We start from the raw sequence: 57,671 nt of genomic DNA, 5'->3' as shown, positions 1-57,671 counted from the left end.
GCGTTTTTCCGCGAGCTGTGCGCGGGCATCGCGGCCCTGCAAGGCGAGTCCGGCCTGTGGCGGCAGGTGCTGACCGATCCGGATGCCTACGAGGAGGCTTCCTGCACGGCAATGTTCGCCTACGCCTTCGCGCGGGGCGTCCGCTTCGGGTGGCTGGAGGACGCCGCCCGGTATACCGACGCGGCGCTGCGCGCCTGGCGGGGTCTCGCCGCGAAGGCGATCGACCGCAACGGCAACGTGCACGGCGTATGCAGCGGCTCGCGATATTCCTTTACCGAGCACTACTATAAATACGATCTGCTCACCGTCGTAAACGACAACCACGGGACCGGCATCATGATGCTGGCGGGCGTGGAGATCTGCCGTTTGGCAGCCTTCCTGCGCGAACGGGATACGGCGGACTGACGCGCATGCCGATCCGGCGGACGTAAGAATGAGCCGCGCCAACCGGCGCGGTTTTTCGCGCTGCTCCGCGACCGTCCCGCTGTGGTCGTTCCGCTGTCATTAGTGTTAACATGCATCTATTTTCGAGCCGACTCCTCCAACACGGGCGATAGCTGCTCAAGTGCAGTTATTTCCGTTGCTACGACAGCATTTCGGCGTTATGGAGAGAAAGCAACGTACGGATGAAGGCCCTCCGTCACTTCGAGGTTCAATACATCGCGCCGGTTTTTCAGCGTGTTTTTTAAACGTAATTAGCAGACCTCGGTTCGCCGCGCTAGCGGCTTGGACCGGGGTCTTTTACTAACTTTCGCTTGGAAGTAAGTTGGGCGGGAGCTGAAACTTGTCTATGATTTTACATTTATTTTAATTTCGACATCCTGCTGACATCTTGATCCGTTAATATAGTAGTTAAGAACCAAATTTTGTCGGAGCGTGTCAACTTCGAGAGGGGCAACTATGTGTACCATTACTTCATGCACCAAAGAAACCGTATTCTGATCAGCTGCCTGCTGGTGCTGGCGATGCTGGCGAATCTCGTTCCGGCGAGCCGCGCCTCGGCCGAGAGCGGACAAGCGGCGATCCAGGATTTTCTAAGTACTTTGACGCCATTCAAGGATACGAAGGGTCACTGGGCGGAACGGGAGATTACGGACCTCTCGAATCAGGGAATCGTAAGCGGATTCCAGGACGGCACGTTCCGGCCGAACGGCCTCGTCACGAGAGCCGAGTTCGTGACGCTGGTGAACAAGCTGTTTCGTTTCGGCGTTCCGGGAGACAGCCGTTTTTCGGACGTTCAGCCGAAGGACTGGTTCGCCGCGCAAGTCAGCATCGCATCGGAAGCAGGCTACGTTCAAGGGGACGCGCTGGGAGCGTTTCGGCCGAACCGGCCGTTGAACCGTGCCGAGGCGGCCGTGATTCTGTCTCGTCTCGTCCCTTTGTTGACGAAAACCGGCACGGACGCGTTAAGCGCATTCGGCGATCGGACGAAGGTTCCCGCTTATAGCGCGGAAGCCTTCAGAGGCGCGATCGATGCCGGGTATATGAGGGGCTTCGAGGACGCGACGATTCGTCCGGGACAGGCTTTGACGCGGGCGGAAGCCGCAGCGCTGCTGGATCGGATTCTTAAGCAAGCGGACTCGTCCGATACGGGCACGGCGTCGGCGTTCATGGCAGCTCCGAAGGCGTTGTCGGAAGCGGGAACCTACGGCCCGGCGACTGGCGGGACAACCGTCGCGGGAGACGTGTCGATTCAAGCGCCCGGCATCACGCTGCAAAACCTGACGATCCGCGGCAATCTCGTAATCGCCGAATCCGTGGGCGAGGGCGACGTCTATTTGCAAAACGTAAAGGTCGCCGGCCATACGATCGTCAAAGGCGGCGGGCCCAACAGCATACACATCGATAATTCGAACTTGACGTCTATCATGATCGAAAAGGTAGGCGGACGTGTGCGGGTCGTCGTCGGCGGCACGACGGTGGTCGAGCAGATGGATATCCGATCGGACGCGACCGTCGAGTCTAGCGGGAGCGCCGGCATTGAAGGGATTACGATCTCCCAGGCGGGAGAAGTGACATTGTCCGGCGATTACAAAAATATCGAGGTCAAGGCGAACGTAAAATTGTCGGTCGTATCGGGCACGATCGGGCAGCTCACCGTCGACGCCTCGGTCGCCGATTCGACGGTAACCCTGGAGGGCAACGTTCGTGTGACGGAGATGAATCTGCAGGGAGGCGCAGCGGTTAAGGGCGAGGGCGCGATTGAGAAGGCCGTCGTGGCTTCCGCGAACGTAACGTTCGAGAAGCAGCCTGCCAACGTCGTGAAGCCGGGGGATGCGGCGGGTCCTTCGGCTCCGGGCCAAGGGACAAGCCCTACTGCGACGCCAACGGCTGCGCCGTCTACGTCGCCGACCGCAGCACCCACGCCGACGCCAACGGCGACTCCAACCACGGCGCCTACAACGGCACCGACCACGGCGCCAACAACGTCACCGACCACGTCACCGACCACGGCGCCAACAACGTCACCGACCACGGCGCCAACAACGTCACCGACCACGGCACCAACAACGTCGCCGACAACGGTACCAACCAGGGCGCCGATCACCGTGCCAGACGCGCCGATCATCGTGGGGGCCGTAGGCGGCGACCGCCAGGCGATCGTCCACCTCACGCCGCCGGCGAATGACGGCGGCAGCGCGATCACGGGCTACACGGTCACATCGACCGACGGCCAGTACACGGCGACGGGCGCCAGCAGCCCGATCGCGGTGACCGGCCTAACCAACGGCGCGGAGTACGCGTTCGTCGTCCAGGCGACGAACGCAGCGGGCACCTCCGCGGCCTCGCAGGCCTCGAACGTCGTCGTTCCGCGCGTGCCCGACGTCCTGGTCGCGCCGACGATCGGGGCCGTCGCCCCGTCCGGATTTACCGTCACCCTGGATCAGGCAATCGACGGCCTGGATTCGCTCAGCTTCATTCTGAAGGATCGGCGATCGGAAAACGTCCCCGTCGATATGGTCACGGCGGATGACGACGGGACGTACCGGGTGTGGACGCAGCTTACCGAAGGCCAGACCTACAAGCTGGCTTTGGCAGTAGAAGGATACGCATTTGCCGAGGATGCGGTCGTCGCCGTCCCCGTGACGGATAAGTCAGATATACCGGTTAGCGTAGATTGGGCCGCCCACTACGGGTTCCTCCTGACCTTCGGCAGCCCGGTGGATCACCTGTTCGCCAGAGAGATCGTGCTCAAGGACGGCCAGGGCAACCGGGTCGTCATCCCCTCCGTCACTGAGAGCGTCGCGGGCAGCAGCTACCTCGTCAACGTGCCGATGAGCGGGCAGCAGCATTATACGTTCGAGATCGCCTGGCCGGACAACAAGGTCGCCGCCGGCGGCTTCGACATGGCGGATACGATCGCCGTCGCTGCGGCGGTCAAGTCGGTCGAGAGCGCCGGATTCACGGTGAAGCTGAGCGTCGCGCTGCCTGGTCTGACCGCGGGCGACTTCGCGCTGACGGACGATCTGGGTGAGGCGATCCCCATCGCGTCGGCGACGACCGCCGATCAGGGAGCGAGCTATCTCATCGCGGCGCCCCTGAGCAATCAGCGTGTCTATAGGCTCGGCTTGACGAGCGCCGGCTACGACTTCGGCACGATCCCGGCCTTCAGAATCGCCAATGTCACCGTTTCGCCCTGGGGGCAGAACGAAGCATTTGCGGGCTTCAACCCGAGCGTCGGAACCGACCTGACCGCCGATAACTTCGTCGTGACGGACGCCTCGGGCCGGCCAGTCCCGTTCACGGTCAGCTGGTACGCGCCTCAGCTGTTTTATCTGCTGCAATTCGAGCGGGAAGCCGCGCAGAGCTATTCGATTCGCGTCATCCTGCCGGGCTACGACTTCGGCGATCCGAAGATCATCGGGCCAACCGAGTTCAATGCTATCGATAACGCCTCTCCGTCAGGCTTCAGGCTGACACTGAGACCCGCGATGAATTATGCGGCATCGGATTTTGTGCTGAAAAACGGCGCCGGCCAGCCGGTAGCGATCACATCCGTGACGAAGAACGGGAACGGCGCTTCGTATGATATCGCGGCGAGCCTGAATCCCGGGCTGTACACGCTGTCTCTGATATCGAATCCGGATGCGGAGATCCCGCTCGTCTGGATACCGATTTTGACGCGCTTGACGGCGACAGCCCAGTCCAACGCTGCATATACAGTACAGCTCAGCACCGCCGTCGACGGCATTTCGACATATGCTTGGCTGCTGAAGGATTTGAACAATCAGTATTTCTATCCCGAATCGATCTCTACGAGCGATCAGGGCCGGTCCTACCGGGTCGCGCTGGGCGGCGGAGGCCTGACTGCAGGCGCATACACGCTCACGCTGAACGGCACGCTGCCATCAGGCATGCCCTACCGCTCCGAATCCGAAGCGACGCTCGTCGTACCGGAGACGGTTGACGTAAGGGACGCTTCCGTTACTGATATCTCTACGGGCGGCTTCACCGTCGTCTTCAAGCATCCGGTGCCGGGCTTGCTGCCGTCCGACCTCAGCCTCGCCGACTCGGCGGGAGCTGCGGTCCCGAACGTCAAGCTCGCGACGGAGGACGGAGGCTTGACCTATCGCGCGACGGCCGCGCTGACCCGCGATGAGACGTACAAGGCTGTTTTCGCCAAAGCCTTCTTCACGTTCGATGCGTCCAGGTCGTTCTATGTGAACAAGGACGCGTCCACTCGCGTCGGCGATGTCACGCCGAACGGCTTCACGCTGTATATGACGCCGGCGCTGCCGGGTCTGAATGCCGCCCAGGTCGTCATTACCGACGCGCAGCATCAGGAATTGTACGAAGCGCTCACGACGTCCGACGGCGGCGCGAGCTACCAGGTCGACTTAGGCAACCTGAACATGCTGGGCTGGGGCAAGACGTATACCATCGCGGTGAACCAGCCGGGTTATACGACCGCATCGATCCAGGTTACGACGCCGGTCATCGTATCCGTGACGGGCAAGTCGGCCTCGCAGCTTACGCTGAATTTCAACGAGCCGGTGTCTGGCCTGACCAAAGCCAACTTCAAGCTCGTAGACGATGCGGGTGCGGTCGTGCCGATCGGCAGCGCAGAGACCATCGACGACGGCCTAAACTATGTCTTGAAGGCATCGATGCCGGAAGGCAAGGCGTACTGGGTCACCTATCTGCCGAACGAGAGCTATCAGCTCTACGATCCGCTGCGCGTCGCGGTCGTGAAGAACGTAGGGGCTACGGCTTCAAGCCTTTCCCTTAACGGCTTCACGTTGACGTTCAGCGAGCCGGTGCCGGGACTTCGGGCGAAGGACCTTACTTTGACGGACAGCCGCGGCGTCAGACTGCCGACCGGTCAATACACGATTTCGACGGCCGATCAGGGCGCCACTTATCGGGTCTCTTATAATCTGGCCTTTCCGGATACGTACACGGTGACGCTGTCCAGCGACGCTTACGGCACTTATCAGGATAAGTTCGCGCTCGCCGAACCTCTCAGCTTTGTCATTCCGACGCCTGGCGTCATCAAGCTTATTACGAAGAACAATACGTCCATGCTGCTCGGCATCGACCGGGAGCTGGATCTGACCGAAGAGAACTTCGTCGTGAAAAACAGCGACGGCGAGATGGTTCCGTTCACGGTCGAGCAACTGCCGTCTTATGTATTCAAGCTGTTGGCGGACTTGTCGTCGCCGACGGCGTACACGCTGGAGATCGTATATCCGGGCTACGACTTCGGACCCGCGATCACGATCTCGGATGCCATCCGCGTCGACACCTTGTTGATCAACCAATCGCAGAAGGGCTTCAGCCTGCGCTTCTCACCGGCCATCCCGGGCCTCACGGCGGCGGATATCGTCATTGAAGACGCGGACGGCCATATCATCGGCGCGACGGCTGCTTCCACGACGGACTTCGGCAAGAGCTACCGGATCGCTGCTCCGCTGACCGGCGGGACGACCTACACGGTGACCGTGGTCAAGACGAACTACAATCCGGACAAGGTCAGCTTCAGCCTCATTGCCAACGGCGCCTCGATCGACAATCTGAGTACGCAGGGGTTCAGGCTGAACCTGCTCAAGAAGCATACTTTCGGTCGTGTCGAGGTTCGGATATGGGACGCTTCGGGCAAGCAGCAGACCATCCAAAGCTTGACTTCGCCTGACCAGGGCTTGAGCTACGACGTGGGCATCGCGCTCGCGCCGGACGAGACCTATACGGTTCAGGTGGAAAATGTGGATATCAATAACGCTACCCCGGGCAACGATTATGGCGCCGATCTCGCGATCAAGGTCGTGCACGTCGATGCGAGCTACGGCGGCGTAGTGTCCGGCAGCAACGGGAACAAGGTGAAGGTCGCGTTCAGTCCGGCCATGCCGGGACTGGACGAGCGCAGCTTCCATCTCATCGCCGGCCCCAATGAGCTCCCGATTCTGGATGCGGTGACCGAGGACGGCGGCCTGACCTACGAGCTGACGGCGTTGTTCGCGCAGGGCAACGTATACAGCCTGTCGATCGTAAAGGACGGCTACGATTTCGGAGCAAAGCTGGAGGCGGACGTGCCGGTCGGCGTCATCCAGAGCGTCTCGAATGTGGGGGCGAAGGAGATCAGGATCGCGTTCGGCCCTGCGGTCCCGGATCTGACGGCGGACAGCTTCGCCATCAAGGACGACCTGGGCAACGTTTGGACGACCGACTCCGCAGTTACTTCGGATGGGGGCGCCACGTATGCCGTATCGGCGGACTTCGCCGGCGGACGTACGTATACGTTGACGGCTGGCAAGCCCGGATATGATTTCGGGACGCCGGCCACGGCCTTCATTCCGAGCCGGATCGTCACGTCAATTGTGGACGCGAGCCCGGCCGGCGTGACTGTATCCTTCAGCCCGGCCGTATCGGGACTGACCGCACAAGACTTCAGCCTCGTCGCGGGCGACGTCCCTGCGACTGTGGACGCCGCGACGACGACGAACGGCGGAGCGAGCTATACGCTGTCGGCGGCGCTGACGGGCGGCCAGTCGTATGCGCTGACCGTGCGGTTGTCCGGATATGTGTTCGCGCCTGCCGATTTCCATGTGGATATTCCGGCTCTGGCGTCCGTATCCGGCATGACGAGATCAGGCTTTACGCTGAAGCTCGATGCAGCCGTCGCCGGCTTGACCGCGTCGGAACTTCAGCTTCGCGATCATCTGTACCGGCCGGTTGCAGTGAGTGCCGTGACGACGGCGGACCAGGGTCTGACTTATGTCGTCCGCGCCGATCTGACGGAGAGCGAGACCTACAGCCTGGTCTTGTCGAGAGACGGATACCGGTTCGGCGCGGGATTGTCGTTCCTGGTACCGATTCCCGTAACCAAGCAAGTAGATTTCGTATCGGAGCAAGGCTTCACGATCCATCTCGGATCGCCGGTAGCGGGCCTCGACACCGGCAGCTTCAGCGTGACGGACGGTGCCGGCGCCGCGATCGCGATCGTCTCCGCGAAGACCGCGGACGACGGCGCTGCCTACCGCGTGACTGCGGCCCTCAAGCCGGGATCGGACTATAAGGTCGAGCTGCTGAAAACGGGCTACGACTTCGGCGCCGCGCTGACGGCAAGCGTACAGGAGACGATCGCGCCGCGCATCGGCGACATCGGAGACACGTTCTTCCGGCTCGAGCTCAGCCGTCCCGTGCCGCACCTGAACGGCGCCTACGTCAAGCTGCGCGACGCCGAAGGACACGCGTACTCGTTCGGCAGCGGCAACGATCTGTACGACGTCAGCGGGGCGGTCTTCCACGGGTCGAGCTTCGATCTGAAGTTCCGCCTCGAGACCGGCGCCAGCTACACGCTGGAGATCACGGATCCGGACCACCCGTTCGGCGCGCCGATTGAAGTGATTAAGCCTTATAGAATCACGGCTGCAGTCAGTCAGCCGGCGAAAGGCAGCTTCAACTTGTCGCTTGGTTCGACGAGTCAAGTTGAGCTGACCGCTGCGGATCTCGGCTTGTACACGTCGGGAGGAGACCCGTTGACGGGCATCACGCTGACCGCGGGAGACGAACCCGGTACCTACGAGGTCATCGGGGATATTGCCGGGGGCATGACTTACACCTTAAAGCTGCGCAAGAAGTTCTACGACTTCGGCGCGGATATCGACTTCCGGGTGCCAATTAAGGTCACTGCATCTGTATTGGATCCCGATACTAATGGATTTAAGGTCAAGCTGGAGCCTGGCGTCCAGGACGTGAGGTTCTCGCTGAAGCGCGGCGGGCAGACCATCGCGGTACAGTCCGCCACGACGACGGACGGCGGATACACCTATCAGATCAAGGGGGATCTTGGCGTCAATACGGACAACTTGCTCGTGATAAGCAAGGATGGATACGACTTTGGCGCGCAGCTTATCGTAAACAACAAGGCTGTCGAGCCTGCGCTGCTAAGCGCCGTGACCAACGAATCGGGCAGCCAGATTATTCTGAAATTCGACAAGGCGCTCTCTGCCGTACCGACGACGGCGCAGTTCTCGGTCAAGTACAACGGCAGCTGGCTTAGCATGATCGGCAAGAGCCTGGGCGCGGACCCGAGTCAGATCATCCTCAGCCTGGATCCTTATACGCTGATCAATCCTTCGGACAAGGTGTACGTTACCTTCGCGGGCAAGAACACGGTCAAGGCGGTTAACGGAACCTACCTGGCCGCGTTCAGCGACGCGGCGGTGCTCGTCAGCGGGACGGCGCTGGGCTTTGCGATGCAGGCCAGAAACAGTTCCAGCAGCGTCTCGACCGTGCAGAGGCTGAGGGACGGCTTCAAGCTGAGCGCGCTTGAGGCGGCAGACATCATGCGGGTCGCCGGATTCCGGACGGGCGACTATGCGCTCGCCATCGCCGCCGAATACAACGTGAAGGGAGCAGCCCAGATCGCACAGCTCTTCAAGAGCATCAATGTGGACGGGCTGACCGCGCTGGATGGGCTGCGCACGATCTATGGCTCCAGTGATATGGAGACCCTTGTCAAGGCGTTTGCCGCGGCTGGATATGAAGTGTCGATCTCCATCCCGTCGCTGAGGTCCATGGGATACCAGAGCGATCGAATCGCCACGATCTTGAAGGCGTCCGGCCTGACCGACGGGGAGATCGTCCAAATTTTGTACGCCAACCTGATGGATCCGGCGGACAAGACGGTCCGGACGCTCCGGCAGATGTACGTGAGTATTCCCGATATCGTCCGACTGCTAGGAGAGGTATACGGGTTGGCGCAGCCTGCGGTCTCCCGGGTGCTGAGGAACGCCGGTGTCGGGATCGCCGATGCGGCCGCTGCGCTGGCCGAAGGACAGGCCGACCGTACGGATGCGGCAGGAGCCATCAAGATCCTGTATGACGCCGGTTATACGCCGAAGGAGATCGGATCGGTCATCGCGGCGCAATACAGCATCGGCAGCGCCAATCTGCTTGTTCGCGCCCTGCTCGCTGCCGGCCTCAACGAAGATCAAGTCTTCGTTGCCGCCATTCAGTCGTTCGGCAAGGACGCTGCTGCAGGCATGCTGCTAGCAGGAATTCCCTTCGGTCACGTTGTCGGCGCGGTGAAGGCCTCGGTTATCGCCGACGGAGCGACGGTCATCGCCTTCGCCTTCAAGCAGGCGAACCTGGGCGTGAGCGAACTCGCGGCAGCCATGAAGTCGAACGATTACCCTTTCGATCAGACGATGAATGCCGTCCTGAATGCGGGCTTCGGATTAAGCGAGGTCGCGGCTGTCGCCAAGCAGGCATACGAGCTGGATATTCCCGCAGCTTATGGAGTGCTGCAAAACAGGTTTAGAAATTCGTACGCGCATTCGTCCGCGGGTCCGGGCGCGCAGTCTACGATCTTCAAGGCGATGGTCGGCGCGGGCTACGATCAGACGCAGCTCGCCAAGCATTACTTGGATAGCGTGTACAGACGGGATATACCGAGCGTCCTGCTGGAGTTCAAAGCCGCCGGCATCGGCACGGACCAGGCTCTGCGCGCGATTCACGACATCGCCAAGGCGGACGGTTACCCGCTGACGATCGATGACGCCTTCCAGGCATTCCAAGGAGGCTACTATAAGAGCGATGAAGTGCTGTCTGCGGTGCTGTACGCCTTCGCGACCGACGCCGATGTGACGCTAGACGTGCAGACGGTTGGCCTGGCTTTCTACAAGATTCGGCTGAGCGGCTGGGATTCCGGCTTCTATGACAGAGCTGTCCAGCTCCGCACCCGGATGGGCATGACGATGCAGCAATGGATGGAGCTCGAGAAGTCCGACGGACGTGTGAGCGGACCTGGCGTGCCTTCGACCTGGGGCATTATCCGGGATACCCTGATGCTGTACGGCAGCGGCACCGTGACGATTCAGGATGTCGTTAATGCGATGAGCACCTCCAGCAAGTTTACGCTGAGCGAGTTGATCCAGGGACTCGACGAGTACTTCGACTCGGTCAATGTGAAGGGCATTATCGGCATTCTCAAAAATACCGGCATTCCGATGCAGACGATTCTGACCGCGATCGAGACGAATCCGAGATACGGCAGCGGCTGGATTGACCGATTCAAGGAATACGGTCTGACCGCTAGCGATGTGACGGTTTATTACCAGAACAAGGGGCTCGCGAACGCAGAGATCGTGGACAAGCTGAATGCGTACAGCATGAAAGAGATCGTGCTTGTGCTGCGCTTCGATCTCGGCTTGACCGCGGACCAGGCATTGACGCTGCTGACGGCCACGCACATTGTAGAGGAGGTCAGCCGGGCGATCGGCGCAATTTATCGCGAAGCCGAGATTACCGTTGCGGCGAAGCTGCTTAAGCTTCAGGGCTACAATGCCTCCGAGGTCGCCTCCTACCTGAACAATCACGGCGTCGACGATCCGGGCAACTTGGTGCTCAATCTGGCAGCGGCAGGCTTCTCCAAGAGCGACGTGACACAAGTCGTTCTGCGGCACTACAGCGGCATCACTGAGATGCCTGCGGCCATCGGCGCGCTCAAGAGCGTTTTCGGCCAACAGGAGATCGGCCTCGCCGACATACTGGCGGGCGCATCCGCCAAGACGCCGGAGGAAGCCCTGCCGTTCATGGATACGCACGGCTATTCGCTGCTCCAGATGGTCGTAGCTCTGAAGACGATATATGCCAAGACCTCCGACGAAGCGACGTCGGCGATGAATGCCTACTTCGTCGGAAAAAGCAATATTACGCTCACCGATATACTGAATAAGGTGGCCCTGGGTTACAGCGCGACGGAGGAGAGCACGCTCCTCGACGTGCTGTCCGCGCAGGGCGTGACGTCGCCCAAGGCGGCGATCGTGAAGCTGCGCCAGCTGGGCTACGACAAGGCGAACGGCGTAGTTAATCTGGCGACCGTCGCGCGGGTGCTCAAAAACGGCTACGGCCAGGACGCCGCGCAGGCTTCGGCTTTGCTGTTCGAGGATGCCGCCTATAGCGCAGTGGCGATCAGCTATGGCTTAAGCGAGGCTTATCGCGCAAACGATGAGATCGGAAACGCCGCCAAACTGCTCGTTGGCGCAGGCATCGCGGATGCGCGCTCCGCGGTACGGTATCTGGCGGACCGGAATGCGGGACTCGTCCTGACCGCGCGCGTGCTGAGCGAGATCTATCACGCCGATATGCAGACGGCCCTCCAGTATATGGGGACGATCTCCAAGTATCGGCAGTCGGATATCCTCATCGCGCTGCAGACGGCTTACGGTTCGGATCCAATATCGAGCTATCTGGCCTTGATGAAGCAGCAGGGCGCCAATGCGTACACGATTACGAGCGAGCTGGAGAAGCAGGGACGCGTATTCAGCAGCGAAGGGCGCAGCTTCCTCATCGATACGCTGAAGTCGCTGGGGTACGATAAGGAAAGCATCATGCACGAGATTCTTCAACGGTACAAGTCTTACAGCAACGAAGCAGAGATCGCTCAGGAGTTCGTAAGGTCCGGCTTCTCCGATGCGGCGAGTATGGCCGCGATGATGCTGAAGTCGAGCTACAATCCAAACGACGGCGCTACGCCGGTACGGATCCTCACGCTGGCGCTGCCGAATGCGACTCACGGCAGCATCGCGCAGGAGATGAAGCAGGCGGGGTTCACGGCAGAGGCCGTCATCAGCGGCATGCTGGCCTTCGGCTTCGACGATTCCGTAGCCGCACTGCTCAAGAGCTTTGGCTTCTCCGCAGAAAGGGCGTCGGATATTCTGAACAGTGCCAGGTATTCGACGGAAAGCAAAGTCATGTGGCTTAAGAGATTGGGCTATCCGCTGGCGGACTTCTTTGGCACCTTGGGGAGTGGGAGGACACTCGTGCCTGAGCTGAAAAATCAAGGTTACTCAGCCATCGAGATCGCCCAGGGATTCTTCCGGACCAACACAGATCCGTTCTTGCTTATCCGCTACCTCGACGAAGGCGGGTTCTCGGATCTGCCGACATTGGTTAATGCTTATTATCGTTCCGGCGAGCCGATGACGTGGGTGATCCACGATATCTACAGCTACGGAACAGAGGGAACGGTGCATCGCTGGCCGCTGATCGACGTCGTGAAGCAACTGCAGCAGCACGAGTCGATCTCGATGGTGGCGCTGGCGGGCCTGATCAATTATGCGAATCGCAATAATTACGGCGAGACGTTCGCCATCGTCAGGGCGCTCTCTACGGCAGAGCAATCGGCGCTGCGCGCCTCGCTCGGCATCGCCGTCGAAGTCGTCGGCGATCATGTGCCCAACATCTCGGGCCTCTCCGTCATGCGGGCGATCGGAGTGAATGCCAGCCAGGCAGCCGCGATTCTGAAGAGAGAAGGCGGCGTAGGCGATTGGAAAAACGCCACACTGATCCTCTTCATGTCGGGATACGGCGTCACGGACGTCATTAATGCCGTGTTCGATACCTACCGGACGGAGATCGGCATTCAGGTGCTGATCGCGCTTTTCAGCTCCGGCGCGGGACAGCTTATCAAGGATTGGGACAAGTATAAATTCGTCATCGAAAAGATCGTTCAAATTATCAGCAAAAACGTAAAGTAAAAGATCGTCGGCCAGATGATCGAAGAGGATGCTTCGACGCCGCTTGTACGCTGTACGGGCTGGCGGGGAAGCATCCTCTTTTTTTAACGGGCATGGGCTTGTGAAGTTGGCAATCGAGGAGAAACCCGAGCTTGGCGGATGTGATAAGTTGAATGTGAGAGTCGAATAATCGAAACGGTAGGTGACGACCATGGGCGTGTTGAAGCCTTATATTCTATCCGAAGACGCGAGATCGCAGGCCGACTTCTACCTGCAGGCGCTTGGCGGCAAGCGGATGTCCGTCGGCACGCATGGCGAACTGATGGGCGCGCAGGACGAATTCAAGGACAAGGTCATGCATATGTGCATCGCGATCGCCGGAGATAACTATGTTTTCCTGGCAGATGCGATGGAACCTCCCGGTCAGGGCTCGGCACTTGCGCTTACGATCGAGTACGGGACCCGGGACGAGGCGCGCGAAGCTTTCGGGAAGCTGGCGGAGGGCGGGACCGTCCTGCATCCCATCGAGACGCAGCCGTTCGGCTTGTACTTCGGCGAACTCAAGGACAAGTACGGCATCCGCTGGATGATTACCGCAGGTTAGCTAGCCGGTGCAAGGGAGTCGGAGGACCACGCTGGAACTTCGAGGACGACGAGGACTACGGCTTTGCGGTTAGGGAGAAGAAGTAAGAAGTTGGGTATAACGAGAAACCGCTCCCTTCGTAAATGGCTGCGCGACGCAACCCTTACAAAAGGAACGGTTTCTTTGCGTTAATTGGCGGTTGGCGGACCGAAGTGACGCTGACGGAGACTACTTTCGCAGCAAATGGCGGTCCGTGGACAGAAGTGACGCTGACGGAGACTACTTTCGCAGCAAATGGCGGTCCGTGGACCGAAGTGACGCTGACGGAGACTACTTTCGTAGCAAGTGGCGGTCCGTGGACCAAAGTGACGCTGACGGAGACTACTTTCGCAGCAAATGGCGGTTGGCGGACCGAAGTGACGCTGACGGAGACTACTTCGCAGCAAGCGGCGGCTGACGAGCCGAAGTAACGCTGACGGAGACTGCGAGCGAGCGAATAAGCGCACCAAAAAATCGCATCAAAAAAGGGAGCTGGCGGGACAGCTCCCTTTTAGGCGTACACTTCGCCTTATACCGGCGTGCCCACAGGCGCGACCGACTTGCGGACGATCAGCTTGTTCGGCGTGATGATCTTGCGGCGCTCCTGCTTGGGGTTGTCGATGATCGACGCGAGCAGGCGGGCGGCCTCTCTGCCCATGAGCTCCTCTTCCTGGCTGATGCAGGTCGGCGGGACGCTCGAGATGGCCGACAGCTCGTAATTGTCGAAGAAGACGATCGACAGCTGCTCCGGAACCTGGATGCCGATCTCCCTGGCGGCCTCGATCACCGTCAGACCGACCGCTGCGTTGATGGCGAAGACCGCCGTCATGTCCGGGTTCTGCCGCAGGAAGGCCTGAATCTCCTCCTTGATCCCCGGATCCGCCACGCCGTCCTTCAGTACCGCGTTGATGCGCTCGCCGTCGAAGTGATGCAGGCGCAGCCGATGCTCCACGGGAATCTGATGCTCCGCCAGCGCCTTCTCGTAGCCCACCAGGCGGTCCTCGATGCTCGTCGTCCCCTGGTATGCCGTCGAGATGAAGCCGATCCGGTTGTGTCCGTATTCGATCAGATGCGCGGTCGCCTTATGGGCGCCGTCCACGTTGTCCGAGCAGACGCAGTTGGTCTCGATCCCCCGCAGATAGCGGTCCACCACGACGAGCGGGAATTCGTTCAGCGTGAGACGCAGAATCTCTTCGCTGTAGGACTCGCCGTCCACCGGGAAAATGATGATTCCCTTCACCCCGAGCTGGATGACTTCCTTCAGCACTTCCTTTTCGGTTTCCTGGGAATCGTCGGTCTTGCAAAAAAGCAGCCGGTAGTTCAGCCGGGTCAGCTCGCTCTCGATGCCGCTCAGCAGCCGGGCAGTAAACGTATTGCCCAGTCGCGGCATGAGATACGCGACGAGCTGCTTCTCCGGCGCGCCCGGCGCGTCGCTCTCCTGATACAACCGCGGCTCGCCGGCCAGATCGCGGGAGACGAAGGAGCCCTTGCCCTGAATCCGGTAGATTAGGTTGTCTTCGATCAACTGCGCGAGCGCATTTTTGACCGTGATCCGGCTGACGCTGAATTGCTCCGCGAATTCGTTCTCGGAGGGCAGGCGGTCTCCCGGCTTCCACACCTGATCCGATATCTGCTTGAGCACATAATCGCGAATTTGCGTGTATAAAGGGATGCGCTGCACGGGTTTTGTCATCTATTCCACTCCCAACCAAGTCTATAACAAATATATAACTTAACGTTCGGGTTGTACAGGAATATTCCATAATTTACAGCTTGGTATTAACGTGATATTATTTTATTACAAGCTTGTTATAAAATATACAAGTTGTTTAAGAAGATTGCTTACGGATCGGGAGGGATTGGGCGATGGGGGCCAAAACGGTACATGTAATCTCGCATACGCACTGGGACCGCGAATGGTACATGCCGTTCGAGAAGTTCCGCATGCGGCTGGTGAAGCTGATCGACGACGTGATGGACCTGCTGGAAACGGAAAACAACGGCTTCGAATTTTTCCATCTCGACGGGCACGTCCTGGTGGCGGACGATTATCTCGAGATCCGGCCCGAACGGGAGGAACGGCTTCGCAAGCTCGTGAAGGCCGGTAAATTGAGCATCGGACCGTGGTACGTGCTGCAGGACGCTTTTCTGACGAGCGGCGAGGCGCAGATCCGGAACATGGAGATCGGCATCGCGCGCGCCGAGGAGCTGGGCGGCTCGACCGATATCGGCTACTTCCCCGACACCTTCGGCAATATCTCGCAGTCCGCGCAGCTGCTGCAGGGATTCGGGATCGCGAGGGCCGTGTTCGGGCGGGGCATCAACGGAATCGCGGAAAACAACGGCGTCCGCAATGAAGACAGCTCGGGTTATCCCTCGGAGCTGTGGTGGGCGTCGCCGGACGGCTCGAAGGTACTGTCCGTGTTCATGGCGAACTGGTACCACAACGGCATGGAGCTGCCGACCGACCCGGAGCGGGCCGCCGAGCGGGGGAGACAGGCGCTGGACAACGTCGAGCGGTTCGCGACGACGCCTCATCTGCTGCTCATGAACGGATGCGACCACCAGCCCGTCCAATCCGACGTCGGGCGGGCCATCGCGGTCTTGAACGAGCGGCTGCCGGAATACGAGTTCGTCCACAGCCGGTTCGCGGATTACTTCGACCGGCTCGAGGCGTGCGAGACGCCTTCCTCCACGGTATCGGGCGAATTGATCAGCGAGCATACCGACGGCTGGATGACGCTGGTGAATACGGCCTCCGCGCGGATGTATCTCAAGCAATGGAACGTTCGCGTCCAGAACGAGCTGGAAAAGTGGGCGGAGCCGTTCTCCGCGATCGCCGGCCTGCTCGGCAAGGAACATCCGACCGCCTTTCTTAGACACGCATGGAAGCTGCTGCTCCAGAATCACCCGCACGACAGCATCTGCGGCTGCAGCATCGATCCGGTTCACGACGAGATGGTGACGCGGTTCATGAAAAGCGCGCAGATCGCGGAATCGCTCAGTCTTGAAGCGATGACCTATATCGCCGATCGCGCGGATACGTCCGCGTTCGCGGCTCGCAAGGGGGGGGCGCCTGCGGAGATCTACCCGTTCGTCGTCTTCAATCCGCTCGGGTGGGAACGGGAGGAGACGGCATCGGTCGACATCGACGTCGACGCGGAGCTCGAGCCGGCAGGCTACGCGCTGCTGGACCGCGACGGCGCAGAGCTGGCTTACGCCTGGGAGGACTTAGGATGGATCCACGGCTTCACGCTGCCGGACGACCGGTTCCGGATCCCGTGGCGGAAAAGAAGATACAGGCTGACCTTTCTCGCAAGCCGGATTCCCGGAACGGGGCATGCCGCCTATGCATGGGTGCGCCGGGAAGACAAGGGAGCCGTCCGCCGGGAGCCGAAGGAAGCGGCCGTATGCGAAGTCAAGGACGGCTCGGCGATATTAGAAAACGCTTACTTGCGGATTCAGGTACACGCGGGAGGGACCTTGACCCTGGAAGACAAGGCAACCGGGCATACCTATCGCGATCTGCTCGCCTTGGAGGACACGGGAGATATCGGGAATGAGTATATGTACCGCGCCGCAGAGGAAGCGCAGCCGATCGTGACCGGCGTAGGCCGCGTGGTGCTGGAAGACCGTTCGACCGCCGGCCGGGCGAGCGTGAGCATCCAGCACCGGCTCGAGCTGCCCGCCGGGCGGGAAGGGAACCGGCGGTCCGCCGCAACGATCGGGCAGGAGGTCGAGGTCGTCGTCAGCCTCGATGCCGGCGCCGGACGCGTCGACGTGGCCGTGAGCCTGGACAACGGGGCGAGGGACCATCGGCTGCGCGCGCTGTTTCCGAGCGACGCGGACACCGCGTACGTCCATGCCGACGCGCCGTTCGACGTCGTGAAGAGAACGATCGAGCCTTGGGCGGGCTGGAGCAATCCGGCGCGCAACGAGCGGATGCAATCGTTCGTCGATCTGTCCGACGGCGAGCGCGGCCTCGCGATCGTCACGGCCGGGCTGCCCGAGTACGAGGCGCTTCGCGACGATTGCCGGACGATCGCCCTTACCCTGCTGCGCAGCGTGGGCGAGCTCGGCGACTGGAATTACTTCCCGACGCCGGGCGCGCAGTGCATCGGACCTTACGCGTGCCGGTTCGCGATCGTGCCGCACCGGGGAGACTACCGCCCGGCCGTGCGGGCCGCGCAGGCGTTCAACGCGCCGCTCCGCGCGGTCCGTACCGGCGTTCATGCCGGCGCGCTGCCTGCCGCGTTGTCCTGGGCGACGATCGACTCCCCATCCGGAGCCGTAGCGATGACCGCGCTCAAGAAGGCCGATCGCGCAGGCGGCGTCCTGCTCCGGTTGGTGCATCTCGGCGAGGAGACGGAGACGATCGAAGCGACCGGGGAGCTGTTCGAGCGCGCGTCCGCCGTCAAGTCGCTGCTCCTGAACGAAAAACCGTTGGGCGAGGTTGCGGCCGCGGACGGCCGAGCCGCGCTGTCGCTGGACGGCAAAAAGATCGTCACGCTCGGAATCGATTGAAACGATGTAAGCGGTAAAATAACCCTTTACATCCCGTTGTGCTAAACATATAATTCTAATAGACAACTAACATATAAGTATATTACAAATATAACAAGTTGGATGTTTTACCGGAATCGCGGGGGGAGGGGCCGAGGCGTCCTCCCGAACCCGGAATACGCCCTATTTGAAAGCGCTTCATGATAGCGGTTGCAATATAAAAGCGAGGTGATCCGAATGAACGAAAAACGGCAGCGCGGCAGAGCGAAGGGGGTCGCCCTCGAGCTCAACAGAAACGCGATCCTGTACTTCATGGCGGTACCCGGAATCGTCCTGCTGTTTCTGTTCAACTATCTGCCCATGGCGGGCGTCCTGATCGCCTTCAAGAACTTCGACTTCGCCGACGGCATCTTCGGGAGCGAGTGGGCGAAGCCGATCTTTAACAACTTCAACTTTCTATTCACCTCGGAGACGACCTTCCGGGCGACGCGCAACACGATCCTGCTCAATCTTACGTTTATCGTCTGCAGCACGGTCGTCGCGGTTGGCCTGGCGCTCCTGCTGAACGAGGTGCGGCACAAGCTATTCAAGAAATCCGTCCAGTCCTTTACGCTGCTGCCCTTCTTCGTATCCTGGATCGTCGTCAGCGTGTTCGCCTACAGCATCTTCGCGTTCGACCAGGGCATCCTCAACCAGCTGCTGGGGTGGTTCGGACTCGAAAAGGTCAATTGGTACAATACGCCGAAGGCGTGGCCTATCATCCTGACATTGATCACCATCTGGAAGAGCGCCGGCTACAATTCGATCCTGTACATCGCGACCTTGTCCGGCGTCGATACGAGCTACTATGAGGCGGCGGAGATCGACGGCGCGTCGCGGTTCAAGAAAATGCGCTACATCAGCCTGCCGATGCTCAAGCCCACCATCATCATCCTCAGCCTGCTGGCGATCGGACGCATCATGAACGCCGACTTCGGGATGTTCTATGGCATCATCGGCGACAACCCCAACCTGTACGCGACAACCGACGTGCTGGACACCTTCATATTCCGCAACCTCCGCGTCATCGGCGATGTCGGCATGGCCTCGGCAGCCAGCTTCTATCAATCGTTTATCGCCTTCTTCCTCGTACTCGCCTGCAACCGGTGGGCCAACAAATACCAGAACGGCTCAGGCCTGTTCTAGAAGGAGACGCAGATGACTAACAAGCTAGGCCGTCTTCGGCTATCCGATCTCTTCATCTCCCTGTCCGTGCTCGTCTTCTCGATTCTCTGTCTGCTGCCGTTTCTGATGGTCATCGGAGGCTCCTTCACGGACGAGCTGGAGATTCAAGCGCACGGCTACCAGCTGATCCCGAAGCATTTCAGCACGGATGCCTACCAGATTCTGTTCGTCCAGTGGAAGGTGCTGGTCAACGGCTACAAGATCTCGACCATCGTCACCGTCATCGGGACCGCGGCAAGCGTGATGATCTGCGCGATGCTGGCCTATCCCATGTCGCTCAAGCGGGTGAAGTACCGCAGGTTTCTGTCGGTCTACTCGATGCTGACGCTGCTGTTCAGCGGGGGGATGGTGCCATGGTACATCATCTGCGTGAACTACCTGCACCTCAAGGACAGCATCGCCGCGCTCATCATCCCTTACCTGTGCAGCGCGTTTAACGTCTTCCTGATCCGCAACTACTTCCAGTCGCTGCCCGAGGAGCTGTCCGAATCCGCCAAGATCGACGGCGCGGGAGAGGCCACGATTTTCTTCAAGATCGTGATGCGGCTGTCGACGCCGGTCATCGCGACCGTATCGCTGTTCATCGCGCTGACGTACTGGAACGACTGGTTCCTCGGGGTCATGCTCATCGACAGCAGCGATCTGCAGCCGCTGCAGCTGCTGCTGCGGTCCATCGTTTCCAACATTATGTTCCTCAGATCCTCCGACGCGGCCGCCCGCATGCTGTCCAACTCGCTGGTCCCATCGGAAGGCATCAAGCTCGCCACCTGCGTCATGACGATCGGCCCGATCGTCTTCCTGTACCCGTTCGTCCAGCGATACTTCATCAAGGGCATCATGATCGGGGCAGTCAAAGGCTGACTACTCGGGGGGTCAAACCCTTATGTAGAATATAGATAAAGGAGTTAACGACGATGAAAAAAAGAACGATTCGTCTGACCGGCGCGGTGCTGTCCGCGCTTATGCTGGGGGGCTCGCTGTCGGCGTGCAGCGGCAACAACAACGGAAACGCCGCGTCCTCGTCGGCGCCGGCAGAAGGGACGGCTTCGCCCGCAGCTTCCTCTTCCGCCGCGGCTTCCTCTCCGGCCGCAGCGCAGTTGGAGCCGGTTACGCTCAAGATTTATTTCGCAGGAGACAAGAGACCCGCGACCGACGAAGTCTGGAAGGCCGTAGAGGAAAAAGTGAAGGATACCCTGAACGCCAAGTTCGAGATCAATTTCATTCCGTTTAACGATTATGCGACCAAGATCAAGCTGCTGGCCACGTCCGGCGACGACTACGACCTGAACTTCGACGCGGACTGGCTCGCGTACCCGCAGATGGTCAACAGCTACCTGGACATCAAGGATCTGCTCCCCAAGTACGCGCCGAACTATTACGCGCAGCTGCAGGAACGCAACCTGGTCGACTCCATCACGGCCGGCGGCAAGATCACGGCGATGCCCTGGACGCAGATCACCAACGACCACGCCTTCGTCTCGGTCGACTTCAAGAAGTCCGGCCTGGAAGGCAAGGTCGCCCAGCCGGAGAACGGCTCCATCAAGACGGTCGAGGAGCTGGACGCTTTCCTGCAGGAAGCCAAGAAAGCCGCGCCTAACAGCCACATCCTGGAGTGGGACGGCGGCCTGACCTACAGCAAGATCCTCTCGATGCTCGCGCCCAAGTACAACTACGCCGATCCCGTCGACGGCTTGTACGGCCTCACCTACAAGCTGGACGATCCGGCGATGAAGCTGATCCCGGTCGAGCAGACCGACTGGTACAAGGAAGCGGTCACCTGGGCCAAAAAGTGGGCCGACGCAGGCATCATCCCTAGCGATCTCATGATCAACCGCGACGCGCACGCCGGCGAATCCGCCAATCTGAAGGTCGTCGGGTTCAACACGAACGAGTACATCAACTTCAACAACTTCCTCGGCATGCCCGAGAACTTCTATTCGGAGCTGTATCCAGAGGGCAACTATCTGAGAAGATCGCCGCTCGCGAATTTGATGGCAATCAACAAGAACGCCAAAAACCCGGAACGCGCGCTTATGTTCATGGACATGATGGCGACCGACCAGAGCTTGTACGACATGGTGCTGTTCGGCATCGAAGGCAAGACGTACGTCAAGAAGGGCGACGCCTTCGTCTATCCGGAGGGCATGAAGGCCGAGAGCTCGAACTACATGGACTGGCAGGGACAATGGGGCTTCTGGCGCGACAATCTGGTGAGGCCGACCGAGACGAGAACCGCCGAGGGCTGGAAGGCGATCGCCGACTTCACGAACGAGCCGAACAGTCTCGTCACGAACCTCACGGGCTTCTTCCCGGTGACGGACAACATCAAGAACGAGATCGCCAAGCGCACCGCGCTCACGACAGAAGCCGGCAAGCCGCTCATGTACGGCATCGTCAAGGACGTGGACAAATCGCTCGCGGACTATATCGACAAGCAGAACAAAGCCGGCACGGACAAGATCGTGGCCGATATTCAAAAACAGGCGGACGCGTTCCTGGCCGCCAAGCAATAACCGCATTCCCTGTATCGGGCTGCCGGCGGCGGTCGCGCCTCCGGCAGCTGCATGACCAGTACCTCTACCCTATATGTAAAGGTGGTCAATCAAGTGGGAAAAAGCTTAAGCGGATTGAGGAAGTACGTATGGAGCGCGGCGTTCGCGCTAGGACTAGTCGCAGTCTCGCTCGCCGCGGGTCCGTCCGGCAGCGCCTACGCGGCCGGGGACGTGACCTATCAGGCCGAGAACGGCGTCGTCGGCGGCTCCGCGTCCGTCACGGCGGACGGCAACGCGTCGTTCGGCTATAAGGTCGGCAACCTGAACGACGTCGGCTCCTACGTGCAGCTGAATCATGTAAGCGTAGCCAATGCGGGTACTTACACGATCACGATCCGCTATTCCAACGGCTACCCGGATACCCGGACCAAGAGCCTGTACGTGAACGGCGTCGACGTGGCCACCGTCAGCTTCCCGGCGACGGGCAACTGGAACATCTATTCCACCGTTACGGCGAGCGTCGCGCTGAACGAGGGCAGCAACACGATCAAGATCCAGCGCGACAGCGCGGACAGCCCGGCCAGCGACATCGACAGCGTTCTCGTGCCGGGCGCGACGTCGGCCTGGACGGTCGTGAACAATAACGGCCCGTACTATTACATCAATTATTACAATCCGGGCAATACGATCACCTACGACGGAGGCGCGACGGGCTATTTCAACAACGACGTCTCGTTCTCCCAGACGACGAACGATGCGGCCGAGTTTACGTTCCACGGCACGGCCGTCCGCTGGATCGGCGCCAAGAACAATAATCACGGCAATGCGAACGTATACATCGACGGCATTAGCCAAGGGGTCGTGGATACGTACGGCCCGGTGTGGGAAAAGCAGCTGGTTCTGTACGAAATACGCGGCCTGACGGAAGGCGTACACACGCTGAAAGTCGCCGTAAGCGGCACCAAGAACGCCGCTTCTACGGGATACGCGGTCGACTGGGACGCCTTCGAGGTCATCCAGTCGGGCACCAAGTACGAGGCCGAGAGCGGTACGGTCGCCGGCGGCGCGGCGACCGCCGCGGACACGTACGCTTCGGGCGGCTCCAAGGTCGGCACGCTGAACAGCGACGGCGCTTACGTGCAGTTCAACAGCGTGAGTACGCCTTCGACCGGCTCGGGCTACTATGACGTGACGATCCGCTACTCCAACGGCTACCCGGACACGCGCTACAAGAGCCTGTACGTTAACGGGACCAACGTCATGCGCGTGGCCTTCCCCGCGACGGGCAACTGGAACATTTACAGGGAGGTCAAGGTCGCGGTTCATCTGAACGCAGGCTCGAACACGATCAAGATCCAGAAGACGAGCGCCGATACGGCCGGCACCGACATCGACCGGATCTACGTGGCGACGACGCCGCGCAAGACGAAGGTCGTCACGACGACCTACGCGACGGAGGACGCCGTCATCTCCGACTTCGACGTCACCGACTACGGCGCGGACAAGACAGGCGCGGCCGACGCGACCGCCGCCGTGCAGAAGGCGCTCGACGATTGCTTCGTCATGGGCGGCGGCACGGTCTGGATGCCGTCCGGCACGTACAAGATCAGCTCCACGCTCAAAGTGTACTCATTCTGCTCCATCCGCGGCGACTGGCGCGATCCGGACAGCGGCTCGGGCAGCTACGGCACGGTCATCTCTGCCAACGTCTCGAGCGATATCGGAGAACTCATCCGGCTGCAAGGCACGAACGCGGGCGTCGTCGGGCTCACGTTCTATTATCCGAACCAAAATCATGCGAATCCGATCGTCCCGATCAATTTAGGCTACACGATTCGCGCCGACCAGGATGCGGCATCCATTCATAACGTGACGTTCCTGAACGCCTATAAAGGCATTCTCGTCAGCGCGCTCCACGGCTTCGACTCGTTCGACAATATCAAAGGCACGGCCCTGAACGTCGGCCTGGAGCTGCGGGAGACCGCAGCGGTCGATACCACTCAGAAGATCACGTTCAACAACAGCTATTGGGCCAACGCCGGCAGCGCCTACAACGCGCCGTCCAAGAGTGTGATCGACACCTACACCCGCGCCAACGGAACGGCGTTCCTGTTCTCCGACAACGATGCCGCCCAGCATTACAAGCTGAAGGCTTCGGATTATAAATACGGAATACGGGACGTGGACGGACCGCGCGACGGTTCGTGGGGTTCGGGCTTTGCGCTGCTGGACATCCAGAATACGGACTATGCGCTGAAAATGGAGTCGGGCTTCCGTAAAAACGGCGTGCTGCGCAGCACGCTCTCCGGCAGCGTGAATTCGATCAGCTTCAGCCGCATCAATACGGTCGCCGAACTGTTCGCATCGAACAATACGCTGACGGGCTCGACGACGGGAGCTGGGCTCACCGTCTCCACGCCGAGCCCCGCCCCGCCGACATCCTATACCGAGGGCACGCCCAGCAAGACGACGAGCACGACGCTCTACGACGTGACCAAGGCGCCTTATTATGCGCCGTACGTCAAGGCATCGCGCGGCAGTCTGCCGACCGTGGACGCCACGTCCGCCATCCAGGCCGCGCTGAACGCGGCCGGCACGGCCGGCGGCGGCATCGTGTACCTGCCGCCCGGCTGGTACAAGGTAAGCACGCACCTCACGGTGCCGGCCAACGTCGAGCTGCGCGGCGCGAGCTCCACCGCGATCGAAGCCCGGGCGACCGGCGAAGGCACGGCCCTGTTCGCCTACGAGGGCGAGAACACGACGACGCCGACGACGGACACCGCCTTCATCACGCTGAACGGCAACAAGTCCGGACTGCGCGGACTGCGCGTCTTCTACCCGAACAATCCGATGAACACGGCGGCCAATATCAAGAAGTTCCCGTATACGGTGCGTGTCAACAGCGCGGACGACGTCTATGTCGTCAACGTCGAGTTCGAGAACGCCTCCAACGGTCTTGACATCACGAACGGCAGCGACCGTCACTTCGTCAAGCGGCTGTTCGGCTTTAGCGCCGACAACTTCGTTCGGGTCGGCACGAGCACGGAGGGCTGGATCGAGCAGATGCACGATCTGAACCCGACGTCCATGGACGGCGCGGCCGAGCGTTATGGCGTCACGGGATTCTTCAACAACTGGGCGGGCACCGACAACTTCTCGGCCATCCGCGAGAGTTACATGTGGCAGCATACGAACTGGATCACCATCAACGGCGCTTCCAACGAGCACATCCTGAACATCGGCGGCTGCGGCGTCATGAATGGCGTATACGTCAGCTCGGGCACCGCCGAGATCTGGAATCTCGTGACCGACCAGCTGTACACGAACGGCTATTCCGTGATTGCAGACAGCGGCGCTAACGTCAAGGTCATGAACTCGGCGGCCGTGTTCGGCCAAAATACGTCCGGCGCGGGCATCCTGGCGAGCTACAACCCGACGCGGCACCTGGACGGTCAGCCTTAAGCCTGAAGCGACTGTCATTCGAATTCAGCGCGTCGCACCCGTCCGGCTTTTCCGGCCGGGTGCGACTCCATTTTATTGTAGAGAGGAATCATGCCCGATGAACGACACCGTCCTGAACGAACAAACGCTAACGAACACTCCCGCCAGCCCCTTTCTCCCCAAGCCGAAAAGCACGACGCTCCTGTGGGGCGGCAGCGCGGGCTGGTCCGGCTGGACGTCTGCCGGCGGCTGGCGCCTGAACGCGCGCGCCGATGGCGACGATGCCGAGCCCGGCGCCGAGGTCTGGGACAAGACCGCCGACGCGTCCGACAGCCTGCGCTCCCCCGCGTTCACGATCGAGGGCGATCAGCTGCGGCTGCGGCTGGCCGGCTACGACATTTTGAACCACAAATCCGTCGCGGGCGGCTGCTTCCTCCGGCTGGCGGACAGCGGGGAAGTCGTGCAGGAGGCGGCGGCGCCGCTGAAGGAGACGTTCGCGGTCCGGGAATGGTTCGTCCGCCATCTGAAGGGCAAGCAGGTGTATCTGGAGATGAAGGGCAGCAGGTCGTTCGCAGGCGAGGGCGCTGGCCTCGCGATCTCCCGGGTCGAGGAGGTTCGGCTTCACGGGACGGAGACGCAGGATGTCTATTACTGCCTGGAAGCGCCGGTCGCGAATTCGGGTATCTGGGGTCTCGCGGAGATCGACTACGAGGGGAACCAGACGGCCCGGCACCTGTCCTCTTGCCTAGCGGGAGATGACGGCGTCGGCATCATCGAGTCGCCGGCGTTCTCGTTGAAGTCGCCGGCGCTCCGCTTGAAGCTGCGCGGCTACTACCAGCTCTACCAGGTCAACAAGAACCGGGTCGAGCTCGTGGACGCCGCGACCGGCGACATCCTGCGCACCGTATACCCGCCGAATACGAATCCGCCGGCCTGGATCGAGACGGACGTGGCGGACCTGGCAGGCCGGCAGGCGTTCATCCGGGTCGTGGACTGCGACAACGGTCCGCATACCGCGTGGATCGGCGTCGACGCGATCGACGCGGGCGAAGCGTTCCGGATCGACTTCGGCGAAGCGGAAGGCGACGTCCTGGCTGGCTGGCAGGTCGTCTCCGCGCCGCCGAGATATACGGAGCTGTACGGCGTGCCGTTCGTGGCTGGCGCGAATTCGTTGTTCGCGAGCCGCCAGCCGTACTCGCTGCCCGTCGGCATCGCGGCCCGGCACTTGCTGATCGCCGGCATGAAGGTCAGCGAGCGCAACAGCTACTCGCCGGAAGACAAGCAGGTGACGGTCGGTCAGGGGCTGGGAAGCCTGCGGGTGTGCTACGAGGACGGAGAGGTCGGCACGTATCCGATCGTGATCGGCGAGAGCGCGTGGTGGGGGGAGAAGTTCGTCAAGTATCCCGAGCCGTTCGTCTCCTTCACCGAGGTCCGGCGCACGCTGCAGGAGTCGCTGCGCATCTATCCGGCACAGCCTACGCCTGCGCATCAGTACATCGCGTCGATCAATCCCGCGGCCAAGCCGATCGCTCGGATCGAGTACGCGCCGGAGCCCGGCTCGGGCCTCACGCCCGTCGTCGCCGGCATCACCGTCGTTCCGCTTCGCGAGGGCGACCGGCCTCAGGGCGGTCTGCCCGCTAGAAGCGCCGGCCTGTCGGCGGCGCTGACGGACAGCATCCGCCGCCGTCCGCTCCGGCTGGCCGGCACGGACGAGGAGGCGAAGCTGGCGAGCATCCGCCGGCTGCAGGACTACATGTACGTGACCGAGGATAATTTCCCGCAGCGGTTCCCGCTGGACATTCCGATCGGCTACAAGGGGCCGGAGGTTCGCTTTACGGGCGGCAGGGAAGCCGACTTTTTCACCAACGCGTTCTATCACAACGTGCTGGACATGACGGCCAAGGTCGACGGCGAGGGCGTGTACCACACCTCCTCGGCGGGCGCGCTGTCCTACGGCTACGACGGCATCGGGGGCACCTTCTCGATGGACTTCAAGCTGTATCCGGATCAGGAGCATCCGGGCATGTACTACGCGGAGGCCTGGTCGCGCGACATCGGCCGCACGCTGATGGAGATGATCGCTTTCGGCTTCCTGGACCAGGCTGTGGCCTGTGCGGACTGGTGCCTTGAGATGGCCCGCGTATGGGAAGAGGACGCGTCGCTCACGGTAAACGGCTGCCGCCTGCCGCGGCATATACACCGCATTCTGCAGTTCCCTCGCACCGAGATCGGCACCGGCTGCTTCGAGAACGACGGGCACGGACTGACGTCGCTCTTCATCTACCAGCTGTGGAAGCGCCTGCCCGAGCGGGATGCGTGGCTGCGTCCGAGGTGGGCGGATATCAAAGGGCTCGGCGATTGGATTCTCTGGCAGTTCGAGCATCCCGAGGTGTCCAAAGCGACGGACGTGCTGTGGTCGGACAGCGAGGGCTCCGGCTACCCGATCTCCGTCGGGCACTCGATCTTCTGCGACCTGCCGTGCATCGAGGCGCTGCATGGCCTCGCGGAGATGGCCGCATCCATCGGCGAATCCGAATCCGCCCGCGTTTGGGAGGAGACAGCCGTCCGGCTGAAGCTCGCCAGCGAGCGTTTTTACATCGTGAACGACGATGAGAAGGGGCAGGTCTGGACCGACGAGTACCGCGGCTTCGGCCGGGGCAGCCTGCTCGGGCCGCTGCTGCTGCCCACGGATACGAAGGGACTGTTCCCGGAGAATACGTATCCGGAATGGTATGGGCTGAACGAGAAGGAATACGCCGTCAACAAGGAGCAGTTCGTGCCGTGGGCGATGGGCTACAACGCCGCCTTCACGACGCAGGCTTCCCTGCTGCTCGACCGCACGGCGGACGCGTCCGAGTTCATGAAGCTGAACGCCAAGCTCATCTACGGTCCCGTCTACCGCCAGTACATCGTGCCCGAGATCGGCGGCGCCGTGAACCGGGCCAAGAAGATCTATTCGCGCTTCGGCGATCTGGGCAACGCGGTGCAGCAGGCGGAGATTCTCAAGGCGCTCAAGATCGTGATCGGCGTGGACGACAGCCAGAAGGGCGAGCTCGGCCTGATCCCGAGGCTGCCGCAGGGCTGGGACGGCGTATGGATTCGGGACTATCCGTTCCTGATCGAGGACGGCGCCCGCCGCTTGACCGCGAAGCTGGAGTACAGCTTGAGCCTCGCGGAGGACGGCGCGCAGATCAGCGTGCAGTCGAGCGACGAGCTGCCGGCGGTCAAGCTCCGCGTCGGGCCGTTCGACCTGAAGCGTCTGGAGGCCGCGCCGGCGGTGCGCGTAGACGGCGAGCGCGCGGAAGGCGCGGTCGAGCGCAGCGGCGATGCCGCATGGGTCCGGTTCCGTGTGCCGGCCGGCAAGCTCGGCTTCAAGGCCAGCGTTCAATTTTAATCCGGAAGCATCCGGGATGCGTCGAAGCAGGGGAGCAGGGGGAGCTGGAGAATGAAGCATGGATTGAACGATCTGGCGTGGGAGCTTAAAGGCTTTTATCCTTACGTACCGCTGCTGGCCAACAGCGTGGAGACGGGGGAGGCCCTGAAGGGGGTGACGGCGTGGATGCCCGCGACCGTCCCCGGCGCGGTGCAGCACGACCTGTACAGGGCCGGATATATTCAGGACCCGCACCGGGACCTGAACAGCCTGTCCTGCGAGTGGGTCGAGCACCGCTGGTGGATGTACCGGACGTCCTTCGCCCGCCCGGCCCGCCTTGGGCGCACGGTCGAGCTCGTCTGCAAAGGGCTGGATTACAAGGCGCATGTGTTCTTGAATAACGTGCCGCTCGGCGAGCATGAAGGCATGTTCGTGCCGGCCGTCTTCGATATTACCGCGATCGCGCGGGAGCACGAGACGCTGGAGCTTCGCATCCTGTTCGAGCACGCGCCTCAGGAGCAGTCTCAGATCGGGCGGACGTCGCTGACGCATACCCAGAAGAGCCGGTTCGGGTACAAGTGGGACTTTTCCGCGCGGCTCGTCTCTCTCGGCATCTGGGACGATATCTACCTGCGGGTGCGCGATGCGGTATCGATCGGGGAGACGCATGTGCGGACGGACGTCGGCGAGGACGGGGCCGGCATCGTCGGCGCGGCTGTGCGGATCGAGCGGGTTGGGGCTGGAACCGGAGCGGAGGCCAGCGTGGGAGCTGGAGCAGAAGCCGATGTGGGGGCGAGTGCGGGAGCAGAAGCCGATGAGGAGGCGAGTGCGGAGGCGAGTGCGGAAGCGGGAGCAGAAGTCGATGCGCAGGCCGAGTCTTACACCGCGGAAGCGGTGCTGACCGATCCGGAAGGACGCGTGCTCGGGACGCAGCGGATCGATATCGGGCCGGACGAGGCGGAGGCGGCCTTCTCGTTCCGGTTGGAGCAGCCGCGGCTATGGTACCCGAACGGGCATGGGGAGCAGCCGCTGTACGGGCTCACGATCCGTATTCTGGCGGACGGCGCCGTCGTCGACGAGCGCGCGTACCGGCCGGGCATCCGCAAGCTGGCTTACATGCACAATGAGCGCAGTCCCGATGACGCGCTGCCGTACACCTTTGTCGTCAATGGCGAAAAGGTTTACGTCAAAGGCGTCAATCTTACGCCCCTCGACCTGCTGTACGGATGCGTGACGCCGGAGCGGTACGAGTGGACCGTGATCATGATGAAGCACGCGGGCGTCAACCTGGTCCGGGTCTGGGGCGGCGGCGTGATCGAGAAAAGCGTATTCTACGAGCTGTGCGACCGTCACGGCATCCTGGTCTGGCAGGAATTCGTCCAGTCCGGCTCCGGCATGGATTCGATCCCGCCCAAGGATCCGGCTTACCTGGCGCTGCTCGGCGCAGCCGCGGAGGCCGCGATCAAGGACCGGCGCAACTATGTCTCGCTGGCTTCCTGGAGCGGGGGCAACGAGCTGAAGGACAAGTTCAATAAGCCGTGCGGTTACGGAGACGACAATCTCGCGCTGCTGAAGGCGCTGGTCGAGGCGCACGATCCGGACCGGATGTTCCTGCCGACCTCGGCCTCCGGGCCCGAGGAGATGATCTCGCTGGAGGACGGGAAGAACCACGACGTCCACGGCGGCTGGAAGTACAGGGGACATCCCGAGCATTACGAATTTTACGGGCAGGCCGACAGTCTGTTCCACAGCGAATTCGGCGTCGACGGCCTGTGCGCGGTGAAGAGCATGCGCAAATTCCTGAGTCCGCCCCATATCCGGGTGACCGATATGGACGAGAGCCTGGCGTGGCGCCATCACGGCGACTGGTGGGACACGCGGGAGCGGGACGCGTGGTTCTTCGGCGAGCCGGAAGGCATCGACGCGTACGCCCGGCGCAGCCAGTGGATCCAGGCGGAGGGCCTCCGGTACATCGTCGAATCCAACAGGCGCAAGCAATTCCGCAACAGCGGCAGCATCGTCTGGCAGTTCAACGAGCCTTGGCCCAACGTGGGCTGCACCTCGCTCACCGATTATTACGGCGAAGGCAAGATGGCCTATTACTGGATTCGGCAAGCATACGCTCCGGCGCACGCGTCGTTGGACTATAGCCGGCTGGTCTACCCTGTCGGCGATACGTTTGTCGGCGACCTGTTCGTGGGGAGCGGAAACGGCATGCCGGACGGCGTGATCGCGGAGGTCGAGGTGAGATCGACGGACGGCAGGCGGCTGTGGCACGGTAGGTACCCGGCGGAGCCGGTCGCAGGCATGCGGAAGGCTGCCGAGGTGGCCTTCGGGATCGCGCCGGAATTCACGGCGATGTTCATCGTGCAGCTTCGTTTGATGCAAGGCGACCGGGCGCTGTTCGAGAACGCCTATTATTTCTCCACGCAGGCCGAGTCGTGCTACCGTCCGGCGGAGGCTCTCGATGCGTCCGGCTTCGGCTTCGCGCCGGCGGGCGAATGGGAGGAAGCGGACGTTGACCTCCGTACGGAATATCTCGATCCGATCAAGCGGACGTTCCGCCTGACGAACGAGGGCGCGGAGGCCGTGCTGCACGTCTATCCAGAAGAGCTGACGGATCGGTACTGGGTGCTGGCCGACGAGGGCTTCGTCACCCTTTTCCCCGGCGAGGAAAAAATCGTGACGGTCTATTGCGCGCGCAGGCGACCAGGCGGGCTGTCGGCCGATCCAGGCGCCGAGGAAGCGCCGGCCAGGCTGCCGGACATCGTCTTCAGGCATTTGAACGCAGGAGATTCGCAGGCAGAGAGGAAGGTTCCGCATGAGCAACCTGTCTAAAATTCAGGGAACGTACGAGCGCGGCAAAGGCATATTCAGGCTCGCGCCCGTGTTCGTGCCGCGCCGTTTCGCCCAGGCGGGCAAGCGGCTGCGGCTCCATCCGGACGACTATTACGCCTACGGCGCCGCGCGCGGCTCAATTAAGGAGAGGTGGTTCTCCTCCGTAATACCGGCGATGAACGGCCCGCTCGCCAAACCGGACGAGGGCATGAGCTACGTAGCCGCGAACGACGACGCGAGCGATAAATTCCTGTTCCGCGACGCGGTCGAAGCGCTCGGCCCCCTCCTGATCGGCGAGACCCTGCACGCCAAATACGGGACATGGCCGATGTACTCCAAGTTTTTCGACTACGAGACGCCGCTCTTCCACCATCTGCATCTGGATGAAGCGTCCGCGCAGCTGGTCGGCCGGATGGGCAAGCCCGAAGCGTATTATTTTCCGCCGCAGCTCAACAATCATCCGGGCGTCTTCCCCGTCACGTACTTCGGGTACGATCCGGACGCGACGATCGACCAGGTCCGCGAGCGCCTGCTGCAATTTGAATCTGGCGACAACCGGATCACCGAGCTGTCCCGGGCCTACCGGCTCGAGCTCGGCACCGGCTGGTATACGCCGCCGGGCGTCGTGCACGCGCCGGGCTCCTATCTGACATACGAGCCGCAGTGGAACAGCGACGTCAACTCCGTTCACGAGAACGTCGTGTGGGGGGAAGTGTATCCGTACGACTTTTTGGCGGAAAACTGTCCCGAGCCGGAGAAGCGCAACATCGACTACATTCTCGGACTCATGGATTGGGACAAAAACGTAGATCCGCATTACAAGAAAAACTACTTCCGTCCGCCGATCGTCTGCGGGTATTCCGACGAGCGCCATACGGAGAAGTGGGTCACCTACGGCAACGAATACTTCGGCGCCAAGGAATTGACCGTACAGCCGGGCCAGACGGTCGTCGTCAAGGATGCCGCGGCTTATGGTACAATCCTGGTGCAAGGCCACGGCGCCTTCGGCGTGCATGACGCGGAAGCGGCCCACATGCTGCGGTTCGGGCAGATGAGCGGCGACGAGTTCTTCGTCGGCGATACGGCGGCCCGCGAGGGCGTCGCGATCACGAATCGGAGCAAATGGGAGCCGATGGTATTCCTGAAGCACTTCGGCCCCAATCATCCGGATATGCCCTGAGCGGGCAACCGCGCCACAAAGGAGAGCTGAGAACGATGTCCCTGCAAGCCTACGAAATTAAAAACGAGAAGATCCGCGAAGCGTTCGAGGCGTTAAAAAAGAACGACCCCAAGCGTCTGGAGCGGCGGCTGAGCCTGTCGTGGAGCAACTGGGGCTTCGGCATGGAGACGCTGGCGGACACGGCCAAGCGGCTGCAACAGGCAGGCATCGAATTCATCGAGCTGCACGGCAATCATTACGGGCCGGACCTTGGATACCGGAAGGATGAGACGCTGGACATCCTGGGCGCGCACGGGATCAAGGTCGCCGGCACCTGCGGCATGTTCTCCGCGGACAACGACCTGTCCAGCAACCGCGCCTTCCAGCGCCAGGCCGCCGTCGACTATCTGAAGCGCGAGATCGAGTTCACCGCATCGGTCGGGGGCTCGTACCTTCTCGTCGTGCCTGGCGCGGTCGGCCGGCCGGGCAAGTACGACGAGATGGAGCTCGCGCGCAGCGCCGAGACGCTCCGGCTCGTCGCCGACCTGTTCGTCGCGCACGGCGTGAAGGCGGCCATCGAGCCGATCCGCTCCGCCGAGACGAGCTTCGTGCACACGATCGCGGACGCGGAAGCTTATATTAACGCCGTGAACCATCCGGGCGTGCAGCATATCAACGCCGACGTCTACCATATGCAATCCGAGGAGTCGCACATCGGCGAGGCGCTGCTGGCGGCCGGCGACCGCTTGATCAACCTGCACATGGCCGACAGCAACCGGGGCGCGCTCGGCGACGGCTCGCTCGATCTGGACACGGTGATCATGGCGCTGTACGTACTCGGCTTCAACCGCGACGGGCGCTACGTGACGCCGGAGCCGCTCGGTCCCGGCGGAGATCCGTACCCGGCCATGTACGGCAAGCCGGACAAGGCGGCGCTGGACCGCATGGTGCTGCGGACGGCGTCGTACTTCCGCGAGCGCGAGGAAGCGCTGCTGGGGCGGTAAGTACCTTTTAGGCAGACGGAGTAAGGACGATCGAAGAGCAAGCCGGAGATGGCAATGGGGCGAGGCGTCCCGGGTGCCGTTTCCGGCTTTATTATGATCTCGATGATGACCTGTGAATCCGGTCATAATAAGTGGCGACCTTCTCATTGATGACGTTCATTTGCTTCCTCAGCTCTTCTAGTTTTTCCGCCACGGCCTGCTGCTGAACCACTAACAATTCATAGCGCTCCGGGATTGTCGCATCGCCTTTCTCATACAACGCCAGGTAATTTTGAATCGATTCCACCGACATGCCCGCCGTCCTGAACGCGATGATCGTCTTGAGCCAGCCCAGCGCGGCGTCCCCGAACACGCGGCGGTTATTCAGATCGCGCTCCACGCCCGGGATCAAGTCCAGGTCCGTATAGTAACGAACCGTATGGGGCGAGATCTGAAACTTCTCGGCTACTTCTTTAACGGAATAGGCCATCGTCGCGCACCTTCCTGGGGTTGACTTCGAGTAACTCGAACTTAGTATACTTCATTTTACTACGAAGCGAGGTGGATTCGAATGTCCGATAAAGTATCCGATAAAGTATGGATGGTTACCGGCAGTTCGCGCGGCTTGGGGCGCGAGATCGCGGTAGAAGCGCTGCGGCACGGTGACCGGGTCGTCGCGACCGCGCGCGATCCGGCTGCATTAAGTCGCTTGGTCGATGAGTTCGGAGACAGCGTATTTCCGCTCAAGCTGGATGTGACGAATTACGGAGAAGTGCTGACCGCAGTAGAGCAAGGAGTGAGCCGCTTCGGAAAAATCGACGTTCTCGTCAACAATGCGGGCTACGCGAATTTGTCTTCGATCGAAGATATGGAGATCGCGGATTTTCAGGATCAGGTAGCCGCGAATTTCTTAGGGGTCGTCTATACTACGAAGGCTGTTCTGCCCGGGATGCGCGAACGGGGGCGAGGCTCCATCATCAATATCTCTTCCGTCGGAGGGCGGATCGGGACAGCGGGTCTCGGCGCCTACCAGAGCGCTAAATTCGCCGTCAACGGATTTGCGGAGGTGCTGGCGAAGGAAGTCGCCTCGCTGGGCATCAAGGTGACGGCCGTCGAGCCCGGCGGCATCGCCACGGACTGGGCTGGCTCGTCCATGAAGATCCCGCCGATCAGCGAGCCCTACCGGCCGGTCATCGGGGCGGTGGCCGCGCATCTGCAGCGCATGAACGCCGCGACGCCGGAAGAGCGGGTCGGCCAGCTAAGCGATCCGGCCAAGATCGCGGCCGTCGTGCGGGAGCTGACGGAGATGACAGACCCGCCGGTGCGGCTGCTGCTGGGCACGACCGCGTATCAACTTGCCCAAGAAGGGGCGAAGCGCCTGGCGGAATCGGACATGAAGCACGAGGCGCTAAGCCGATCGACCGTCTACACAGACTGAGCACACTTTGGCCATCGACCCCCGTTCCGCTATTCGCGCGAACCGGGGTCGATGCTTTATGCGGTCATGCACCCCGCCAGCGCTTCAACCCCGCCGTGCTCCACCCCTGCCAGCGCTTCGACCCCGCCAGTGTTTCGACCCCACCAGTGCTTCGAACCTCCAGTGCGTCACCCACGTCATCGCTTCAACCCACCAGATCCCGCCAGCTGTTACGTTCCTCGTATACTGGTCGGTCTGCGGACCGTAGATCCGTTATTTCGGCGTATGAGGCACATTTTGCGGTTGTTGCGGACCAGATCCTTTATCTCGCTCAAACCGCGGGCTACAGCCCAGATTGGAGCGGCAGAGTGAAAGAGTGAAAGAGCGGCAGACTCGTTAGCGGACCATGGATCTGTTACCTGGCGATCGTCCATCCGTATTCTCCCTTTTCCTCAATCTGGCCCGCGCGTCTTGCCGGCATTGTCCGCCGTGGAGCTGAGCGGCCCCTCCTTACAGCCCGGCAATGAAGGCGCTTGAAAAGCATCTTGGCATTCGTGCCGTTTCGCCGTTGACTTTGGTTTTGACCGGTGTTACTAATGGATTTGGAAGGTGACGGATATACGGGATTCCCAGGGCCCGTTCGGTCAGTCGGGAGAGCGGGAGATTTTGATAGGGGAAAGTAGGCGGCGGCGGAACCCGTATGGGATGCGGGAATTGCGGAAAAGTTCCGCAATGGGCGGCCGGCCGAGCGATACGGAGGAGGGATAACACGATGTTTCCATTTAAAACGGCGCTGAACGCGTCAACGCTGTTCCCGTTCGAGCTCGAAGTGCCGGAACAGATCGCCGTCGCGGCGAGGGTGGGTTACGCGGGCATCGAACTGTGGGTGCCGCAGATTGGGAGTTATCTGGCGGGCGGCGGGACGATTGCCGCGCTGAAGGCTTGCCTCGACGAGAGCGGCCTCGCCTTTCCGAACGCGATCGCATTCTTTAAGTGGGCAGACGAGGACGAGGCGGTCCGCGAGTCCGCCTTCGCGCAGGCCGATCGGGAGATGCGGCTGCTGGCCAAGCTGGGCTGCGGCGCGGTGGCTGCGCCGCCGTTCGGCGAGGTGGGGAATGTCGCCGCGGACGAGCTTGCCGCGCGGTTTGCCCGACTGGTCGAGTTGGGGCGCGGCATCGGCGTCGAGCCGTACCTCGAGTTCTGGGGCAGGGCGCCCAAGCTCTCGGGGCTCGCCGAAGCCCGCGACATCCTCCGCCGGAGCGGCGTCGCGAACGGCAAGCTGCTGCTCGACCCTTTTCATATGTACACGGGCGGGAGCGCGATCGAAGAACTTGGTGAGCTCACGGGTGCGGAGATCGGCATCTGCCATGCCAACGACTACCCGGCCTCGCCCGGCCCGGAGACGATCGGCGACGGCGACCGGGTGTTCCCGGGCGAGGGCGTGGCACCGCTGCGGGATGCGGCGAAGCTCTTGCACCGGATCGGCTACGGGGGCTATCTGTCCTTGGAGCTCTTCGTCGCCGGCTTCGACGGGCTGAGGGCCGACGAGGTCGCGAGCCGGGGGCTGCGATCGATGCGCGAAGCGTTCGACGTCGGCACGGAGGTCTGAGAGCGGGTGCTAAAATCCAAAAAATCGGACATCCGGTTCAAAAGAACCGGATGTCCGATTTTCTGTGAATTCGTTTACAGTTGAAGGATAAATCGGCGGGACTTCAACGATCCCAAGCAGAATCGAATCGAGAGGATCAGATCGGCCGGAACCGCTGCCGCCGCTCACCTAGCTGGCACAGCGCACGATCGTCCGTCAATGCCTTCCTCTAAACCGCTTGATGGCTTCCTCGGTCACCGGCGTGAAGAGATTAACAAGGTTGCCGTCGGGATCGCGAAACAGCATGGCGCGGTTCCCCCAAGGCATCGTGGTAGGTCCCTTTACCCACTCGTCCACAAACGGTTTTAAGCGCTCGTATTCGGCATCGACATCGTGGACGCTGAACTCGATGATGACCGTGTGATTGTCGGCCGCCACCGCGGAACCAGCGCCGAACAACTGCACTGTCTGGGAGTGGCCGATCGCCAGAGTGCACGATGGCGTAACGAGTTCGGCAAAGACGGGCGCGGGGCGTTCAGCCGAGACACCCATGATTTTCTCATAGAACTCCACGAGACGATCTACGTCGTCGGTAATGACGCGTACAGAAACTAAATTCACGAGCTACCATCCTCCCATAAAATACGCCTCATTTATCTCCAACTCCTTTACGATTATTAGCTTCGACTATACAAAAACACTACTGACAACAATATGTCAGCAGCGTATGATAAAAACCATAGGAGGGAGCGATGAGGGGCTGCGCGTCGTCAAATTCGGCAGCGGCAGAGGTCGACCGCGGCTGGACGAGTCGGCGGGGAGCGGTACCAGCTCGACATGGGCAAATCGAACCGCACGAACGGCGTTTGGCTGGACGCAGCGCGAACGCAGCGTTCGATTATGCACGCGGCTACCAAGTGGAGCTGTCCACGGACGGAGAGCGCTGGACGCCGGCAACGACAGCGCGGTAAGCGCGCAGTTGCTCCGAATCAGCCGGGAACCGCAAGATGCCCGGTATATCGAGATTACCCAAACCGGGAATGACGGCTTCTGGCATTGGACGATTAACGAGCTGGATGTCTACGGCCCGGGCACGGGAGGTGGCGAGTGCCGTGCAGACTTAGGCGCGGTCTTACGTGCGGTGCTGGACGCAATGCGCGAATAGGACAGGCGAACTCCGATTTATTACCGCTTGTCATGCATCGTTTTTTCCCGTTTTAACGATATCCCCTTTATTCAGGATCGCCTTCGCAGAGCCGTCTTGCGCCAGAACCGCCTTGCGTCAGAACCGATTTCCGTCAGAACCGCCTTGCGTCAGAACCGATTTCCGTCAGAACCGATTTCCGTCAGAAATGCCTTCCGTCTGACCCGCCCTCCATCTGACCCGCCTTTCCCCAGTCCGCCCTCCATCAGAACAGCCGACTCACCGCTCACATCCGCTTTGGATGCATGCCAGCCTGTCATCCGCTAGGCCGCTTCTTACCCCTAGATCTTTGCTGCGCCGCACCTGACGGGTTTTCCTGATTGAGGGGGATATCGTTAAAACGCACAAAGAGAGAGTCACTCACTCAGTGGATCCAGTAAATGGAATAAATACGCCATAAGAAAAAGGCCAACTCAAACGACAGGTTTACCTGATACGCGGGCGTCCTTTGGCAATTCAGTTTTTCTCATATTTGTAAATGGCGAAAGTCAGCGGTGCGGGCAGCGTGAATGTGAACTCGCCGCGATCGTCCGCCTGGATGCCGAATTCTTGTTTCGACCCAGCGTCCATGATGTCCCGCTCGCGCAGGCGCGCCACCGTGTGGATGCGGAGCTCACCGGCAGTTCGCCCCCACAGCCGGTAAGTCTTGGCGGGGGCGGCACTCCGTTCCCGGACGATGAGCAGATAACCGGATTCGGCTGCCGGATCCGCAGCGGCGTCCGCATTCGCCGCTGCATTTGCATGCGCCGCAATGCTCTGCAATCCGGTCCAGCCCGTGCCGGACGGCTCGTCGCCCAGCGGCAGGATATGGCCGCTCGCGATCTCTGCGCGATGAGGCCGTAAGGCGTGCAGCAGCGAGGAGAGCAGCGAAGCCTGCACCTCGTCAAGGCTCGACAGCTCCATCCAGGCGAGCGGACTTGCGAAGGCGGTCACGCCGAAGGTATAAGCCTGCCCACAGGCATAAGGCGACAGCGGATCGTCTCCATAAAGCTCGCGGTTGCGGTTTACGTTGAGGAATTCGGCTTGCAGGCTCTGCACCGGCACGTAGGGCGCTAGGCTCCACAGGTTGCGAAGCGTCCAGTGCGGATAATAGTTGCGCCAGTCCGTGTAGCGGTTTTCGAGAAAAAGGCTTCCGAAAGGCCCGTCTGCGTAGTAACCGAGCCGACGCTGCGCCGTCATGTCCAGATTGAAGCGGACCGCGCCGAGCGACTCCGTGACGACTGTGCGCATCAGCTGCAGCAACCTGCGCTTGCCGGTCGACGAGCCGAGATCGATGCCATCGAGCTTGAAGTGGTTAATTCCGTAAGATCCGTGCAGCTCCAGCAGCGTCCGGGCATCGCGCCGCCAAAGGGCGTAATCGTCCGTCGCGTCGGGCGAATACCAGAGTCCGAGCCGGACGCCGAGACGCGCGGCCAGCGCAACCGTCGGACCGAATCCTTGGGGAAAGCGCTCGGGATGCACGCTCCAGAAGTCGCCACCGCCGCTGTAGTAATCGCCCCAGCGCCCGTCGCCGCTGGATTTCGCGAGCACGGAGTTGACCGTCACGCCATTTTGCCAGCCGTCGTCGATCTGGCAGATGTCGATGCCGAGCGCCGCCGCCGCACGCAGCTCCCCGGCGATGAAGGCGTCGGTGACGCGGCTGTCCTTGGACCGGTCCCCCCAGGTGTTGCTCATGACGTACGCGTCCAGCTCCGGCCGAAATACCCGTACCGCCCGATGGTAGGCGTGAAGCAGCGAATACGCGCCGTACTCGGTCCCGTCATGGACGCCGACCATCAGCGCGCATCCGACGGCTTCTCCCGCACCCGCCAAATCCCAGTGCGCATCGAGCGACTCGAGGCGGAGGCCCACGAAGCGATAATCGTCGTCCGGTTCGTCCGGCCGCGCCGCGTGCGCAGGCCCTTCCTTCAGGAGGAGCAGACCGCAAGAACGCAGCGTGCCGCCAAGCAGCAGCGCGTTGCCCCGCAATGCCCTGCGCTCGTTGACGAACAACAGGCCTCGCTCCCGCGCGACCAGGTTGTTGGTCGTATCCGTACGGTCGCTGAGGCGCACGCTCTCCCACCGCGTATGGAGCTCGCGCAGCGCGAATCGTTCGATGCAAGGCAGCGCGCCAAGGTTCGCGGCCTCGCGATTGTTGGCGTCCAGCGCGATGACGGCAATGGAAGGAGGGGCGGCAACGGCAAGCGGCGACTCGTCCGACTGAGCCGGGGAGGGGAGAGCCTTCAAAGAAAGCTCGGACGCTGCCTCGCTCTTAGCCGCCAGCAATGTATATTGCTGCCGCATGAACGACGCCTGCGGATACAGCCACAAGCTTAGGCGCAGAATTCGTCCGTCCCCGGGGAGCCGCATATCGGCGTCCGCGCGCAGATGCGGGCGCGAGAGTCCGCAGTCGCCGTCCTCCCGGCAATCGACGCGGATTGCTGTCAGGCGTCCAGCGGCCGCGCCGATCATCCCGGCTTCATCCAACATCGCGTTGCCCGTCTCAGCGCTTCTCACCCCAGCCCCGCCAATCCCAGCGTCGCCTAATGCAGCCTCTCCAACCGCCGCCAGCCATTCCTCGCCCCGCGCCTTGTCCAGCAGCGACAGGCTCTCCGGCCAGCCGCCTGCCGTCGACCAGACGCGCTCAAGGCGGTCGTTGCCAGCGATGATCCGGTCTCCCGCGACGGAGATGTAGCAGTCGGCCCAACGATGGATCGTATTTTCAATGCCAGTCTCCCATTCCGCGCCCGCTTCCCCATTCATGCTCGCCTCGAGATTCATGCCAGCCTCCATATGAACGCTCCTTCCGGATCGAATGGTAAAATATTTATCTTTACTATGGAGAATATCAGGCCGTAATGCTAATATAAATCGTAAATATTCCTCGATGGATGGTAATATATTATGCAGAACGCTTATACCTTTCATTATTTAGAAGAGACGGCGGAGCCGCTATTCCTGCTAAGCTCGGTCGGAGAGGGCGAGACGGCGGACGAGGAGTACCGGTGGCACGGGCTGGAGCGGACAGGCGGCGGCATGGTCTTCCAGTACACGGTGCGGGGCGAGGGACTGCTCAGGATCGGGGGGCAGACGTACGCCGTCCCGAGACATCATGCATTCCTGATCGGCATCCCCGGCGACCACGAATACCGGTTCGACGCCTCCCGCGCGGAGACGTGGAGCTACCGCTGGATCCGGTTCGAGAGCAAGGGCATGGGCGGCGCCTGGAAGGAATGGATGGACCGCCTCGGCCCGGTGCTCGAGCTCGCGCCGGATGCCGAGCCGATGCTGCTGCTCGAATCCCTGTATGCGGACGCTTCAACGGACCGGCTGAAGGACCGCTACGAGGTATCGCAGCGCATCTACGAGTGGATGGCGTCGCTGCAGCGTTACTGCGCCGGGCGCAAGCAGCCCTCGCTCGCCGCGCTGCCCGAGCCGTACCGCCGGGTCGCCGATTATATGGACGGCCACTATGCGGAGGATCTGACGCTCGATCGGCTGGCGGACGTCGCCGGGATGACCCGGACGCATGTCTGCAAGATGTTCGCGCGCAACGCGGGGATGACGCCGATCGAGTATCTGCGCAACCGGCGCATGGAGAAGGCGGCCGAACTGCTGCGGCAGAGCGGACTGCCGGTCAAGGATATCGCGGCGCGCTGCGGCTATCCCAGCGTCGGCTACTTCGGCAAGGTGTTCCTGAAGGTGACCGGCATGCAGCCGACCGCGTTCCGCGAGGCCGAGGAAGACAAGGTACACGGTTTTTTGCGACTCATCAAGTGATATCCGCCGAACAGAGGAGATACCGCCCTTGAGCATCCTGCGAGAGTACCGTTCACGCCGCTTTTTCTGGCGCATCGTCGCGACGAACATTTGGCTCGTCGTGTTGTTTTTGCTGTTTTTCTGCACGATCGTGTACGTATACTCCCGCAACGCGACGCTGTCGCTGCAGCAGGACGCGAACCGCAAGGTGCTCAAGCAGGTCAACTACAACATCGACAACCTCAACGAGATGGCCAAGGCGCTGACGATCTCCGCGTTTAACGACCGCGATCTCGTGTCGCTGATGAATACGAGCCAGAGCGATATATTCCAGCTGTACAACAAGCTGAACAAGCTGGACCAGATCGTCTCGTCCAACCTGTTCGTGCGCTCCGTCTCCATCTACAACGCCCACAACCGCTGCACATACTCGAACTCGGCGACCGCGCCGGTCGTCTGCGGCGATGATGGAGAGAGCGACCTGCAGGCGTACTTGCGCCGTCAGGCGGAGGTGCCCAGGCTGACCTTCCTGCCGTTCGTCGACCGGGAGGACGGCCGCGACCACGACGTATTCGCCTACATGATGTACAACGCCGTCGGCGGCTACAAGAGCACGGAGAGCGTCCTGATGATCGAGATCAAGCCGGAGTGGCTGTTCGATAATATCCGCACGCTCAACGAGCTGGCGGACAACTCGCTGGGCAGCGTATTCCTGATGGACGGCGCTGGCCGCATCTACGACGCATCGGTGCCTTCCTTCGCCGCGGCGCAGGATCATGGGGAGCTTGTGGAAAAGCTGCGCGGACGCTCGGACGAGGCGGGCTACTTCATCTCGGGCAGCGGTGCGGGCAAGCAGATCGTCACGTATTCGACGTCGAAGGTGAACCGGTGGAAGGTCGTGAGCGTGCAACCCTACGACCGGGTGTTCGGCAAGATCAATCAGATCGGCCGCTTCGCGCTGATCGCGCTGGCCGCGCTCGTCGTGATCTCCTTCGTCGTCTCGCTGATCTTCTCGCTGCGCCTGTACAAGCCGATGGGCAAGCTCGTGAGCCAGCTGAAGCTGATGCCGGGACGCAGCGCCGAGCTCGGGGGCAAGGACAAGGACGAGCTGAACTTCCTGTCCGACGTCTACGCGAATATCCGCGACCATATGACCCGCCTGGAGCTGATGACCAGCTCGAACGGTCAGGTGCTGTACGATTACCTGCTCAAGCAATGGGTGACGGACAGCGAGGCGATCGGACGCGAGCAGATCGAGCGCTATGCGGCAGGCGGCAAGTGGCTGGCCGACGGCACGTTCATGTTCGTGCTGCTGCTGATCGACGACTATGCGGCGTTCCGCGCGGAGCGGACCGAGGAGGAACGCAAGCTCTGCAAGTTCGCGATCGGCAACATCGCGGGCGAGCTGCTCGGCGGGGAATTCCGGACGCAGACCGTCGATATGGAAAACGACCGGTCGGTGCTGCTGATCCGGCTCCCGGAAGGCGCGGACGCGAAGCCCGAGGAGACGGAAGCGCTGATCGTCAGGCAGCTCGGGACGCTGCAGGAGACCGTCGCGGACTACTACCATCTGTCGTTGACGGCGGTGCTCAGCGAGCCGATCCAGGATGCGCGCCGGATGACCCGGCACTACCTGCTGGCGCAGCGGCACGCGCGCTACCGGATGATCGCGGGCCGGGCGTCCGTGATTACGCCGCGCGATTATGCGCGCCAGGCGGGCGCGGGCGCCGCGGAGCAGCCGCCTGACGAGTGGTTCCGCAAGCTGGCGGACAGCATCCGCGCAGGCAACGCTCCGTTGATGCGGCAGCGGCTGGGCGAAGCGATCGACCGGGTGGCGTCGATGCACAGCGATGCCATCGACGAGGCGATCATGCAGCTGATGATGCTGATCAACCAGACGATCCGGGAAATGAATCAGAACATGGTGCAGCCGCCTGCGCTGGACCTGAGAGGCTCTACCCGGCAGGTGCTGGAGCAGGAGACGCTCGCGGATGTCAGGCTGCGGATCGAGCGGCTGCTGGACGAGCTGAACGCCGGGCGAGGAGCGGGCAAGCCGGACAAGCCCGAATTTCTCATCGGGGCCGTCAAGGAGATGGTCGAGCAGAACTACACCGATGCGAACCTGAGCCTGCAGTCGATCGCGGACGCGCTCAAGATGTCCTCGGGCTACCTCGGCCGTTATTACCGGAGCAAGACCTCGGTATCCGTCGCGGACCATATCAACGAGGTGCGTCTCGGCCACGCGGCCGCCCTGCTCGAGCAGACCGACGACAGCATCGTCGAGATCATCGGCAGGACCGGTTTCTCCAACGAGAGTTACTTTTTTAAGCTGTTCAAGAAACGGACCGGCGTAACGCCGAACGAATACAGGCTGACGCATCGGCATCCGCGGTAGCGCTTCCGTCTTCGGCGACGCTCGATGAATAAATGCAAATGTGCTTTAGATTTGGATTTATTACGGCCAATAGGTTTCCGAAATCTCCGAATCTAAAAAGAACCGTCAGGGCGATCCTCCCTGACGGTTTTTCATGCGTTTTTGCCGGCTCTCCCCGCCATACATATGGCCGCCTGCAGATCGCGAAGCGCGGCATTGCTGGCGTGCCCGGCGAGCCGAACGCGTCGCGTCCGCTCCGCCGGGAGGAGGCGGAGAAGAACGGCGCGAGCCAGTCGCAAGGGGTGGACGAGCGGCTGTTTTCACCGAGAATCCAGGCGCAGCAAGGGTTTGCGGCGCTCGTACGCACGATTTTACAGGACAGCACAATATCTCAGTCCCAAATCCGCAGTGCGCCGTTGAACTTTGCAGTAGCGCGCCGGGGGCGGTCCGGCGGATAGTGGAGTCAGGCACAAGACACTTGCCGGAGAGGAGAGTAGCCATGCAACCGATGGGCTGGATCAGACGGGAATGGAAGCATATGCGGCGGAATCGGGAGCTGTTCCTGATATCGCTCCCCGCGCTTCTGTTCAAGCTTATCTTCAACTATCTGCCGCTGATCGGGCTCGTCATCGCCTTCAAAAAGTACAATTACGCGAAGGGCTTGCTGGGAAGCGACTGGGTGGGGTTCAAAAATTTCGACTTCTTTTTCAAATCCGACTACGCCTTCCGGATTACGCGCAACACCATTTTGTATAATGGCGTCTTCATCGTGCTCGGCACGGTCATCGCCGTCGGCTTGGCGATCCTGATGAACGAGATCGGGAGGCACTGGCTCAAGGCGTACCAGACCGTACTGTTCCTGCCTTACTTCTTGTCCTGGGTCGTCATCAGCTACGTGACGCTAGGCTTCCTGGACCAGAAGAGCGGGTTCCTGAACGGGCTGCTCGGATCCATGGGCTTCGACCCCGTGAAGTGGTACCAGGACCCGCAGCTATGGCCGTTTATCCTCGTCGCCGTCTATCTGTGGAAGTCGGTCGGCTTCTCCGCGCTGATCTATTATGCGGGCATTCTGGGCATCGACTCGAGCTATTATGAAGCCGCGAAGATCGACGGCGCCTCCAAGCTGCAGATGGTCTCCCGGATCACGGTCCCGCTGCTCACGCCGCTGATCATTATTCTGTTCATCGTAGCGGTCGGCGGCATCTTCCGCGCGGATTTCGGGCTGTTCTACTTCGTCCCGAACGATGTCGGCTTCCTCTACGCCACGACCGACGTCATCGATACGTACGTGTACCGCTCCTTGCGGGTGCTCGGCGACGTGGGGATGTCCACCGCGGTCGGCCTGTATCAATCCGTCGTCGGATTCGTGCTGGTGCTGTCGGCCAACTGGATCACCAAAAAAATCAATTCAGACAACGCCTTATGGTAAGGAGCTGCCTATGAACGCCAACATCGAACGCGCGAACGCCGTACGGACGGCGGCTCCACGCCGAAGAAGGATGCCGGTCGAGCAAGTCGTCATCAACCTGTTTTTTATCCTGCTGTCGATCGTCGTCCTCGTCCCGCTGCTCCTCGTCGTCTCGATCTCGATCACCGACGAGCAGTCGCTGCTGGCTTCGGGCTATCATCTGTTTCCGAAAAAAATCGATTGGCTCGCATACGAGGTCATTCTGAAAAGTCCAGGGCAGATGCTGCGCGCTTACGGCGTCACGGTGACCGTCACCGTCGTCGGGACGATCGTCGGCCTGCTGCTGACCGCCATGATCGCCTTTTCGATCTCGCGCAGGGACTATCGGTACCGCCGGATCACGACGCTGTACGTATTTTTCACGATGCTGTTCAGCGGCGGGCTCGTGCCTTTCTACATTCTCGTGACGCAGTATCTGCACCTGAAGGACACGATTTGGGCACTCATCATCCCCTACCTGCTGAATCCGTTCTACGTGCTCATCATGAAGGGATTTCTCGAGAAACTGCCGCATGAGGTGTTCGAGTCGGCCAAGATCGACGGCTCGAGCGAATGGCGCATTTTTTTCTCGATGGTGCTGCCGCTGTCGACGCCGGCGCTTGCCACCGTCGGCCTGTTCATCGCCTTCGTCTACTGGAACGACTGGTGGCTCGGCTTGCTGTTCATCGACGCGCCGAACCTCGTGCCGCTGCAGCTGCTGCTGTACCGGATCATGAACACGATGGAATTCCTGATCAACAACATAGATCGCGTCAATGTCGCCATCGACCTGTCCGCGTTCCCGAATTTATCCGCGAGGATGGCCATGGCCGTCCTGGCCGCCGGACCGATGATGCTCGTATTTCCGTTTTTCCAGCGATATTTTGTCGCGGGACTGACTGTCGGTTCGGTCAAGAGCTAGCGTATGATGAACGCATAGCGTTCCATACATACATTCAAGAGGAGGTCACTTTTCATGCTTAGAAAAAGAAACGGTCTTAAACTGACGGCGGCTGCGGCGGGAATCGCCGTGCTGCTCAGCGCCTGCGGCGGCAACAACGGCAACAACAACGCTTCGCCGTCAGCCGCATCGTCCGCTCCGTCCAGCGGCAGCGCCGGCGCAACGGCGAGCAGCCCTGCAAGCGGCTCCGCCAGCGCGTCTGCGGATCTGAAGCCGGTCGAGCTCGTCTGGTATCTGAGCGAGTCCTCGGTGCCGGCCGATCTGCCGGCCGTGCAGGACGCGGTCAACAAGATCGCCAAGGAGAAGATCAATGCGACCGTGAAGCTGATGGTCGTCGGCTCCGGCGATTACAACCAGAAGATGAACACGGTCATCGCCTCCGGCGAGAAGCTCGATCTCATGTGGACGGCCAACTGGAACTTCGACTACGTGCAGAACCAGAGCAAGGGCGCCTTCCTGCCGCTCGACGATCTGTTGAACCAGTATGCGCCGGACGTGGTCAAGAGCATGCCGGACTACGTATGGGACGCGACCAAGATAGACGGCAAGATCTACGCCGTGCCGAACTATCAGACGGTCATCAACAAGGAAGGCTTCGTGATCCAGAAGGAATACATCGACAAATATAAGCTCGACACGTCGACGCTGAAGAAGTTCTCCGATCTCGGTAAGCTCATGGAGACGGTCAAGAAAGGCGAGAACGCCGAGTACGTCTACGCGATGAACCGCGACGGCAACTTCGGCAACCTGGCGCGGACGTACAATCTGGAGGTCATCTCGGGCATCGCCTACATCAATCTGAACGATCCGGCCAAGGTCGTCAACATCTACGAGACGCCCGAGCTGCGCGATTACTACGATACGGTGCGCGACTGGTACCAGAAGGGCTATATCAATCAGGACGCGGCCACGCTCAAGTCCAAGACGGACATGCAGAAGGCGGGCAAGGCGATCTTCGGCTACGACAACGTGCTCAAGCCGGGCGGCGAGATCGAGGCCAAGGTGAAAAACGGCGGCAAGGACATGGTCTACGTCCCGCTGACCGACGCATACACCGGCACGAACACGATCATCACGACGATGCAGGCGATCAGCGCCAACTCGGAAAATCCGGAGCGCGCGATGATGTTCCTGAACCTCGTCAACACCGACAAGGACCTGTTCAACCTGCTGGCATTCGGCATAGAAGGCAAGCACTATACGAAAAACGCGGACGGCTCGATCAAGCTAATCCCGGACAGCGGCTACGCGATGGCGGACTGGAGCCTCGGCAACGTGTTCAACGGCTATACGATCGAAGGCAAGGATCCGAACGTGGCCGAGCTCACGAAAAAGTCGAACGAAGAAGCCAAGCCGTCGCCGATCATGGGCTTCAAGTTCAAGACCGATCCGGTCAGCGCGGAGATCGCCAACGTCAACGCCGTGAGCAGCGAGTACGCGCCGGGTCTGAACACGGGCACGATCGCGCCGGACGACAACCTCGCCGAGTTCCAGGCCAAGCTGAAGGAAGCGGGCGCAGACAAGATCATCGCCGAGGTGCAGAAGCAGCTGGACGAATGGAGAGCGGCGCAGGGCAAGTAATGGATTGATTGAGCAAGGAGATTGGCAATAGAAAGTAATAGCTATGCAAACAAGGCAAGGAAAAGGCAAGGGCTCTGCATCGAAGCGCACTCGTTTCCCTGCAGAGCCCTTTTTATGAAGCGGCAGGCAAGACGGGGGACTCCCGATTCTAAAAACGGAGGTGCAAGCTCATTTGAAAGGGCTTTCATATTTTTCAAGAATCATGCTTGCGATTACGATCGCGGCATCGGCCTGGCAAGTCGGACCCGGCACCGCTTCCGCCGCAGGCATGACGTACTACGTGTCGACGGCGGGCGACGACGCGGCGGCGGGCACGCTCGCCCAGCCGTTCCGGACGATTCAGAACTGCGCCAATGTCGCAGTCGCCGGCGATATCTGCCAGATTCGCGGAGGTACGTACCGCGAGACGGTCGTCGTGCCGCATTCGGGCGAGAGCGGCAGCCCGATCGTGTTCCGCGGCTACGACGGCGAGGCCGCGGTCGTAAGCGGCGCCGAGCCGATCGCCGGCTGGACGCTCGAGTCCGGGTCCATCTACTACGCGGCGATGAGCTGGGACCTGGCGGACAAGAATCAGGTCTTCGCCGGCGGCGAGATGATGACCGAGGCGCGCTGGCCGAACAACGCCGGCACGCTGTTCCAGCCGACGCTGGCGGCGGCCGCTTCCGGCACGATCCGTACGCAGATCGTCGATGCGGCCGTCCCAGGCGGGGACGACTTCTGGAACGGCGCCACGGTCTGGAGCGCGAGCGGAGCCGGCTGGCAGGCCAAGACGACGCGGGTGACGGACTACGACGCGGCGACGCACAAGCTGACCGTCACGCCGTTCAGTACGTACGCGAGCGCCAACTACGACATCAAGGCAGGCAACGCGTACTTTTTGTCGGGCATCAAGGGAGCGCTCGACACGCCGAAGGAATGGTGGTACGACACCGCCAACGCGCGGCTGTACCTTCAGGCGCCGGGCAACGTCGATCCGGGCACGTTGACGGTCGAGGCCAAGAAGCGGGAGCTGGCGTTCGACCTGTCGGGCCGCTCGTACGTGCAGGTCGAGGGGCTGCATATTTTCGCCTCGACGATCAAGACCGACGACAGCTCGCATCATCTGCTGCTGCAGGGGTTGGACGGCAAGTACTTGTCACACTCCGACCTGACGGACTGGGATCTCGCTTATACGTACCAATCCGACTACGGCGTCCTGATCCAAGGACATGACAACGAGGTGCGCGACTCCACGTTCGCCTACAGCTCGGGCGCGCTCGTCAACGTCAAAGGCAGCAATAACAAAGTCGTCAATAACAACTTGCACGACGGTAATTACCAGGGCAACGGGACGACGCACGGCCTGATCCAGGCGACCGGGACGGGGCAGCTGATCAGCTACAATACCGCGCACGACGCCGGCCGCGACGTCATCACGCTCTCGGGCATCAGCAAGAGCAGGATCGACCACAACGACTTTTATAACGGCGGCTGGCTGACCAAGGATCTGGGCCTTCTGTACGTGCAGAATACGGACGGCCAGAACACGGAGATCGACCACAACCTGCTCCACGACAACAAGTCGACAGGCGCGGGCGAAGGGCTGTATCTGGACAACAACACGAGCAACTTCGTCATCCACCACAATGTCGTCTGGGGCATTCACGATTATGCGTTCCAGCTGAATACGCCTAGCAACTACAACCTCTTCTATCACAATACGGGTTACGGCAAAGGCGGGCTGACGAACTGGGGCGCCGGCTTCAATACGGATATGTACGGCGACCGGATCTTCAACAATATCTTCCGCGATCCGGTCTCCCTGCAGGCGAATGCCGCGGCGGGCGCCAACTTGCTCCCTGGCGTCGATCCGCTGTTCGTCGACCCGGCCGGCGCGGACTTCCGGCTGCAGTCGGGCTCGCCCGCGATCGACGCAGGCGTCGCCGTACCGGGCATCAACGACGGCTATGTCGGCACCGCGCCGGATGCGGGCGCCTATGAGTACGGCGCGGCGCCGTGGAAGGCCGGGCACGATTTCGCGAGCCCGCCGACCGCAGCAGTGTCCATCGTGGATACGCCTTATATGAACCGCGTCGCGAACGGCGGCTTCGAGACGGGCGACCTGTCGGGCTGGACCCAGTCGGGCGCGGGCGCCAAGTCGACGATCAAGGACAGCGCCTGGCAGTCGGAGGCCAAGAACGCGCGGAACCAGCTCTACGCGGCGACGCTCGCCGCGGCGGGAGACGGCCTGTCGCAGACGATCTCCGGGCTGCTGCCCAATGCGACCTATACGCTCAAGGGATGGGTGAAGCGCCCGTCGGCGGACGACGCGGTCGTCCTCGGCGTGAAGGATTACGGCGACGGTCCGTACGAGCTCGCGGTCGGCGGCGGGAGCGGCGCCTGGCTCTACCGGACGGTCGAGTTCACGACGGGCCCCGAAGCTACGACCGCAACCGTCTATGTGCGCAAAACGGGCGGAACGGGAACTGTCTACGTCGACGACCTCGGCGTGACGCTCAACGCGGTCGGCGAGCCGGCGTCGCCGCCGACGCTGGCGCTCGCGAATCATCCGGGCAAGGTGCTGTACGTCAAGGCCGGCGGCACGGAAATGCTGCAGGCCGAGGCACTGTCCATGTTCGGCAATGCGGCGAAGCTGGACGACGTGCATTACGAGTCCGGCAATCCCGCCGTGGCCGCGGTCGCAGCCGACGGCCAGCTGCAGGCGCTCGCGGCCGGCTCCGCGGCGCTGACGGTCCGGGGCAGCTATCGAGGGAATGCGCTGGAGGCGATCTATCAGCTGAACGTTTGGGCTGACGGCGTTGCTCCGGATTATACGCTCTCGCGCGAGATTCGGGAACCTGGCGCCTGGTATATCAATTCGATCCGGACGAATATCGCGAGCGACGCGGACAGCATCACGATCCGCACGCCGTCCAGCGGTCCGACCGGCTTCGCGACGTACCAGGCGAGGTCGTTTATGAACGAGCTGCTGCACTTTGAGGCAACGATCAACAATACGGGCGGCTGGCCGTCCTTCCTCATCCGCGACCAGCGGGCGGATCAGGGCATCAACGGCTCGACCTACATCGCCGTCGTGAAGCCTGCTTATATCGAGCTGCAGCGGTTCAAAAACGGCGCAAGCACGTTCGTCTCCCCGGCGACCGCCTATCCGAACGCCTACTTCGGCTACGGCGTGCCGCACCAGGTAGCGTTCGGCGCGATCAACACGGCTGCGGGCGTGCGCCTGGTGCTCAGGGTGGACGGACATGACGTCTTCGACGTCGTCGACGCCAGCGCGGACGCGCTGACGGGACCGGGCTACTTCGGACTCATCGACACGGACAACAGCATCAGGCTGAGCGCACCGCCATCCGGCCCGGCCAATATCGCGAGCCTGGCGGTCGGCGGATTGAACGCGATGCGCGCCGGCGACGAAGCGACCGCGGTCGTGCGCGCCGTCTATGGCAACGGGGACGCGATGCCGATGACGCTGCCGCTGGTATTCGGCAGCAGCGATCCGGCCGTCGCTACGATCGACGGCAGCGGGAAGGTCGCCGCGCTGGAGGCGGGGACGTCGGTCATCACGGCGACCTACGGAGCGGTCAGCGGTCAGTACGTCTTGAACGTAGCAGCGGGACCGACGCCGTCCGCGTCGCCGACCACATCGCCGACCACGTCGCCAACGCCGCCGCCGACCACGTCGCCGACCACATCGCCGACCACGTCGCCGACAGCAACGCCAACCGGGTCGCCAACCCCGACTCCCATGGTAGAGGTGCCGACCTCGACCCCGATCCCGACCTCGACCCCGGCCGGCCGGATCGTGCTAGGACCGGACGCCCTGCGGCAGCTGGTTTCAAGCGAGCGGGCCGTCGTGGACTGGACGGACGGGGCCAGGGAGCTGTCGCTGCCAGTCGACGCGGCGCAGCTGCTAGGGGACCGGCCGATCGTGATCCGCTCGGCTGAGCTGAAAGTGACGCTGCCGCCGCGTACGCTGGCGGCGCTCGCCGGGCTGCTGCCCGAGGCGGCTCGGTCGCAGGGCCGGATCCTGTTCTCGGCGGCAGGGCTAGACCGGACAGCCGCGCAGGAGCTGGCCTCCCAGGCGGGGGATGGTGCCGGCGCGAATGTGACCTCGGCCGGCGACGGGTTCGTCCTGGCGCTGGCGGCGCTGGACGCGGAGGGCAAGGCGCACGGCCTGGCCGCGTTCCCGCAGCAGGCGCGGATCGCGCTGCGGATCGATCCGCAGGCCGACGGCAGGCTGACTTATCTGTACGCCGCGGGCGATAGCGGCGGGCTGACCTTCGCGGGCGGCAAGGTCGAAGACGGCCTGCTGACGGCGAGCCTGTCCGGCTTCGGCACGTTTGTGCCGCTGACCTACAAGAAGACGTATGTGGACGTGCCTGCATCCCACTGGAGCTACGACGCCGTCCGCGAACTCGCAGCTAGACAGGCCGTCGGCGGCATCGGCGCGGACCGCTATGCACCGAACGCTGCGGTCACCAGGGCCGAGTTCGCCGCGCTGCTGGTGAGGGCCCTCGGGCTCGCCGACGACGGCACGCCGCCCGGCTTCGCAGACGTGGACGCGTCCGCATGGTATGCCGGCGCCGTCGCCGCGGCGAGACAGGCCGGGCTGACGCAGGGGACGGCCGGCGGAACGTTCGCGCCGGGCGCGCCAATCTCGCGGCAGGAGATGGCTGGGATGATCGTAAGAGCCTACGGGCTGGGCCAAGGCCAAGATCAAGGCCAAGGCCAAGATCAAGGCCAAAGTCAAGACCAAGGCCAAGATCAAGATCAAGGCCAGGTCAATGGCAGTGGCGCAGGCAATGGCGCAGCGGCCGGCGGAGCTTCGCCGACGCCGTTCGCCGACCTGGCAGACGCGCCTTCCTGGGCGCAGGATGCGGTCGGAGCCGCATACGGCCTGAAGCTTATCGCAGGCCAATCGCCGACCGAGTTCGCGCCGGTCAAGACGGCGACCCGCGCGGAGAGCGCCGTGATCGTGCTTCGCCTGATTCATTTGCTGGACGCTTGATGCTTTTTGGCAGCATGCCTTGACCGTTAGCGGTTCTGCCCTGCTTCGGCGGAGGCCGGGCAGAACCAATCCAAACGAGAGGATGTAGAAATAATGAGCAAAAGCTTTAGAATGTCGAAGGCATTGCTTGGCTTAACGGTGGTGCTGGCGGCGATCCCTGCGGTGCCGGGACTGGCGACAGCGGGCACGACCTATATCGTAGCGACGACGGGCAGCGACGCGAACCCGGGCACGGTCAGCCAGCCGTTCAAGACGATCCAGCACTGCGCGGACGTCGCGGTGGCGGGCGATGTGTGCCAGGTTCGTGCCGGTACGTACCGCGAGACGGTCATCGTGCCGCATTCGGGCAGCAGCGGCAGCCCGATCGTCTTCCAGAACTACGGCACCGAGCAGGCCATCATTAGCGGAACCGAGCCCGTGACCGGCTGGACGCTCGAATCCGGCTCGATCTACTACGCGCCGATGAACTGGGATCTGGCGGACAAGAACCAGATCTTCGCCGGCGGCGAGATGATGACCGAAGCGCGCTGGCCGAACAACACGGGCACGCTGTTCCAGCCGACGCTGTCGACGGCCGCTTCGAGCACGACCCGCACGGAGATCGTCGATACGGCCATTCCTGGCGGCGACGACTTCTGGAACGGCGCTACAATATGGAGCGCCAGCGGGGCGGGCTGGCAGGCGAAGACGACGCGCGTGACGGATTTCGAGGCGGCGACACACAAGCTGACCGTCACGCCTTTCAGCACGTACGTAAGCGCGAACTACGACATCAAGGCAGGGAACACCTATTTCCTGTCGGGCATCAAGGGCGCGCTCGACACGCCGAAGGAGTGGTGGTATGACACGGCGAACGCGCGGCTGTACCTTCGGGCGCCGGGCAACGTCAACCCGAACACGCTGACGGTCGAGGCCAAGAAGCGGGACCTGGCCTTCGATCTGTCGGGCCGATCATACGTGCAGCTGAAGGGGCTGCAGGTTTTCGCCTCGACGATTACGACCGACGACACTTCGCATCACCTGCTGCTGCAGGGGCTGAAGGGCGCGTACCTGTCGCACTCCGACCTGACCGACTGGGATCTCGCTTATACGTACCAGTCCAACTACGGCGTGCTCATCAAAGGCCACGACAACGAGGTGCGCGACTCCGAATTCGCCTACAGCTCGGCCGCGCTCGTCAACGTCAGAGGCAGCAACAACAAGGTCGTCAACAACTACCTGCACGACGGCAATTACCAGGGCAACGGAACGACGCACGGCCTGATACAGGCGACCGGGACGGGGCAGCTGATCAGCTACAACACCGCCCACGACGCCGGCCGCGACGTCATCACGCTGACGGGCATCAGCAAGAGCCGTATCGACCATAACAACTTCTACAATGGCGGCTGGCTGACCAAGGATCTGGGTCTCCTGTACGTGCAGAACACGGACGGCCAGAACACGGAGATCGACCACAACCTGCTCCACGACAACAAGACGATCGGGTATGCGGACGGCCTGTATCTGGATAACAGCACCAACAACTTCGTAATCCACCACAACGTGGTATGGAATATCCCGGGCGACGGCTTCCGCATCAATACGCCCAGCAACTACATCCTTTTCTACAACAACACGGGCTTCAGCAACGGCGGCCTCAAAAACTGGGGAGCGGCTTTCCCGACCGATATGTACGGCAGCCAATACTACGACAACATCTTCCGCGACCCGCTGCAGCTTCAGGCGACCGCGAGCGCGGGCAGCAACATCCTGTCTTCCGTGAACCCGCTGTTCGTCAACACGTCGGCCTCGAACTTCCAGCTGCAATCGACGTCCCCGGCGATCGACTACGGCGTCTCGATCCCGGGCATCAACGACGGCTATGTCGGCAGCGCGCCGGACGCAGGCGCTTACGAATACGGCGCGGCGCCGTGGACGGCCGGACATAATTTCGCGACCCCGCCGACCGCCTCATTCTCCGCGGTCAACACGCCGTTTATGAACCGCGTCGTCAACGGCGGCTTCGAGACGGGCGACTTCGCCAATTGGACGCTTACCGGCTCGGCAACCAAGACGGTGAACAACGACAATGCCTGGCAGTCGGAAACCCGCAACTCCCGCAGCCAATACTACGCCGCCCGCATCCAGGGCAACGGCGGCGGCGTGGAGCAGACGATCACGGGACTGGCGCCGAACACCAGCTATACGCTTAAGGCTTGGGCGAAGCTGTCGTCCGCTTCCGAGGTCGTAACGATCGGCGCAACCGGCTTCGGCGGCACCGACGTCTCCGCTGCGATTACCGGCACGGGCTCGGCTTGGCTGAACAACACGGTTTCGTTCACGACCGGTGCGAGCAGTACCTCGGCTACGATCTATGTTAGTAAGACCGGCGGCACCGGATCCGCGTACGTGGACGATATCGGTCTACAAAAGTCGCTTGCCGCTGCTGATATTACGCCGCCGACGAACCCGACCGGACTGAACGCGCCTTCGAAGACGGCGACGACCGTAACCCTGAGCTGGACGGGGGCGACCGATAACGTAGGCGTCACGAACTACGACGTGTACCGCAGCGGCTCGTTGGTCGGCACGACAACGACCGCTACGACCTTCACCGTGACCGGCCTGACGGCCAGCACCGCGTACAGCTTCACGGTCAAGGCGAGAGACGCGGCAGGCAACGTCTCTTCTCCGAGCAATACGCTCAACGTCACGACGAGCGCCGGCGCTTCGGACACGACCGCGCCGTCCGCGCCGACCGGCCTAACGTCGCCGTCCAAGACGGATACGTCCGTATCCCTGAGCTGGACGGCCTCCACAGACAACGTCGCCGTCACCGCCTACGATATTTACCGCGGCGGATCGCTCGCCGGCTCGACCGCCGGTGCCACGACCTACACGGCGACGGGGCTGACCGCGAGCACGGCGTACAGCTTCACGGTCAAGGCGCGCGACGCCGCCGGCAACGTCTCCGCGGCCAGCAGCGCGCTCAGCGTCACCACCAATGCGCCGGCGCCTTCGAGCCTGCCGAGCCCGTGGCTGACGCAGGACATCGGCAGCGTCGGCGTGGCCGGCAGCGCCACCTATTCCGGCGGCGTGTACACGGTTAACGGCTCCGGCGCCGATATCGGCGGCACGGCGGATGCCTTCCGCTTCGTCTATCAGCCGATGTCCGGCGACGGATCGATCGTAGCCAAGGTCGTCTCCATGGACAATACGAACACGGGCGCGCGTGCGGGCGTCATGATGCGCGAGTCGCTGGACGCCAACTCCCGTGAGATGACCGTAGCCCTGTCGCCGACGTCCGGCGCCAAGGTGATCAAGCGTCTGTCCACCGGCGGGACGACTGCCACGTCAGGCGGTTCAACGGCTCCGGCAGCGCCGTATTGGGTGAAGCTGACGCGTACGGGTAATTCGCTCAGCGGTCTGATCTCGGCCGACGGCACGACCTGGACGACGTTCCTGACGGCAACGGTGACGATGGGAACGGATATTTACGTAGGGCTCGCCGTCGTGAGCAAGGACGACGCGGTGTTGAACGCCTCGACATTCAGCGACGTGACGGTCGTGCCTTGACGATGCGCGTTGACGGCTGGCGCTCGGCCTGACGAGACAGGCGCGCCATGCGAGCCGCGGCAAAAAAAGCGCCGGGACCCTAGTCCCGGCGCTTCTATGGCCAAACGGGACTCAGAGTCCCTGCAAATGCCGGACCAGCCAAGGATATGCCTTCATGCCGGATATCTCATGCCCGCCATCGAAGGTGTCCCGATCCAGCCGGTCGGCTGCGCCTGCGACTTCATAGACGAGCTTCACCCGCTCGTAAGCCCGGTCGGCTGCCCCGATCGGATAGATAGGGTCGTCCGCCCCCGACTCGATCAAGAGCGGACGGGGCGCCAGGAGGCCGATGATGTCGGGCATCTCCGCGTACTCGAGCAGATGCGGCACGAAGTTGCAGAGGCAATGGTGCATGGCGAGGATGCTGTCGTGGAACGTATTGGCGTATCCGCTGACGACCGCGGCGTTGATCCGAGGATCCAGCGCGGCCGTGAAGACGGTGAGCGTGCCGCCGCCGGATATGCCCATGCAGCCGACCCGGTTCATGTTCACGTCTCCGCGGGATTGCAGGTAATCGATCGCGCGCATGACCTGCTTGACGCGCATCCCGAGCGTGGTTCTGCCGAGCATCATCAGATAAGTGGAAATGCGGTGGCACGAATCCTTGTTAGGCGGCGCGTCGCTATGCTCTGCCAGCCGTGTTTCGCCGAAGCCGAGGATCTCGGGCGCGATCACGAGGAAGCCGCGTCGCGCCAGCTCGACGGCGAAGTTTTTCTGATAGCCGGGACCGTCGGGCTGCGGATGCCCATCGGGCGGCAGACCGACGATCTCGCGGCTGCCGTAGCCGTGGCCGTGACAAGCGACGACCGCCGGGAGCGGGGCGGGGCGCGCCTCTGGAATCAGCACGTACGCAGGCGCGCGCAGTCCTTCCTCGACCGTATATTCGATGCGCAGCCGGATATAGCCGTCGCAGCTCGTCTCCTCGAGCACGACAGGGTCCGTCGGGGCGGGCTCCTCGTCGAGGCCGCCGAGCAGCTCGGCGAGCTTGCCGCGGAGCGCGTCCTGCCACTGCGTCAACGGGGCCGCGTCGCTCGCGTCGAAGGCGAAGCGGGGGGCGTTGGTTTGATAGAGCGACTCGAGATGCCTGTCGGGATTCCACATGTTCATAGCCTCCGATTCAATCATCAAATGATAGTATGTACCATATAATACTATATAT

General features: G+C 61.9%; 26 protein-coding genes (1 of these 26 running past the window's edge). 21 read left to right on the top strand and 5 right to left on the bottom strand.

Annotated features, from left to right (window positions below; translation table 11 throughout):
• From PQG80_RS19485 to PQG80_RS19475, 3 genes are all read left to right on the top strand, one after another.
• Nucleotides 1–405 carry the 3' portion of a glycoside hydrolase family 88/105 protein gene (locus PQG80_RS19485; protein WP_271753159.1) on the top strand. The gene continues 1,851 nt to the left of window position 1, outside the view, so 405 of the gene's 2,256 nt are visible here — the last part of the coding sequence; its start codon lies beyond the left edge, outside the window; it ends in the stop codon at nucleotides 403–405.
• 497 nt (nucleotides 406–902) lie between these two features.
• Entirely contained in the window at nucleotides 903–12,983 is a 12,081-nt protein-coding gene (locus tag PQG80_RS19480; RefSeq protein ID WP_271753158.1) for an S-layer homology domain-containing protein, read from the top strand.
• Between the two features lie 190 nt (nucleotides 12,984–13,173).
• Nucleotides 13,174–13,566 (top strand): VOC family protein, encoded by a 393-nt coding sequence (locus PQG80_RS19475; RefSeq protein WP_271753156.1) that lies wholly within the window; start codon nucleotides 13,174–13,176, stop codon nucleotides 13,564–13,566.
• Between the two features lie 547 nt (nucleotides 13,567–14,113).
• Here PQG80_RS19475 and PQG80_RS19470 read toward each other — a convergent pair.
• Nucleotides 14,114–15,277: a GntR family transcriptional regulator gene (locus tag PQG80_RS19470; protein ID WP_271753155.1), complete on the bottom strand. Its 1,164-nt coding sequence runs from the start codon at nucleotides 15,275–15,277 to the stop codon at nucleotides 14,114–14,116.
• Nucleotides 15,278–15,450: 173 nt separating this feature from the next.
• Here PQG80_RS19470 and PQG80_RS19465 point away from each other — a divergent pair, with 173 nt between their 5' ends.
• The 9 genes from PQG80_RS19465 to PQG80_RS19425 all read left to right on the top strand — a co-directional run bounded on the left by PQG80_RS19465 (nucleotide 15,451) and on the right by PQG80_RS19425 (nucleotide 33,618).
• Nucleotides 15,451–18,108, top strand: a complete 2,658-nt coding sequence (locus PQG80_RS19465; protein ID WP_271753154.1) for an alpha-mannosidase — start codon at nucleotides 15,451–15,453, stop codon at nucleotides 18,106–18,108.
• A gap of 216 nt (nucleotides 18,109–18,324) precedes the next feature.
• On the top strand, nucleotides 18,325–19,272 hold the full coding sequence (locus PQG80_RS19460) for an ABC transporter permease (protein WP_271753153.1): 948 nt from the start codon (nucleotides 18,325–18,327) through the stop codon (nucleotides 19,270–19,272).
• Nucleotides 19,273–19,284: 12 nt separating this feature from the next.
• The gene (locus PQG80_RS19455; RefSeq protein WP_271753152.1) at nucleotides 19,285–20,172 is read left to right on the top strand and encodes a carbohydrate ABC transporter permease; all 888 of its coding nucleotides are present in this window, start codon (nucleotides 19,285–19,287) and stop codon (nucleotides 20,170–20,172) included.
• Between the two features lie 53 nt (nucleotides 20,173–20,225).
• Complete coding sequence (locus PQG80_RS19450; RefSeq protein WP_271753151.1) at nucleotides 20,226–21,824, top strand: ABC transporter substrate-binding protein; 1,599 nt, start codon at nucleotides 20,226–20,228, stop codon at nucleotides 21,822–21,824.
• A 93-nt stretch (nucleotides 21,825–21,917) separates the two neighbouring features.
• Nucleotides 21,918–25,265 (top strand): CBM35 domain-containing protein, encoded by a 3,348-nt coding sequence (locus PQG80_RS19445; protein WP_271753150.1) that lies wholly within the window; start codon nucleotides 21,918–21,920, stop codon nucleotides 25,263–25,265.
• A 97-nt stretch (nucleotides 25,266–25,362) separates the two neighbouring features.
• Nucleotides 25,363–28,638, top strand: a complete 3,276-nt coding sequence (locus PQG80_RS19440) for a hypothetical protein (protein ID WP_271753149.1) — start codon at nucleotides 25,363–25,365, stop codon at nucleotides 28,636–28,638.
• A gap of 51 nt (nucleotides 28,639–28,689) precedes the next feature.
• Entirely contained in the window at nucleotides 28,690–31,455 is a 2,766-nt protein-coding gene (locus PQG80_RS19435) for a glycoside hydrolase family 2 protein (RefSeq protein ID WP_271753148.1), read from the top strand.
• Entirely contained in the window at nucleotides 31,439–32,635 is a 1,197-nt protein-coding gene (locus PQG80_RS19430) for a cupin domain-containing protein (protein ID WP_271753147.1), read from the top strand. Before PQG80_RS19435 ends, PQG80_RS19430 begins: the two co-directional genes overlap by 17 nt.
• A 35-nt stretch (nucleotides 32,636–32,670) precedes the next feature.
• Complete coding sequence (locus PQG80_RS19425; protein ID WP_271753146.1) at nucleotides 32,671–33,618, top strand: sugar phosphate isomerase/epimerase family protein; 948 nt, start codon at nucleotides 32,671–32,673, stop codon at nucleotides 33,616–33,618.
• Between the two features lie 91 nt (nucleotides 33,619–33,709).
• Here the strand turns inward: PQG80_RS19425 and PQG80_RS19420 are convergent, their stop codons facing one another.
• Nucleotides 33,710–34,087, bottom strand: a complete 378-nt coding sequence (locus tag PQG80_RS19420) for a MerR family transcriptional regulator (protein ID WP_271753145.1) — start codon at nucleotides 34,085–34,087, stop codon at nucleotides 33,710–33,712.
• 81 nt (nucleotides 34,088–34,168) lie between these two features.
• Here PQG80_RS19420 and PQG80_RS19415 point away from each other — a divergent pair, with 81 nt between their 5' ends.
• Together PQG80_RS19415 and PQG80_RS19410 are read left to right on the top strand one after the other, a co-directional pair.
• The gene (locus tag PQG80_RS19415) at nucleotides 34,169–35,035 is read left to right on the top strand and encodes an SDR family NAD(P)-dependent oxidoreductase (protein ID WP_271753144.1); all 867 of its coding nucleotides are present in this window, start codon (nucleotides 34,169–34,171) and stop codon (nucleotides 35,033–35,035) included.
• A 751-nt stretch (nucleotides 35,036–35,786) separates the two neighbouring features.
• Nucleotides 35,787–36,623 (top strand): sugar phosphate isomerase/epimerase family protein, encoded by an 837-nt coding sequence (locus tag PQG80_RS19410; RefSeq protein WP_271753143.1) that lies wholly within the window; start codon nucleotides 35,787–35,789, stop codon nucleotides 36,621–36,623.
• Nucleotides 36,624–36,818: 195 nt separating this feature from the next.
• On the opposite strand, the gene PQG80_RS19405 is transcribed toward PQG80_RS19410, so the two are convergent.
• Together PQG80_RS19405 and PQG80_RS19400 are read right to left on the bottom strand one after the other, a co-directional pair.
• Nucleotides 36,819–37,223 carry a VOC family protein gene (locus PQG80_RS19405; RefSeq protein WP_271753142.1) on the bottom strand — a complete coding sequence of 135 codons (405 nt, stop codon included), beginning with the start codon at nucleotides 37,221–37,223 and terminating at the stop codon, nucleotides 36,819–36,821.
• A gap of 1,039 nt (nucleotides 37,224–38,262) precedes the next feature.
• Nucleotides 38,263–40,578 carry an alpha-galactosidase gene (locus tag PQG80_RS19400; protein WP_271753141.1) on the bottom strand — a complete coding sequence of 772 codons (2,316 nt, stop codon included), beginning with the start codon at nucleotides 40,576–40,578 and terminating at the stop codon, nucleotides 38,263–38,265.
• 111 nt (nucleotides 40,579–40,689) lie between these two features.
• On the opposite strand from PQG80_RS19400, the gene PQG80_RS19395 reads away from it, so the two are divergent.
• The 7 genes from PQG80_RS19395 (at nucleotide 40,690) to PQG80_RS19365 (ending at nucleotide 56,473) form a co-directional block, all read left to right on the top strand.
• On the top strand, nucleotides 40,690–41,565 hold the full coding sequence (locus tag PQG80_RS19395; protein WP_271753140.1) for a helix-turn-helix transcriptional regulator: 876 nt from the start codon (nucleotides 40,690–40,692) through the stop codon (nucleotides 41,563–41,565).
• Between the two features lie 28 nt (nucleotides 41,566–41,593).
• Nucleotides 41,594–43,939, top strand: a complete 2,346-nt coding sequence (locus PQG80_RS19390) for an AraC family transcriptional regulator (protein WP_271753139.1) — start codon at nucleotides 41,594–41,596, stop codon at nucleotides 43,937–43,939.
• 478 nt (nucleotides 43,940–44,417) lie between these two features.
• On the top strand, nucleotides 44,418–45,347 hold the full coding sequence (locus PQG80_RS19385) for an ABC transporter permease (protein WP_271753138.1): 930 nt from the start codon (nucleotides 44,418–44,420) through the stop codon (nucleotides 45,345–45,347).
• 70 nt (nucleotides 45,348–45,417) lie between these two features.
• Entirely contained in the window at nucleotides 45,418–46,287 is an 870-nt protein-coding gene (locus PQG80_RS19380; RefSeq protein WP_271753265.1) for a carbohydrate ABC transporter permease, read from the top strand.
• A 54-nt stretch (nucleotides 46,288–46,341) separates the two neighbouring features.
• Nucleotides 46,342–47,907, top strand: a complete 1,566-nt coding sequence (locus PQG80_RS19375; RefSeq protein ID WP_271753137.1) for an ABC transporter substrate-binding protein — start codon at nucleotides 46,342–46,344, stop codon at nucleotides 47,905–47,907.
• A gap of 172 nt (nucleotides 47,908–48,079) precedes the next feature.
• Nucleotides 48,080–52,915 (top strand): S-layer homology domain-containing protein, encoded by a 4,836-nt coding sequence (locus tag PQG80_RS19370; RefSeq protein WP_271753136.1) that lies wholly within the window; start codon nucleotides 48,080–48,082, stop codon nucleotides 52,913–52,915.
• A 93-nt stretch (nucleotides 52,916–53,008) separates the two neighbouring features.
• The gene (locus PQG80_RS19365; RefSeq protein ID WP_271753134.1) at nucleotides 53,009–56,473 is read left to right on the top strand and encodes a fibronectin type III domain-containing protein; all 3,465 of its coding nucleotides are present in this window, start codon (nucleotides 53,009–53,011) and stop codon (nucleotides 56,471–56,473) included.
• A 111-nt stretch (nucleotides 56,474–56,584) separates the two neighbouring features.
• Here PQG80_RS19365 and PQG80_RS19360 read toward each other — a convergent pair whose 3' ends face one another.
• Nucleotides 56,585–57,613, bottom strand: coding sequence for a dienelactone hydrolase family protein (locus PQG80_RS19360; protein WP_271753132.1), 1,029 nt, complete (start codon nucleotides 57,611–57,613; stop codon nucleotides 56,585–56,587).
• Between the last annotated feature and the right edge of the window lie 58 nt (nucleotides 57,614–57,671).

The sequence above is a fragment of the Cohnella rhizoplanae genome, from assembly GCF_948329515.1.
Taxonomy (GTDB): Bacteria; Bacillota; Bacilli; order Paenibacillales; family Paenibacillaceae; genus Cohnella; species Cohnella rhizoplanae.
This window is presented reverse-complemented; position numbering and strand designations above follow the sequence as displayed.

Bases quoted from the DNA above. Each gene is read 5' to 3' on its own strand.
- PQG80_RS19475 (WP_271753156.1), top strand. From the start codon at position 13,174: ATGGGCGTGTTGAAGCCTTATATTCTATCCGAAGACGCGAGATCGCAG.
- PQG80_RS19470 (WP_271753155.1), bottom strand. From the start codon at position 15,277: ATGACAAAACCCGTGCAGCGCATCCCTTTATACACGCAAATTCGCGAT.
- PQG80_RS19465 (WP_271753154.1), top strand. From the start codon at position 15,451: ATGGGGGCCAAAACGGTACATGTAATCTCGCATACGCACTGGGACCGC.
- PQG80_RS19460 (WP_271753153.1), top strand. From the start codon at position 18,325: ATGAACGAAAAACGGCAGCGCGGCAGAGCGAAGGGGGTCGCCCTCGAG.
- PQG80_RS19455 (WP_271753152.1), top strand. From the start codon at position 19,285: ATGACTAACAAGCTAGGCCGTCTTCGGCTATCCGATCTCTTCATCTCC.
- PQG80_RS19450 (WP_271753151.1), top strand. From the start codon at position 20,226: ATGAAAAAAAGAACGATTCGTCTGACCGGCGCGGTGCTGTCCGCGCTT.
- PQG80_RS19440 (WP_271753149.1), top strand. From the start codon at position 25,363: ATGAACGACACCGTCCTGAACGAACAAACGCTAACGAACACTCCCGCC.
- PQG80_RS19435 (WP_271753148.1), top strand. From the start codon at position 28,690: ATGAAGCATGGATTGAACGATCTGGCGTGGGAGCTTAAAGGCTTTTAT.
- PQG80_RS19430 (WP_271753147.1), top strand. From the start codon at position 31,439: ATGAGCAACCTGTCTAAAATTCAGGGAACGTACGAGCGCGGCAAAGGC.
- PQG80_RS19425 (WP_271753146.1), top strand. From the start codon at position 32,671: ATGTCCCTGCAAGCCTACGAAATTAAAAACGAGAAGATCCGCGAAGCG.
- PQG80_RS19420 (WP_271753145.1), bottom strand. From the start codon at position 34,087: ATGGCCTATTCCGTTAAAGAAGTAGCCGAGAAGTTTCAGATCTCGCCC.
- PQG80_RS19415 (WP_271753144.1), top strand. From the start codon at position 34,169: ATGTCCGATAAAGTATCCGATAAAGTATGGATGGTTACCGGCAGTTCG.
- PQG80_RS19410 (WP_271753143.1), top strand. From the start codon at position 35,787: ATGTTTCCATTTAAAACGGCGCTGAACGCGTCAACGCTGTTCCCGTTC.
- PQG80_RS19400 (WP_271753141.1), bottom strand. From the start codon at position 40,578: ATGGAGGCTGGCATGAATCTCGAGGCGAGCATGAATGGGGAAGCGGGC.
- PQG80_RS19395 (WP_271753140.1), top strand. From the start codon at position 40,690: ATGCAGAACGCTTATACCTTTCATTATTTAGAAGAGACGGCGGAGCCG.
- PQG80_RS19385 (WP_271753138.1), top strand. From the start codon at position 44,418: ATGCAACCGATGGGCTGGATCAGACGGGAATGGAAGCATATGCGGCGG.
- PQG80_RS19380 (WP_271753265.1), top strand. From the start codon at position 45,418: ATGCCGGTCGAGCAAGTCGTCATCAACCTGTTTTTTATCCTGCTGTCG.
- PQG80_RS19375 (WP_271753137.1), top strand. From the start codon at position 46,342: ATGCTTAGAAAAAGAAACGGTCTTAAACTGACGGCGGCTGCGGCGGGA.
- PQG80_RS19365 (WP_271753134.1), top strand. From the start codon at position 53,009: ATGAGCAAAAGCTTTAGAATGTCGAAGGCATTGCTTGGCTTAACGGTG.
- PQG80_RS19360 (WP_271753132.1), bottom strand. From the start codon at position 57,613: ATGTGGAATCCCGACAGGCATCTCGAGTCGCTCTATCAAACCAACGCC.